The sequence below is a fragment of the Clostridium sp. UBA871 genome, assembly GCF_002295255.1.
In the GTDB taxonomy this organism is placed as follows: domain Bacteria; phylum Bacillota; class Clostridia; order Clostridiales; family Clostridiaceae; genus Clostridium_J; species Clostridium_J sulfidigenes.
The window spans coordinates 1-57101 of record NZ_DBFV01000003.1 but is presented as its reverse complement, the minus strand read 5'-3'; the positions used below and the strand labels follow the sequence as shown (position 1 = coordinate 57101).

At 32.2% G+C, this 57101-nt stretch carries 72 protein-coding genes (1 of these 72 running past the window's edge); 2 read left to right on the top strand and 70 right to left on the bottom strand.

Translation table 11 applies throughout. The features are described from left to right. Nucleotides 1-140, top strand: partial view of a hypothetical protein gene (locus B3086_RS01990; protein ID WP_346880384.1) — the 3' end only. The gene continues 340 nt to the left of window position 1, outside the view; only the last 140 of its 480 coding nucleotides appear in the window; its start codon lies beyond the left edge, outside the window; the stop codon is at nt 138-140. 309 nt (nt 141-449) lie between these two features. On the opposite strand, the gene glmM is transcribed toward B3086_RS01990, so the two are convergent. The 16 genes from glmM to cdaA form a co-directional block, all read right to left on the bottom strand. After that, entirely contained in the window at nt 450-1799 is a 1350-nt protein-coding gene (gene glmM, locus B3086_RS01985) for a phosphoglucosamine mutase (RefSeq protein WP_346892705.1), read from the bottom strand. Nucleotides 1800-2016: 217 nt separating this feature from the next. Then, nucleotides 2017-3312 carry an MFS transporter gene (locus B3086_RS01980; protein ID WP_346876692.1) on the bottom strand — a complete coding sequence of 432 codons (1296 nt, stop codon included), beginning with the start codon at nt 3310-3312 and terminating at the stop codon, nt 2017-2019. Between the two features lie 40 nt (nt 3313-3352). Beyond that, nucleotides 3353-4249: a polymer-forming cytoskeletal protein gene (locus B3086_RS01975; RefSeq protein ID WP_346876693.1), complete on the bottom strand. Its 897-nt coding sequence runs from the start codon at nt 4247-4249 to the stop codon at nt 3353-3355. 34 nt (nt 4250-4283) lie between these two features. Continuing rightward, on the bottom strand, nt 4284-4907 hold the full coding sequence (locus B3086_RS01970; RefSeq protein WP_346892703.1) for a DUF4004 family protein: 624 nt from the start codon (nt 4905-4907) through the stop codon (nt 4284-4286). Between the two features lie 79 nt (nt 4908-4986). Further along, nucleotides 4987-5781, bottom strand: a complete 795-nt coding sequence (locus B3086_RS01965; RefSeq protein WP_346876694.1) for a polymer-forming cytoskeletal protein — start codon at nt 5779-5781, stop codon at nt 4987-4989. 619 nt (nt 5782-6400) lie between these two features. After that, nucleotides 6401-6934 (bottom strand): 2-oxoacid:acceptor oxidoreductase family protein, encoded by a 534-nt coding sequence (locus tag B3086_RS01960; RefSeq protein WP_346847776.1) that lies wholly within the window; start codon nt 6932-6934, stop codon nt 6401-6403. Between the two features lies 1 nt (nt 6935). Next, nucleotides 6936-7688 (bottom strand): thiamine pyrophosphate-dependent enzyme, encoded by a 753-nt coding sequence (locus B3086_RS01955; RefSeq protein WP_035133404.1) that lies wholly within the window; start codon nt 7686-7688, stop codon nt 6936-6938. Continuing rightward, on the bottom strand, nt 7688-8758 hold the full coding sequence (locus B3086_RS01950; RefSeq protein ID WP_035133402.1) for a 3-methyl-2-oxobutanoate dehydrogenase subunit VorB: 1071 nt from the start codon (nt 8756-8758) through the stop codon (nt 7688-7690). The genes B3086_RS01955 and B3086_RS01950 overlap by 1 nt, the downstream gene beginning before the upstream one ends. A 16-nt stretch (nt 8759-8774) precedes the next feature. Next, entirely contained in the window at nt 8775-8984 is a 210-nt protein-coding gene (locus B3086_RS01945; protein ID WP_035133400.1) for a 4Fe-4S binding protein, read from the bottom strand. A gap of 193 nt (nt 8985-9177) precedes the next feature. Further along, entirely contained in the window at nt 9178-9855 is a 678-nt protein-coding gene (locus B3086_RS01940; RefSeq protein ID WP_346847777.1) for an ATP-binding protein, read from the bottom strand. 9 nt (nt 9856-9864) lie between these two features. Continuing rightward, the gene (gene buk / locus B3086_RS01935; protein WP_346867645.1) at nt 9865-10935 is read right to left on the bottom strand and encodes a butyrate kinase; all 1071 of its coding nucleotides are present in this window, start codon (nt 10933-10935) and stop codon (nt 9865-9867) included. Between the two features lie 14 nt (nt 10936-10949). After that, the gene (gene ptb, locus B3086_RS01930; RefSeq protein WP_346876696.1) at nt 10950-11852 is read right to left on the bottom strand and encodes a phosphate butyryltransferase; all 903 of its coding nucleotides are present in this window, start codon (nt 11850-11852) and stop codon (nt 10950-10952) included. A gap of 18 nt (nt 11853-11870) precedes the next feature. Beyond that, complete coding sequence (gene buk / locus B3086_RS01925; protein WP_346847780.1) at nt 11871-12962, bottom strand: butyrate kinase; 1092 nt, start codon at nt 12960-12962, stop codon at nt 11871-11873. Nucleotides 12963-13241: 279 nt separating this feature from the next. Further along, a complete protein-coding gene (locus tag B3086_RS01920) occupies nt 13242-14843 on the bottom strand; it encodes an NAD(P)/FAD-dependent oxidoreductase (RefSeq protein ID WP_346876697.1) in 1602 nt (533 codons plus the stop codon). Further along, nucleotides 14833-16071 (bottom strand): CdaR family protein, encoded by a 1239-nt coding sequence (locus B3086_RS01915; RefSeq protein ID WP_346847782.1) that lies wholly within the window; start codon nt 16069-16071, stop codon nt 14833-14835. Before B3086_RS01915 ends, B3086_RS01920 begins: the two co-directional genes overlap by 11 nt. Further along, the gene (gene cdaA, locus B3086_RS01910) at nt 16041-16889 is read right to left on the bottom strand and encodes a diadenylate cyclase CdaA (RefSeq protein WP_035133386.1); all 849 of its coding nucleotides are present in this window, start codon (nt 16887-16889) and stop codon (nt 16041-16043) included. The genes B3086_RS01915 and cdaA overlap by 31 nt, the downstream gene beginning before the upstream one ends. 188 nt (nt 16890-17077) lie before the next feature. Between cdaA and B3086_RS01905 the strand changes: the two genes are divergently transcribed. Next, on the top strand, nt 17078-18088 hold the full coding sequence (locus B3086_RS01905) for a hypothetical protein (protein ID WP_346892701.1): 1011 nt from the start codon (nt 17078-17080) through the stop codon (nt 18086-18088). A 205-nt stretch (nt 18089-18293) separates the two neighbouring features. Here the strand turns inward: B3086_RS01905 and B3086_RS01900 are convergent, their stop codons facing one another. From B3086_RS01900 to rpsJ, 54 genes are all read right to left on the bottom strand, one after another. Further along, nucleotides 18294-19610 carry a tetratricopeptide repeat protein gene (locus B3086_RS01900; protein WP_346892699.1) on the bottom strand — a complete coding sequence of 439 codons (1317 nt, stop codon included), beginning with the start codon at nt 19608-19610 and terminating at the stop codon, nt 18294-18296. A 160-nt stretch (nt 19611-19770) separates the two neighbouring features. Then, nucleotides 19771-20796 carry a DUF4652 domain-containing protein gene (locus B3086_RS01895; RefSeq protein ID WP_346847785.1) on the bottom strand — a complete coding sequence of 342 codons (1026 nt, stop codon included), beginning with the start codon at nt 20794-20796 and terminating at the stop codon, nt 19771-19773. Nucleotides 20797-20813: 17 nt separating this feature from the next. Next, nucleotides 20814-21368 (bottom strand): sigma-70 family RNA polymerase sigma factor, encoded by a 555-nt coding sequence (locus B3086_RS01890; protein WP_346892697.1) that lies wholly within the window; start codon nt 21366-21368, stop codon nt 20814-20816. Between the two features lie 389 nt (nt 21369-21757). Continuing rightward, nucleotides 21758-23545, bottom strand: a complete 1788-nt coding sequence (locus B3086_RS01885) for a methyl-accepting chemotaxis protein (protein WP_346892695.1) — start codon at nt 23543-23545, stop codon at nt 21758-21760. Between the two features lie 129 nt (nt 23546-23674). Next, nucleotides 23675-25213, bottom strand: a complete 1539-nt coding sequence (citF, locus tag B3086_RS01880; protein WP_346847788.1) for a citrate lyase subunit alpha — start codon at nt 25211-25213, stop codon at nt 23675-23677. Between the two features lie 24 nt (nt 25214-25237). Beyond that, nucleotides 25238-26107 (bottom strand): HpcH/HpaI aldolase/citrate lyase family protein, encoded by an 870-nt coding sequence (locus tag B3086_RS01875; protein WP_346847789.1) that lies wholly within the window; start codon nt 26105-26107, stop codon nt 25238-25240. A gap of 11 nt (nt 26108-26118) precedes the next feature. Then, a complete protein-coding gene (gene citD / locus B3086_RS01870) occupies nt 26119-26382 on the bottom strand; it encodes a citrate lyase acyl carrier protein (RefSeq protein ID WP_150845895.1) in 264 nt (87 codons plus the stop codon). A gap of 24 nt (nt 26383-26406) precedes the next feature. Then, nucleotides 26407-26964 (bottom strand): Fe-S-containing hydro-lyase, encoded by a 558-nt coding sequence (locus B3086_RS01865; protein WP_150845894.1) that lies wholly within the window; start codon nt 26962-26964, stop codon nt 26407-26409. Nucleotides 26965-26980: 16 nt separating this feature from the next. Next, a complete protein-coding gene (locus B3086_RS01860) occupies nt 26981-27823 on the bottom strand; it encodes a fumarate hydratase (RefSeq protein WP_150845893.1) in 843 nt (280 codons plus the stop codon). A 161-nt stretch (nt 27824-27984) separates the two neighbouring features. Beyond that, nucleotides 27985-29229 carry a methylaspartate ammonia-lyase gene (locus tag B3086_RS01855; protein ID WP_035133370.1) on the bottom strand — a complete coding sequence of 415 codons (1245 nt, stop codon included), beginning with the start codon at nt 29227-29229 and terminating at the stop codon, nt 27985-27987. 71 nt (nt 29230-29300) lie between these two features. Next, the gene (locus B3086_RS01850; protein WP_035133368.1) at nt 29301-30755 is read right to left on the bottom strand and encodes a methylaspartate mutase subunit E; all 1455 of its coding nucleotides are present in this window, start codon (nt 30753-30755) and stop codon (nt 29301-29303) included. Nucleotides 30756-30776: 21 nt separating this feature from the next. Then, complete coding sequence (gene glmL, locus B3086_RS01845) at nt 30777-32171, bottom strand: methylaspartate mutase accessory protein GlmL (RefSeq protein ID WP_346847792.1); 1395 nt, start codon at nt 32169-32171, stop codon at nt 30777-30779. Between the two features lie 72 nt (nt 32172-32243). Beyond that, a complete protein-coding gene (gene glmS, locus B3086_RS01840) occupies nt 32244-32657 on the bottom strand; it encodes a methylaspartate mutase subunit S (protein WP_150845891.1) in 414 nt (137 codons plus the stop codon). Nucleotides 32658-32674: 17 nt separating this feature from the next. Further along, on the bottom strand, nt 32675-33646 hold the full coding sequence (locus B3086_RS01835) for a winged helix-turn-helix domain-containing protein (protein WP_346847793.1): 972 nt from the start codon (nt 33644-33646) through the stop codon (nt 32675-32677). Nucleotides 33647-33787: 141 nt separating this feature from the next. Next, entirely contained in the window at nt 33788-34447 is a 660-nt protein-coding gene (cwlD, locus tag B3086_RS01830) for an N-acetylmuramoyl-L-alanine amidase CwlD (RefSeq protein ID WP_346892692.1), read from the bottom strand. Between the two features lie 202 nt (nt 34448-34649). Beyond that, a complete protein-coding gene (locus B3086_RS01825; RefSeq protein WP_346847795.1) occupies nt 34650-36275 on the bottom strand; it encodes a Na/Pi cotransporter family protein in 1626 nt (541 codons plus the stop codon). A gap of 294 nt (nt 36276-36569) precedes the next feature. Next, the gene (rpsI, locus tag B3086_RS01820) at nt 36570-36962 is read right to left on the bottom strand and encodes a 30S ribosomal protein S9 (protein ID WP_035133359.1); all 393 of its coding nucleotides are present in this window, start codon (nt 36960-36962) and stop codon (nt 36570-36572) included. 26 nt (nt 36963-36988) lie between these two features. Then, a complete protein-coding gene (rplM, locus tag B3086_RS01815; protein WP_035133357.1) occupies nt 36989-37423 on the bottom strand; it encodes a 50S ribosomal protein L13 in 435 nt (144 codons plus the stop codon). Nucleotides 37424-37562: 139 nt separating this feature from the next. Then, nucleotides 37563-38300, bottom strand: coding sequence for a tRNA pseudouridine(38-40) synthase TruA (gene truA, locus B3086_RS01810; RefSeq protein WP_346892690.1), 738 nt, complete (start codon nt 38298-38300; stop codon nt 37563-37565). 26 nt (nt 38301-38326) lie between these two features. Continuing rightward, entirely contained in the window at nt 38327-39124 is a 798-nt protein-coding gene (locus tag B3086_RS01805) for an energy-coupling factor transporter transmembrane component T (RefSeq protein WP_346847796.1), read from the bottom strand. Nucleotides 39125-39154: 30 nt separating this feature from the next. Next, nucleotides 39155-40009: an energy-coupling factor transporter ATPase gene (locus B3086_RS01800; protein WP_346880371.1), complete on the bottom strand. Its 855-nt coding sequence runs from the start codon at nt 40007-40009 to the stop codon at nt 39155-39157. Further along, nucleotides 39994-40923: an energy-coupling factor transporter ATPase gene (locus tag B3086_RS01795; protein ID WP_084178155.1), complete on the bottom strand. Its 930-nt coding sequence runs from the start codon at nt 40921-40923 to the stop codon at nt 39994-39996. The genes B3086_RS01800 and B3086_RS01795 overlap by 16 nt, the downstream gene beginning before the upstream one ends. Before the next feature lie 91 nt (nt 40924-41014). Further along, complete coding sequence (gene rplQ, locus B3086_RS01790) at nt 41015-41356, bottom strand: 50S ribosomal protein L17 (protein WP_035133348.1); 342 nt, start codon at nt 41354-41356, stop codon at nt 41015-41017. Nucleotides 41357-41368: 12 nt separating this feature from the next. Continuing rightward, entirely contained in the window at nt 41369-42316 is a 948-nt protein-coding gene (locus B3086_RS01785; RefSeq protein WP_035133346.1) for a DNA-directed RNA polymerase subunit alpha, read from the bottom strand. A gap of 63 nt (nt 42317-42379) precedes the next feature. Next, a complete protein-coding gene (rpsD, locus tag B3086_RS01780; protein ID WP_150845882.1) occupies nt 42380-43000 on the bottom strand; it encodes a 30S ribosomal protein S4 in 621 nt (206 codons plus the stop codon). A 19-nt stretch (nt 43001-43019) separates the two neighbouring features. After that, entirely contained in the window at nt 43020-43412 is a 393-nt protein-coding gene (gene rpsK, locus B3086_RS01775; RefSeq protein ID WP_035133342.1) for a 30S ribosomal protein S11, read from the bottom strand. 15 nt (nt 43413-43427) lie between these two features. Continuing rightward, complete coding sequence (gene rpsM / locus B3086_RS01770; protein ID WP_150845881.1) at nt 43428-43796, bottom strand: 30S ribosomal protein S13; 369 nt, start codon at nt 43794-43796, stop codon at nt 43428-43430. Between the two features lie 43 nt (nt 43797-43839). After that, complete coding sequence (rpmJ, locus tag B3086_RS01765) at nt 43840-43953, bottom strand: 50S ribosomal protein L36 (RefSeq protein WP_003373491.1); 114 nt, start codon at nt 43951-43953, stop codon at nt 43840-43842. A 15-nt stretch (nt 43954-43968) separates the two neighbouring features. After that, a complete protein-coding gene (infA, locus tag B3086_RS01760; RefSeq protein ID WP_035133338.1) occupies nt 43969-44187 on the bottom strand; it encodes a translation initiation factor IF-1 in 219 nt (72 codons plus the stop codon). An 8-nt stretch (nt 44188-44195) separates the two neighbouring features. Then, on the bottom strand, nt 44196-44477 hold the full coding sequence (locus tag B3086_RS01755; RefSeq protein WP_346847798.1) for a KOW domain-containing RNA-binding protein: 282 nt from the start codon (nt 44475-44477) through the stop codon (nt 44196-44198). 13 nt (nt 44478-44490) lie between these two features. Continuing rightward, the gene (gene map / locus B3086_RS01750; RefSeq protein ID WP_346892688.1) at nt 44491-45237 is read right to left on the bottom strand and encodes a type I methionyl aminopeptidase; all 747 of its coding nucleotides are present in this window, start codon (nt 45235-45237) and stop codon (nt 44491-44493) included. Then, nucleotides 45224-45886: an adenylate kinase gene (locus B3086_RS01745; protein ID WP_035133451.1), complete on the bottom strand. Its 663-nt coding sequence runs from the start codon at nt 45884-45886 to the stop codon at nt 45224-45226. Before B3086_RS01745 ends, map begins: the two co-directional genes overlap by 14 nt. Before the next feature lie 25 nt (nt 45887-45911). Continuing rightward, nucleotides 45912-47195 carry a preprotein translocase subunit SecY gene (secY, locus tag B3086_RS01740; protein ID WP_346847801.1) on the bottom strand — a complete coding sequence of 428 codons (1284 nt, stop codon included), beginning with the start codon at nt 47193-47195 and terminating at the stop codon, nt 45912-45914. Next, a complete protein-coding gene (rplO, locus tag B3086_RS01735) occupies nt 47196-47636 on the bottom strand; it encodes a 50S ribosomal protein L15 (RefSeq protein WP_035133331.1) in 441 nt (146 codons plus the stop codon). A gap of 17 nt (nt 47637-47653) precedes the next feature. Next, on the bottom strand, nt 47654-47833 hold the full coding sequence (rpmD, locus tag B3086_RS01730; protein WP_035133328.1) for a 50S ribosomal protein L30: 180 nt from the start codon (nt 47831-47833) through the stop codon (nt 47654-47656). A gap of 12 nt (nt 47834-47845) precedes the next feature. Next, nucleotides 47846-48343 (bottom strand): 30S ribosomal protein S5, encoded by a 498-nt coding sequence (gene rpsE / locus B3086_RS01725; protein ID WP_035133326.1) that lies wholly within the window; start codon nt 48341-48343, stop codon nt 47846-47848. A gap of 17 nt (nt 48344-48360) precedes the next feature. Further along, nucleotides 48361-48723 (bottom strand): 50S ribosomal protein L18, encoded by a 363-nt coding sequence (gene rplR / locus B3086_RS01720; protein ID WP_150845878.1) that lies wholly within the window; start codon nt 48721-48723, stop codon nt 48361-48363. Between the two features lie 25 nt (nt 48724-48748). After that, nucleotides 48749-49288 carry a 50S ribosomal protein L6 gene (rplF, locus tag B3086_RS01715; protein ID WP_035133322.1) on the bottom strand — a complete coding sequence of 180 codons (540 nt, stop codon included), beginning with the start codon at nt 49286-49288 and terminating at the stop codon, nt 48749-48751. Between the two features lie 23 nt (nt 49289-49311). Continuing rightward, nucleotides 49312-49710: a 30S ribosomal protein S8 gene (gene rpsH, locus B3086_RS01710; RefSeq protein ID WP_035133320.1), complete on the bottom strand. Its 399-nt coding sequence runs from the start codon at nt 49708-49710 to the stop codon at nt 49312-49314. A 32-nt stretch (nt 49711-49742) separates the two neighbouring features. Further along, nucleotides 49743-49928 (bottom strand): type Z 30S ribosomal protein S14, encoded by a 186-nt coding sequence (locus B3086_RS01705; protein WP_035133318.1) that lies wholly within the window; start codon nt 49926-49928, stop codon nt 49743-49745. Between the two features lie 14 nt (nt 49929-49942). After that, the gene (gene rplE, locus B3086_RS01700) at nt 49943-50485 is read right to left on the bottom strand and encodes a 50S ribosomal protein L5 (protein WP_035133316.1); all 543 of its coding nucleotides are present in this window, start codon (nt 50483-50485) and stop codon (nt 49943-49945) included. Between the two features lie 22 nt (nt 50486-50507). Then, entirely contained in the window at nt 50508-50822 is a 315-nt protein-coding gene (gene rplX, locus B3086_RS01695) for a 50S ribosomal protein L24 (protein WP_035133314.1), read from the bottom strand. A gap of 17 nt (nt 50823-50839) precedes the next feature. After that, on the bottom strand, nt 50840-51208 hold the full coding sequence (gene rplN, locus B3086_RS01690) for a 50S ribosomal protein L14 (protein WP_035133311.1): 369 nt from the start codon (nt 51206-51208) through the stop codon (nt 50840-50842). A 23-nt stretch (nt 51209-51231) separates the two neighbouring features. Then, on the bottom strand, nt 51232-51486 hold the full coding sequence (rpsQ, locus tag B3086_RS01685) for a 30S ribosomal protein S17 (protein WP_035133308.1): 255 nt from the start codon (nt 51484-51486) through the stop codon (nt 51232-51234). Nucleotides 51487-51507: 21 nt separating this feature from the next. Next, a complete protein-coding gene (gene rpmC / locus B3086_RS01680) occupies nt 51508-51720 on the bottom strand; it encodes a 50S ribosomal protein L29 (protein ID WP_035133305.1) in 213 nt (70 codons plus the stop codon). Next, on the bottom strand, nt 51710-52153 hold the full coding sequence (gene rplP, locus B3086_RS01675; protein WP_035133300.1) for a 50S ribosomal protein L16: 444 nt from the start codon (nt 52151-52153) through the stop codon (nt 51710-51712). The genes rpmC and rplP overlap by 11 nt, the downstream gene beginning before the upstream one ends. Before the next feature lie 27 nt (nt 52154-52180). Continuing rightward, nucleotides 52181-52846 (bottom strand): 30S ribosomal protein S3, encoded by a 666-nt coding sequence (rpsC, locus tag B3086_RS01670; RefSeq protein WP_150845876.1) that lies wholly within the window; start codon nt 52844-52846, stop codon nt 52181-52183. A 16-nt stretch (nt 52847-52862) separates the two neighbouring features. After that, nucleotides 52863-53198 (bottom strand): 50S ribosomal protein L22, encoded by a 336-nt coding sequence (gene rplV, locus B3086_RS01665; protein ID WP_035133296.1) that lies wholly within the window; start codon nt 53196-53198, stop codon nt 52863-52865. 22 nt (nt 53199-53220) lie between these two features. Then, a complete protein-coding gene (gene rpsS, locus B3086_RS01660) occupies nt 53221-53502 on the bottom strand; it encodes a 30S ribosomal protein S19 (protein WP_035133294.1) in 282 nt (93 codons plus the stop codon). A gap of 62 nt (nt 53503-53564) precedes the next feature. Then, complete coding sequence (rplB, locus tag B3086_RS01655) at nt 53565-54398, bottom strand: 50S ribosomal protein L2 (RefSeq protein WP_035133291.1); 834 nt, start codon at nt 54396-54398, stop codon at nt 53565-53567. A 52-nt stretch (nt 54399-54450) separates the two neighbouring features. Continuing rightward, nucleotides 54451-54747, bottom strand: a complete 297-nt coding sequence (gene rplW / locus B3086_RS01650) for a 50S ribosomal protein L23 (protein ID WP_150845873.1) — start codon at nt 54745-54747, stop codon at nt 54451-54453. After that, nucleotides 54747-55367 carry a 50S ribosomal protein L4 gene (rplD, locus tag B3086_RS01645; protein WP_035133287.1) on the bottom strand — a complete coding sequence of 207 codons (621 nt, stop codon included), beginning with the start codon at nt 55365-55367 and terminating at the stop codon, nt 54747-54749. The genes rplW and rplD overlap by 1 nt, the downstream gene beginning before the upstream one ends. A gap of 17 nt (nt 55368-55384) precedes the next feature. Beyond that, entirely contained in the window at nt 55385-56014 is a 630-nt protein-coding gene (gene rplC / locus B3086_RS01640; protein ID WP_346876707.1) for a 50S ribosomal protein L3, read from the bottom strand. A gap of 107 nt (nt 56015-56121) precedes the next feature. Continuing rightward, nucleotides 56122-56430: a 30S ribosomal protein S10 gene (gene rpsJ, locus B3086_RS01635; RefSeq protein ID WP_035133283.1), complete on the bottom strand. Its 309-nt coding sequence runs from the start codon at nt 56428-56430 to the stop codon at nt 56122-56124. Nucleotides 56431-57101 lie beyond the last annotated feature (671 nt).

The following is a 57101-nucleotide window of genomic DNA, read 5'->3' as shown; positions in this document are numbered from 1 at the left end:
TATTAAATATTCTTGCATATATCGGTTTGATGATATCTGGAATCTTTAACCTTGCTGTATTCTGGACTCTATGGACTGTCCTTATTATATTTATGGTTATATTTGTTATCCTACAAGTATACTATAGTAAAAAACTTTAGTTTGATCTTACAATAAGGGGCTTTCACAAAATATATTGCTAATCTTATATAAAATATTGAAGATGCACTTTAATATTATTGTTAGCGAATGCCATTTGTAGGGATATTAGATTTACTTAGTATTTATGAATGGTAAAATCGTTAAGCAACACAACTTGTTTGAGTGTATACGAGTTGTTGTGTTGTAAATTTTACCTTGAATAAATGCTTTAGTAAATCAATATTCCGAAACGGCTGAGCGTTAATAATATAAGTGCTTATTCAATATTTATTTAGATTAGCTTATTTTGTGAAAGCCCCTTTTATCATTTATCTATTTGCTTTTTCTTCTATTTTTTTAGCTAGGTCATGAGCCATTTTGTCTATCTCTTCTTGATTTTCACCTTCTAGCATTACTCTTACTAGTGGTTCTGTACCTGAAGGTCTTATTAACACTCTACCGCAACCTGCCATTTTATCTTCCATTGCTTTTATATCTGCCATGATTTCTTCATCTTTTTCATGGATGTCCTTCATGTTGTTTGGCACCTTAGCATTTACTAATACTTGTGGTAATTCCTTCATTGTTGCTGCAAGTTCACTTAAAGGCTTTCCAGTACTTTTTACTGTCTCTGCAAGTTGAAGACCTGAAACTAAACCATCTCCTGTGGTATTGAAATCTAAGAATATAACATGACCTGATTGCTCTCCTCCAATAGAATAGCCCTCTTTAGCCATCTCTTCTAATACATATCTATCCCCAACTTTAGTACTAACAGTTTTAATTCCAGCTTCTTTTAAAGCTATGTGAAGTCCAAGGTTACTCATAACAGTTACAACAACTGTATCATGATTTAATTTACCTATAGACTTAAGGTGTTTAGCTGCTATTACCATCATGAAATCTCCATTTACAAGATTTCCTTTTTCATCTACTGCCAGGCATCTATCTGCATCTCCATCAAAAGCTAATCCTAAGTTACATCTATTTTCAACAACAAATTTCATTAGATCCTCAGGATGAGTTGATCCACAATCCTTATTTATATTGATTCCATCTGGATCACTATTAATGATAAAAACTTCTGCTCCTAGTTCTTTTAATGCTTTTACTGATGTTTTATAAGCTGCACCATTGGCACAGTCAACGGCAATTTTCATACCACTTAGATCACCATCAATAGTAGATTTAGCAAATTCTACATAGTCATTTATAGCATCTTCTCCTATGTATTTTCTACCTAACATTCCTCCTGTAGGAATATTGATTCCTTCAAAATCACTTTCTATTAACTTCTGAATTTTATCTTCTAATTCATCGCTTAATTTAAATCCATCTTTATTAAAAAACTTAATACCATTATATTCAACAGGATTATGTGATGCAGATATTACAACCCCAGCTTCTGCCTTATACTTCTTTGTTAAATATGCAACGGCTGGAGTTGGAACTACTCCTAAACAAAGAGCTTCTGCTCCTACTGATAATATCCCTGCAACTAAAGCTGATTCAAGCATATCTCCAGATATTCTTGTATCCATTCCTACGATTATTCTAGGTTTGCTAGTGCACTGAGTTAAAACTAATGCTCCCGCTTTTCCAAGTTTATATGCAAGGTCTACAGTTAATTCCTTATTAGCAATTCCTCTTACTCCATCAGTTCCAAACATTCTACTCATATATAAATCTTCTCCTCTTAGTATGATTTTTTATCTTCAATAATCTTATTTTTCTATTAAGTTTACATCACTATGTGAAATTCTCATTACAACATACAGGTTAATTATAATATAAATTATGTATCATAACAATAACAGTTTACCATTATACATTCTATACGAATAAAAGCAACACAAAAACTGTGTTGCTTTTATTATATATTATTCCTATCTCATATTAACTTTCTAACACAATACTATTTGTTTTCTCTATAAGCTCTTCTACAGTACCATCACTGCTTTCATACTCCATTAATTCTTTACTTCCTTTAACAAAAACCAAGGCTATAGTGAATATAAATGATATTCCTAGAAGGGATAATACAGCTACTCTTATAGGTAAAATTTCACCTAAGACTCCACCAACTAAAGCTCCTATTGGCTGTAGCCCTCCACTTATGGTATTCATTAATGCTCCAATCTTTCCTCTCTTATCTGATGGTACTACAAGCATTATTGCAGAATTAAATATAGTATTAAAGACTACATTACATAAAAAGGATATAAATGCTATAGGTATCATTACATAAAAATTTTCCACTATAAATACAAAAGGTAATGTTCCAAGACATATCAATGCACCAAATTTATAAATTTTAAATTTCTGATTCTTTTTTATATTAATTATAGATAAAAATCCACTACCTATTAACATTCCCATAGGAATCACTGCCATAAAAAATCCGTACCTTTCTTCACCTAGAAAGGGCATAGTTTTAAAATATGGGAGTATTAATATAAATGCAGCATTAGCAAACAGATTTAGTAATGATGCAAGTAAGAATAAGTTTCTTAATGTCTTAAAGTTCCAAAGGAATTTAAATCCTTCTTTAAAGTCATCTACAAAAGTAATTTTATCATCTTTTTTCTCTCTTTTAGGCTCAGTTATAAACATTTCTGTAAAAGCTGAAATTAAATAAGATACACCATTAGCTAAAAACATGTATGGAGCACCTATTGTAATATATATAATTCCACCAACAGCACTCCCTATCATATCCATACCAGATGTTGCAAGACTTGTAACTGAATTAGCCTTCACAAACTTAGACTCATGAACTAATTCTGGTTTTATAGAACTTACTGCTGGACCAAAGAAAGCAGAACATAATCCACTAATTATCCCTACTACAAATACCATCCATACCTGTATAAATCCAAATATACCTGCAATACCTACAAAAGTAACAGCTACACCTCTTATAAAATCTGTTATAACTATGATATTCCTTCTATTCCACTTATCTACAAAGACTCCTGCAAAAGGTCCTAAAACTATCCTTGGTAGCATTGTAAGAGCACTTAAAAGTCCCATAAGTCCAGTAGATCCAGTAATATCTAGTATCCAAAAGTTTAATGCCATCATATATAATATGTCCCCAAGCATAGATACTAGCTGTCCTTGCCAAAGCAAGAAAAAATTCTTATTCCATAACCTTATATTTTCTCCATGATTTTTTAATTTATCCTCCATGATTTCCCCCTCATTGTAAAGTACATTTACTGTTAATTGCTTATATCCTTACAGATTCTTTAACTATCCCATTATCTTCTATAATAAGTTCCCCTGAGTATTCAACTTTGTTAATTATTGAACCTTTTCCTATAGTAACATTTTTGCCTCTTACTATATCTACCTTAGAATTTTTAAGTAGTATGTCATCTCCTTCTATACATTCACATTGAAGGCTTCCTTTATTTTTAAATGAACTTGAAAATAGTGAACCTATTATTCCATTCCTTGATATATTTTCTGTTACTGCTACAAATCTTCCACCTATTTCTTTAATATGATGGTTTCCTGACATGGTAATGTATATCTCATCACCATTTATTAGTCCATTACTGTTTATATCCCCACTTATAATTATCTTTTCTCCTTCTATGCCATCCTTTATAGTTATATCTCCAGATATGACTATATCTCCCCCAGTAACTTTACCTCCACATTCTATATCTCCTGAAGCTTCTATTTTATCTGCTTTCAAGTTTCCTCCCATATCCGCATCTCCGCTTAAATGAAATAGACCACTGCAATATAGATTACTTTTTACCTCTATATCCCCACTTATTTTAAGAGTTCCACACTCCACTCTTCCATCAATATTTACATCTCCACTTACCTTTAATTCGTCTTTTACATATAAGTTTTCATGGATATCTACATCTCCACTAACCCTTAAAGTTCCACATTGCAGGTTATTTTTTATGTCCACATCTCCACTTACCTTAAACAAGTCTTCACAGTATACATTTCCTTTTAATTCTGCATCTCCACTAACATTGATAGTTCTACAATTAACATCCCCTTTTATAGTTCCATCTCCGCTTATCTTTATATCTCTATAATTTCCACCTTCTGATATCCAGTCATCATTTATTTTTAAATCATTACAATTGTCGTAATTCATTTTTACACCCCATTTTTATACTATTAATTATTAACTATAGCGTTAATCTCATTTTAAGATTTTCTATAATATTTTTAATGTTTATTTCTCCTATGATTTTACTACCATCATCCACAATTATTTTTTCTCTGTATGCTACTACACAAATTCCAATTCCTAATCTTCTTATGATATATATTGTTCCATCCTTTTCTTCTATATTTTTATATTCCTTATTAATAAGCTTTAGTATAATTTCTATTTCACTAATGGTTAATTTTCCTAAGTCAAATTCCCTTTGAAGAATATCCATGAGTAACACATCTTTAAAATTATATTCTTCCTTTTCTCCAAATATATCCTTATATATAGGAAGGGTTTCTTCTCTTATAATTTCCTTTTCTATAAGATACTCTTCACTTACATCATCTACCTTAGGTTTGTTAGTAAACATAACTGCTAAATCATCTAAAGGCATATCATCCTTAAGATCTATAATTTTATTTATTCTATTTATTATCTTTTCTCTAGGGAAAAATGTTTCTTGACCTGTATAACTTGATTTTTTTATAAACCACTCCTCTGGAATAAGTTCTTTTCTCTTCCATCTATACAGTTGTCCGTAAGATATTCCCGTCATATCTAATATTTCTTTTTTAGAAATTAACTCTTCTTCCACTTTATTTCCTCCTCTTTTTTAGTTTAGTTTTTAGCTTTAATTTAACTTTTTATCTTTAGTAATTAAAATATTATAAAATCTATAGTTTCATTTCCTCTTCAATAACAGATTCTGAATTTAGTTTTTCAAGACTCTCACTATATTCTATTCTTTTAATCTTACACCCTTCTCCTATGGTAATTTTTCCTCCACGAACCACATCTGCTATGGTGTTTTCCAAATAAATTTCATCAGCTTCAATAGTTCTAGTAGTTAAATATCCAAAGTTCTTACTAAATAATTTACAAATAAATCTTCCTATAGCATTCATAGTAGAGTATTCCTTTAAAACTCTTACCTTAGTTGCTCCAATTTCTTCAACCTCACAACCACCATTTAACTCTATATTTACTTCATCCCCATTTACCATTCCTAGGGTTTTTAGTACACCTTTAATATTTATAATCTCTCCCTCAATACCATGACCTACTCTAATTGCACCTAAAAGCTTAACATTTGTTGCATTTATTCTTCCTTCAATTCTTCCTGATCCTGCCACAGTGAGCTCTTCACCTTTAAAGTTACCTCCTATTTTACCACTTCCACTGATGTTAAATTTCTTTGCATGAATAGAACCAAGAACAGAACCACTTCCGCTGATACTACCAGTAACGCAGTTTAAGTCTCCACTTACCTTTCCGCATCCACTAATACTAAAACCATTGCTTATAACAGCACCTTCAACTTTTCCACTACCACTAATACTAAATTTTTCACAGTTTACATCTCCAACAATTTTTCCACTTCCACTGATAGATGCAATCCTATATCTTCCTCCTGCCGCACTCCCTGAACCTGATATTTTTAAATCTCCAAACTGTTCATTACTCACCATAATTTATACCTCCATTTTATTTTCACGTAATAATGTTACATCAAATAATTACACACAGCTCCTTAATATAGTAAATAGCCATATATTCAACTATCTTTTATCATAATATTATAGTAACATAACATTGTTACGCTTGTAAATAGTTTTTTTCAATTTTTATACAATTGTTGTCATAAATAAAAAGTATAAAACTTAAACAATAAGTTTTATACTTTTTACTTTTATCCTTATTCTCTTACTTAGTTATATATAAAAAAGTGACTTTCGCAAAATATATTACTAATCTTAAAAATGTTGAGCTTGCCTTTTATATTATTGTTAGCGAATGCCATTTGCATAAGTAAGAATCTAAATCTTTGATTTAGTTATTCGAACTTAGTTCTTCTAACTTGTTAGAAGAACCTCCAAAACATTGACTACTTAGCATTTATGAATGGTAAAATCGTAAGCAATACAACCTGTTTGAGTGTATACCAGTTGTTGTATTGTAGATTTTACCTTGAATAAATGCTTTAGTAAATCAATATTCCGAAACGGCTGAGCGTTAATAATATATGGGCATGCTCAACATTTCTTTTAGATTAGCTAATTTTGCGAAAGCCACTTTTAGATAATAAGCTTATTTTACTACGTATGATGCTCCAATTTCTAAAGCTTTTCTATTGATTTCAAAGAATTTTTCTTTTCCGTGATCTCTTAGAGATTGAAGTAAAGTTTCCATAGAAACTATTTGTGTTTTTGCAACTAATGCTCCTAGAAGCACCATGTTTGCAATTTGTTTACTTCCAAGGTTATCAGCTTCTGTTTGAGCTGGTATTTTTATAACTTCAATATCTTCTCTTTCAACTGGTCTCTCAATTAAGTCACTATCTAATATTAATAGTCCACCTGGTAAAATTTCTTTTTCAAACTTATCAAGGGAAGGTCTATTCATAACAACTAGTGATGTAGGGTTAGTTACTATTGGAGAACCAACAGCTTCATCTGAAACAATAACAGAACAGTTTGCAGTACCTCCACGCATTTCTGGTCCATAAGAAGGTAACCATGAAACATTCATATTAACATCCATTCCAGCATAAGCTAAGAATTTACCCATTGATAATATTCCTTGTCCACCAAATCCAGCAAATATTATTTCTTGTGATGCCATATTATTTCCCCTCCTCAGTTGTTGTATCTTTTTTAACACCTAGAGTGTAGAATGGCATCATGTTATCTCTTAACCATCCAAGTGACTCTTGTGTTGATAATCCCCAGTTAGTTGGGCATATTGATAGAACCTCAACCATTGAGAAACCTTTTCCAGCAATGGCATTTTGGAAAGCTTTCTTAATAGCAGCTTTAGCTTTATTTACATGTGGTACATTATCTACTGATACTCTTTCTACATAGCAAGCACCATCTAATGTAGATATCATTTCAGAAACTCTTATTGGATGACCTTGAAGTTTAACATCTCTTCCATATGGAGAAGTTTCTGTAACTTGTCCTGGTAATGTTGTTGGAGCCATTTGTCCTCCTGTCATACCATAAATACAGTTATTTACGAAGATTGTAACTATGTTCTCTCCTCTTGTAGCTGCATGTACGATTTCTGCTGTTCCTATAGCTGCTAAGTCTCCATCTCCTTGATATGTGAATACAACTTTATCAGGATTAGATCTTTTTATTCCTGTAGCTACTGCTGGTGCTCTTCCGTGTGCAGCTTCAAACATATCACATGCAAAGTAGTCATATGCCAGAACTGAACATCCAACTGGAGCTACACCTATTGTTTTATCTATAACATTTAATTCTTCAAGTACTTCCCCTACTAGTCTGTGGATTATTCCATGGGTACATCCTGGGCAGTAATGGGTAGGCACGTCTAATAATGCTTTTGTTGGTTGAAATACTATTGCCATTATTTAGCACCTCCTATGAATTTTTTAACATTTTCAAGGACTTCATTAGGGCTTGGAACCATTCCACCTGATCTTCCAAAGAAGAATACTGGTTTTCTTCCTTCAACAGAAAGTCTAACATCTTCTACCATTTGACCACAGCTAAGCTCTATTGATGCATAACCATGTTTAGTTTTGTCCACAGTTTTTTCAAAAGCTTCTACTGGGAAAGGCCATAATGTTATTGGTCTTATTAAACCTAATTTTATTCCTTCTTTTTCAGCTAATTTTATAACAGTCTTGCATATTCTTGAAGTTGTTCCGTATGCAACCATTATTAAATCTACTTCATTTTCACAATTGTATAATTCATATTTAGTTTCATTTTCTTTTATAGCTTTATATTTTGCTTGTAATTTCAGGTTATGAGCTTCAAGGCCTTCAGGTTTTAAGTATAAGGAGTTTATTACATTATGGTTAGCTCTTCCGTTTAATCCATTAGCAGCCCAAGTTTTTTCTGGAAGGTTTTTTTCACTTCTTTCTTTAAACTCTACTGGCTCCATCATTTGTCCAAGCATTCCATCTCCCATAACCATAACTGGAGTTCTGTACATATCAGCTACATCGAAAGCATCTTGTACTAAATCTACCATTTCTTGAATTGAACATGGTGCATATACTGGCATATTGAAATCTCCATGAGAACCACCTTTAGTAGCTTGGAAGTAGTCTGATTGAGCTGGTTGAATTCCACCAAGGCCTGGACCACCTCTAACTATATTAATGATAACACAAGGAAGTTCTGCACCTGCTATATAAGATATTCCTTCTGCTTTTAAGCTTATTCCAGGTGAACTTGAAGATGTCATACATCTTACTCCAGTTCCTGCTGCTCCATATACCATATTTATTGCAGCTATTTCACTTTCAGCTTGTAGAAAAACTCTACCTATTTTAGGCATTTTTCTTGAAAGATATGCTGATATTTCTGTTTGTGGTGTTATAGGGTATCCGAAGAAACATTGACAACCAGCTTGGATAGCTGCTTCACCTATGGCTTCATTACCCTTCATTAAAACTTTTTCTGACATGAATCTTTCCCCCCTATTATTTCTCCACTGTAATTACAAGATCTGGACACATTTTTCCACATGATGCACAACCAATGCACTTAGGCATATTTTCTTCTGTAACTGTAGCTGGATGATATCCTTTTACATTTAGTTCCTCAGAATAAGTTATGATTTGTTTTGGACATGCAATTATACATTGTCCACATCCCTTACATCTTTCTTCCCTAAAAGTTACCTTTGCCATAATACTTACCTCCTTATATAGAAAGTTTAGAATGTTTTATTTACTATATATTGTTTAAGACCTACATTTAAGCTGTAATACGTTTACATTTTATTGTCCCATATACCTAAGGATAATAGAATAAATACGTTTACATATATATAATTTATCACTTTTTAGTACAAGATGTCAACTTAGCACTTGATAATTAGTGCTAAATTGAATCTTTTCTCCATGGTGGCAACATATATATGTGAATTGGAAATATCTTTCCTGAAACTTTACCTTCCACTTCATCTACAAGTTCTTCAGAACACACAGTATATGCATGAGGAATATCTAATTCTTTAGAAATCTCTGCTATTTCCATATCCCCTTTAATTATATGTTCCTTTGTAGTTTCATATGATAAGTTTGTATTAGATACTAGATGAGTTACTTTTAATCTTGAAGCTCTTTCTATATCTCTAAGAAACTCTATAGTATCTTTGTCATTAGATGTAAATGGTCTATTACCATTTATCACAAAGTACATATCATAAGGTTCTTCTTTAAAATGTTTGTTATATTGACCAAGAGCTATTGCTCCTGAATCATCTCCTCCAATATCAAAGATTACCTCATAACTTTTATCGTTAAATACACTTCTAACTTCTGCTGGTACCACCATAAGTTCAGCATTAACATACTCAGGATTTGAAGAAATAACCTTTATATTATATTTTTCCTTAAGTTCCTGTGTAAGATCTCTAATACAAAAATATGGATTTACTATATCTAAATCTACAAGGGCTACTTTTTTCCCTTCTTTAGCTAACTTAATTGCATAATTTATTGCTATTTCTGTCTTTCCACTTCCAAAGTGACCTGTAAAAACCCTTATTCTACTCATATCTTCACCCTATTTATATTCCTTAGCAGCTTCTTGACCTGTTAATACTCTTAGTCCACCTTCTGCTAAGGCAAGTAATTCATCTTCACCTGGATAAACAACTACTTGTGATATAAATTCTACTCTTTCTTTAATGTATTCTACTATATATTTTCCGTATGCAATTCCACCAGTTAGTAATATTGCATCAACTTTTCCTTGTAATACTGTAGCACATCTTCCTATCTCTTTAGCTACTTGATATGCCATAGCATCAAATATTAATTTAGCTTCCTTATCTCCTTCTGCTACTCTGTCTCCCACAAGTTTAGCATCATTAGTTTGTAGATAACCTACTATTCCACCTTTACCATTTATCTTTTTCTTTATTTCATCCATGGTGTATTTTCCACTAAAGCAAAGTTTAACTAAATCTCCTACTGGAAGTCCTCCACTTCTTTCAGGTGAGAATGGTCCTTCTCCATCTAGTGCATTGTTTACATCTACAACTCTTCCTTGTTTATGAGCTCCTACTGATATTCCTCCACCCATATGAGCTACTATAAGGTTTAGCTCCTCGTAAGAAGTATTTGTTTCTTTAGCATATCTCTTTGCTACAGCCTTTTGATTTAAGGCATGGAATATACTCTTTCTATCAATTTCTGGCATACCAGATATTCTAGCCACATCTTCTAACTCATCAACCACAACTGGATCTACTATAAAAGATGGTACATTTATTTCTGTTGCTATTTCATGGGCTATTATTCCACCTAGGTTAGAGGCATGTTGTCCTAAAACTCCTTGTTTTAAATCCTTAATCATAGCATCATTTACACTATAAGTTCCACCTTCGATAGGTTTTAAGAGTCCACCTCTACCTACTACTCCTGATAATTCTTTTATATCGAAGCCTTTTTCTTTTAGTACTTGTAATATTACTTCTTTTCTAAATTCTAATTGGTCATATATTTCTTTGTATTTACCTATTTCTTCTGCTGAATGTCTTAAAGTTTCAACTAATATAGGATTTTCATCATCATATACACCTATCTTTGTTGATGTTGAACCTGGATTTATTATCAATTGTTTATGTCCCATTTTCTTCCTCCTTATTATCTTCCTGCTACTAATGATGCAAGGGCAATAGAATTCATTTTTGTCTCTGGTGAATCTGCCCTTGATGTTACTATAACTGGTGCTGCTGCTCCCATTAATAATCCACCATTCTTAGATTCTGTAGTATATGTTAAGCATTTATAAACAGCATTTCCTGCTTCTATATTGGCCATTAATAATATATCAGCTTCTCCCGCTACTGGACCTGATATTTTTTTATGTGCTGCAGCTTCTTTTGAAAGTGCATTGTCAAGAGCCAATGGTCCATCAATTATACAACCCTTAATTTGACCTCTCTCATTCATTTTGGAAAGGTTTGCAGCATCAAGTGTAGCTGGCATACTAGGGTTTACAACCTCAACTGCACAAATTGGCGCTACCTTTGGCATGTTATTTTCAAGAGCATGAGCTACTTGAACTGCATTTTTTATAATATCTATCTTTTCTTTAAGTTCTGGATACATATTAAAAGCTGCATCTGTTACGAATAATAATCTATCATAGCCAGGAACTTCGAATATTGCAATGTGTGACATCTGTTTTCCTGTTCTAAGTCCTACTTCTTTATTAAGTACTGCTCTTAAGAAAGTAGCTGTATCAACTAAGCCCTTCATCATCATATCTGCTCTACCTGATGATACAAGTTTAACAGTTTCTATAGATGCCTTGTTTACATCTTTCTCATCTATAATTTCATACTCATCTATGTTCATTCCTATTGTTTCTGCAATTTTTACTATTTCTTCCTTATCTCCAACTAAGATAGCATCTGCAATGCCATTTTTTTTAGCATCTCTTATAGCTTCAAGCACTGGTTCATCTTGCGCTACTGCTACTGCTACTTTCTTCATTGATTGAGATTTAACCTTAGAAATTACCTCATCAAATGTTTTAATCATTATGATTCCCCCCAAATGTTAATCAAATTTAACTTCATCGTCATATATCTTTGGTGTTTCTTCACCATTTAATACCCTTAATGCTCCTTCTGCAAGGGCTAACATTTCATTTTCACCTGGTACAATTTCTACAGGTGCAATAAATTTTACATCTTCAGTAATCCAGTTAGTAACTCTTTTATTATAAGCTATTCCACCAGTTAAAATTATAGCATCAATGTTACCACATAGTGCAGTAGCCATTCCACCTATTTCTTTACTAAGTTGATATGCCATAGCTCTTAATATTAATTCTGCCTTTTTATCGCCTTCATCGATACGTCTATCAACTTCTCTTCCGTCATTAGTTCCAAGATAAGCTACTAATCCACCTTCTCTTGTAATTTTGTTTTTTAATTCTTGCATTGTATACTTATTGCTAAAGGCAAGCTTCACTAAATCTCCTACTGGAAGACCTCCTGTTCTTTCTGGTGAGAAAGGTCCATCTTCATTTGCATTGTTGCAATCAATTATTCTGCCACCTCTTACTGGTGATACAGTTATTCCTCCACCTATATGTGCTACTACGAAATTACTTTTCTCAAAATCTAAGTTTTTATCAGCACATACTTTTCTTACTACAGCTTTAATGTTTAAAGCATGCACAAGAGAACGCCTAGATATATCTTCCATGCCTGATATTCTTGTTACTTCGTCAACTTCATCAACAGCAACAGGATCTACTATATAAGATGGTATTCCTGCCTTCTCTGCAATTTCAAAGGCAATAACTCCACCTAAATTTGAAGCATGCTGTCCTTGAAACCCAACAATAAGGTCGTCTAACATCTTGTAAGTTATCTTATAAGTTCCTCCTGGCATAGGTCTTAAAAGTCCACCTCTACCTACTACAGCATGAAACTTTTCAAGTGAATAATCGTTTTCATTAAGCCAATTATATATGACTTCCGTTCTCATGTCCTTTTGTTGACATATATGAGAATACTTTTTCACTTCCTCTGCACTGTGAGATAAACTAGCTGAGGCTATACATTCCTCCCCCAAAAATACAGCTATTTTCGTAGATGTCGATCCTGGATTAATCACTAATACTTGCTTATCTTCCCTCATCACTATACCTCCACATAAATATTTATATTAGCTTTAATTTTTTTGCATTAGATTTAGAAGTATATAAAATTTATATATTTCTAAATCTTAGCAAAATTTATCCTAAAGGATAACAATCTCTAATGAGCAAAAGCTCTAAGAAATCTGTTTATCCTAATTCCTATCTTCACTTCTTGCTGCAAACTCATATCCCCGTAAAAGAAAAGAAGAATGGATAAAATAATCTTCTTAAATATTATATTATCAATGGATAATATAAATATCAAGTTTCTCTTTGTTTTATTTTGGTGAATATTCTGTGATAATCTGTTCTGCCACTCTAAGTCCATCTACTGCTGCTGATACAATTCCTCCTGCATATCCAGCACCTTCACCCGTTGGATACAATCCTCTAACATTAACACTTTCATAATTTTCATTTCTATTTATTTTTACAGGGGCAGAAGTCCTTGTTTCCATACCTGTTAATATTGCATCTTCTCCTGCATATCCTGGTATTTTCCTATCAAATACAGGTAATGCTTCTTTTATAGCATCTACAACAAAATTTGGTGCACAGCTTTTTAAATCTACAAATTCAGTTCCTGGAGTATATGTTGGTTTCACCCTTCCAAAATTCTTTGATACTTTGTCATTTAAAAAATCTTTTACAAGCTGAACAGGGGCGTTATAATTTCTTCCTCCAACTTCATAAGCTAAAGCTTCATAACGTCTTTGAAAAGCAATTCCCCCTAATGGGGTATTTCCTTCAAAATCACTAGGGTCTACTGATACTACTAAAGCAGAATTAGCATTTATCCCATCTCGCTTATAATTGCTCATACCATTTACTACTACAGTATTTTCTTCTGATGCTGAAGCCACTACCTGACCACCTGGACACATACAAAAACTGTATACAGATCTAGATAGTTTATTACTAGTATAGGTTAGTTTATAATCCGCAGCCCTTAGTTTTGGATGAGTTGCATATTTACCATATTGATTTTCATCTATCATATGCTGTAAATGTTCAACTCTAAAACCAACGGCAAAGGGTTTGGGTGATATAGAAACACCTTTTGAAAATAGTATTTCATAAGTATCTCTAGCACTATGACCTGTAGCAAGTATAAGATTATCACAAGGTATATGTTCACCTTCTACTACTATCTCAGAAATTTTACCATTTCTTATTGATATATCTTCAAGTTTAGATGAAAATCTTACTTCTCCACCATATTCCTTAATTTTTTCTCTTATATTTTTCACTACATTTTTTAATATATCCGTTCCGATATGAGGCTTCCCCATATATGTAATTTCTTCTGGTGCACCTGCTAAAACAAGTTTTTCTAGAACATATCCACATCTATGATCTTTAATTCTAGTTGTTAGCTTTCCATCTGAAAAAGTACCGGCTCCACCTTCTCCAAATTGAACATTACTTTCTGTATTAAGTATCCTATTATTCCAAAAGCCATCTATAGTTCTAGTTCTACTGTCTACATCTTCACCTCTCTCAATTATAAGAGGGTGATATCCCTTTTCAGCTAAAAGAAGTCCAGCAAATAGCCCTGCTGGTCCCATTCCTACTACTATAGGTCTACTCTCTAGCTTCTTTGTTCCAATTTCAAAATCAGCTTTATAATTATCTCCACCTAATTTAACATCATTACTATTTACTCTAGCTATTACTTTAGCTTCATTATCACATTCAATTTCTACAGCATAATTTATTTTTATTTCTGATTTTTTTCTAGCATCTATAGATTCCTTAGTAATTTTAAAGGATTTAAAATCACTTTCTTTTATTCTAAGTTTATTAGCCACCTTTGATTTTAAGGTGGCTAAACTATCTTCATTTATTCCTAAAACTAAATTATTTATCTTAACCGTCATTATTACCTGTCTCCTCTGTTTTGGCTTTTATGGTTATAGTTATATTTTCAGGTGTTTGGCTCTTAACTTGTACTGTATTTGGTACTCCTGCTAATTGTATCTTAACTTCATGGGAGCCTTCTGTTAAACTTTTCAAATCTACTGTAGCCTTAAGTTTATCTTCACTGATTTTACTTAGTTCACTCTCTTCTCCTGTAATAACTAACTTTAATGTTGGAGTTGAGTTTTCTAGTGTAAGTTTTTCTCCCAAATTAGTATAGTTTATTGGTATACTTAAAGTCTTTTCACTAATTTTCTTAACTGTAATTTTAACTTTTACAGTTTTCTCATTATTTACACTGTGTACACCTTCCGGCATTATTAGATTTGCATCTACCGTAGTGCTTTCAGTTATATTACTAATATTTATAGGTTCTGTATTAATGCTTTTTATGTTATCTATTATTTCACTTACACCAGCTACCTCTATACTCTTTGGTGCTGCTTCCGTACTTACTATAGTTACTCCTGGTACTGCCGTTCCAGCAGTCTGTATATTTATCCCCAAATATTTTCCTTTTTTCACCTGGATTTTCACCTGCACATATTCTGGATATATAGATAGTCCAGTAACTTCTCTTTCGTCTGAATCTACTAAAGTAACCTTACAGTTTTTATCTATATCAGTGCTTGCATTAGTTATATCTACTTGAGCTACTGCTCCTACCACTTGATCTAAATATCTTTGTGGCCCTGAAATTTTTACAGAATTAGGTGATATTACAGAATCATCATTATAATATCCTTTCGCTACTTCACCTACAATTCCAGATGTTACATTTACATATTTATCTGCTAAAGTATCCACATCTACTTTCATTAGAAGACCATCAGAGTTTACAACAGAAACTCCAGGAATTGCTTCTTTTACTTTAACTTGAACTTTATTTTCTCCCGGGGTTAGTGCATACCCTTGAAGGTCTGCTACTAGAGTGAACTCTTTTTTATCTAAATCTTTAATTGTAGATGCCGGAGCCTTTACTGTTAAATTTATATAAAAATCTTGATTTGGTATTAGTACTAAATCTCTATCTGCAAGAGTATCTTCATTTAGTATCTTTACCGGTACATATTTTATTACACTAGTAGTGACAGGGTCTTCGCTACTACGAATATACATCCACAATACTAGTGCTGCTATTACACAACAAATTCTTATTATGATGTCTTGTCTTTTTTGCTTATCCATAGCTTTACCCTCTCTTTAAATGATTCTTTTCTATTTTGTCTACTCTTCATTATTTTAAGTAGTACATTTCTCAGCTTATCTTTATCGTAATTTCTAAGTAATCTTCCATTTATAGCTAAAGAAATTACCCCTGTTTCTTCTGAAACTATAATAGTTATACAGTCTGCTACCTCTGTAACTCCTATTCCAGCCCTGTGCCTTGTGCCTAACTGTTTATTTAACTTATCATCATTTGTAAGGGGTAAAAAGCAACCTGATGCTACAACCTTATCATTCCTTATGATAGTGGCACCATCGTGAAGTGGAGTATTTACAACAAAAATATTTTGAAGAAGTGCTGAAGATACATCACCGTTTATTTTAGTTCCCGTGTTTATAATATCTCCAAGACCAGTCTTTTGTTCTATTATTATAAGTGCTCCAACTCTATCCTCAGCCAATACTTCCACAGCATCTACTATTTCATTAACCACACTCTTCATAACTTCTTCATCTTCATAAATTATTTTATCTACAAAAGAAGTTCTTCCAATATGTTCTAAAGCCTTTCTAATTTCAGGCTGAAATATAATTATAATAGAAATAACACTAATTGTTAAAGTATTCTCTAATATCCAATTTAGGGTTGTTAAGTTTAAAACATCACTTACTGGTATTAATAAAAATATAAGTACAATTCCTTTTAATAATTGTTCTGCTCTTGTCTCTTTTATTAATGTATAACCTTTATAAAATATAAAAGAAACTACAATAATGTCAATTAGAGAAAATATAGTCATTCCCTTAAAAATATTTATGAGTGCATTAAAGCTTTCCATATAGTCACCACCTAACGATAATACTATTTTAATTATACACCAATACTTCTATTTGTAATATAAATTTTAATTTTTAGACCAAAAATATTTTAATTAAATAAATGTTAATAACTACGAATATTTTAGTTTTAACTTTAATATAAAGAATTATAATATATTTTTTACAAATACAAAGGGGGATGCTGTAAGTGAGTGGAAAAAAAATTAAAATAGACAACATAGTAATGAAATATTTATGCTTTTTTATTATAGGTATAATTTTGTTTTTTATGAGTTATGGTTTTTTTAGTAAGTTTTCTTTTAACAAAGAAGAAAGATATATTTCTAACACTATGAAATCTATATGGAAGGTTAATAATAGCTGTAAAATCCTAATAGATAATAATATAGATGTTGAAAAAGCTCTTAGTGTTTTAACCAAAATGAAAGCTGACTTGATAGATATATCTATAGATTTAAATTCAAACCCTTCTGCTAAAGAAGTAATCTCACCAGAAAATTATGAAAATTTATCTAAGGGCCTAAATGAAAATATTCTCATTATAGAGCAACTTGAAGCAATGCTGAAAAATCCTAATGGAAGTGATATTCAGCTAGCAGTTAATAATTTAAAAGCCTTCAGAGATGCTACAGAAAACTATTATGACTTAATCAAGCTAAAAAAAAATTATAATTATGATTTAGGTGTTCCTATGTATTCAGTAATTGATTCAACTATAGACTATTGTATATCTTCTAATAATTTAAAGAAAATATCTGATTTAAAATCATCAGATATTACTAAATTTATTCATACTTTAAGAGAGCTAGTTATATCACTAGATAGCTTAAAATATAACTTCTATGAAGATGTCTTAAAATGTCGTAGTGGCAATATGACCTATGAACTTTTAATTTCTAATATAGATGATACTTCTAAAAAATTAGCTTCAGTACAAAACATTTTATCTCAAATGTCTATACCTGATGATTTTTCATCACTATATAAAGATTTTACGGAAGTTGTATCTTCATATAATGACTACTTATATGAAATTAAGTATGCTATTTTAACTGAAAAAGTTCGTAGAGATAGTAAGGATGTAAGAGAAGATTTTATGGACTCACTTTATGCTTCAAGTAATGAAGCCTATGATAAAATAGAAAAAATGTATAAAAATTTTACTAAGGAGTATAATAACCTAAATAGCAATTACTGAAAAAGGAGATGAATTATATGAAAAAATTCATTTTGATTCTTTTACTTTTCTGTAACATCATTATCGTATCTCCATATCACATAGATACCCTTAATAGAGTTAATCCTACTAGAATAGAAGTCTAATAACTTTAAAATAAAAATAGAGAGAATGGAGCTATAAAGTAGCCCATTCTCTCTATTTATGGTAGAACTATAAATAGGTTCTATTTTAATATAGCCTTTATCCTACTATTGTTATATTCTGATTTGCTAAATCTATTAGTAAGAATTTTAGCATATTTTTTTGACTTTTCTTTATCTATTCCCTCATTATTTATTGCTAGAGAGTAAAGACATTGTTCTATATATGAACCATTTTTTTCATACTTGTCTACATATATCTCATAATACTTATTTGCATTTTCTATATCTTCTAAACCTTCATAGGAACTGGCCATCATAAATAGTATATGTTCATTTAGATACATACCCTCACTATATTTATAAACTAAGGTGAAGTTCTTTATCGCATTATCATATCTCTTATCTGCAATATAACTAACTCCGTTTTCATATAAGGACAATACTCCTTTTTCCTTTATTAAAGTTACTGCATTTTGAGCTATGTTCCTATCATTTATACTTAAACTTTCTATATCATATTTTTCTATGTATTTAATAATGTTTTCATAGTCTTTCGCTTTTACGTAGGATTTTAATGTACTTACATTAAAACTTTCATTTTCAATATTAGAACTCTCATTTTTTTGTATTTCTTTTTTAATTTCATCACTTTCTGATTCTTTATGAGAATTCCCCTCTATTTTTTCACTATTTCCTTGGAAATTGTCTAAATTTGTTTTATCCTTATTAATTGCTTCATTCTTTTTTTCTTGTTTGATTTGTAACCATTGATGAGTTTTGTTGTATCCTTTAAATATTCCAATGCCTATTAATAATACAATACACACTGCAACTATACTTGTTCCTAATACCACCATAAACTTCTTAAATTTTACCCTAGTCTCTTTGGGTATAAAATTTAATTCTATTAACTGCTTTTTTAAGCTTAAAGCTTCTGGATTATGTTTATCAATAGTTAAAATATCCTCTATATATTTAACAGCTTTATTATGCTGCCCTAATTGCATATGGCACTTAGCTATGTATTTCCAAAGATTTATACTGTTAAAATGGGAACTTTCACACTTTAGAAAACACCTTAAAGCATCTTTTACCTTAAATTCATTAAATAGATGTACACCTTGACTAAATATATATATATCCCCTTCATCATGTCTAGAATCATCTAAATACTTTTTAGATACCATATCTCCATTTAATTTATAGCTTAACTTCCAAAGAGTCTTTGCTTCTTCTAATTGTCCACGAATATAATATATTAGTCCCTTTAAATTCAATGTAGGAGAATGACTTCTATCTTTGTTTAATACCCTATCACAATAATTTAATGCTTTATCTAATCTTCCATCACAATAAAAATCCATTGCCTTTTTATAAGTCTTATTTATATTAACCATCACTTCACCACTTATATTTTATTTTATAACTTATTATATATTTTATAGTATCTATTCCTATATATCTTTTTACAACTAATTTTATCATGTTACTAGTTTTATTATCAATAACTATGAATAAGAAAAAAGGTATTGCAACCTTTAGTTGCAATACACTATCTTATTCTATTTCTATTACATCTCCAAGAATATAATTGTCAAAAGTTTTAGATTTGTCTTCTTTATCATTCATCATGTCATCTAAATAAAGAACATATTTTAATATTAAGCTATCATCTTTTCTTGTTATAGATACAAACCGCTCTTTATCCTTAGCCGTAGCTATAAGCATTTGTTCACCTGTTGTTACATCTACGATTATAATACGTTCACCATTAACTAATGTTCCATATCCTAAACCATGAACTATCATAAGATGAGTGTCATCATACCAACTTATTGATAGTGGTGATTGCTGACTTTTTTTCTCTATTGCAGTATACTCATACATCTTATTTGTAGACGTATCTTTTACATAAAGTATACCTATTCCCTCTTCTATAGCCTTTTCTCCTTTACCTTCTATACTAGCTTCATATTTACCATCTTCTGTAGCTATAAATGGTGTATTAAAAGTTAACTCCTTAGACATAGTCACTTCCGCTTTACTATATAAGTCAACAATATTCACATTTACTGATTTCTTTATATCATCACTAGTCTTTTCTTCATTTGATGATGTCTCTGGAACGCTTTCTATAGGTTCGTTACTGTTGTTTTCTTCTGCAATTTCAGATTTAACTATATTTTCTTGCTTAGTAGAATTCTCTTCCTTTCCTGATGAGGCTGCTGAAAATATTTCTTTACCATCCATTAATTTCATAGCTACAGGAGTAACTATAACCCCTAATAAAAATGCAGCTGCAATAGCTAATGCTCCTTTGTATTTTCTTTTCATTCCTCTTCTCCCCCTTGTATATTTATTTTTATCTATACTCTCCATTATTTTTTCTGTAGAGTTTTTAAAGTTAATGTTTTCATAAGAAAAGGCCTCTTTAAAAGTTTTATATTCTAAAACTTCTTTGTCATAATCATCTTTACAACTTTGGCAGGTTAAAAGGTGACTCCTCATTTCTTCATCTGCTTCGGCTGACAAATTTTCTTCAATATATTCTGTTAACTTATCTTTGAACTGACTACATTTCATTGTGACTCCTCCTAACCTTACTTGCAAAAGACTTTGAATCCATCTCTTACTTTATAGTATCTCCTTTTCACAGTAGTTTCTGTAATATCTAGAGTTTCACCTATATCTCTAAAAGTTAAATTCTGAGAATACCTTAAATTTAATATTTGCTTATCAACTTGATCTAGAGTTTTTATATATTTATTTACATTTTCTTTTACTTCTAAATATTCTAAAGATTCTTCCGGTCCCATCTCAGAAGATGATATATTATATGCTTCATCAATATCACTTTCATAAACCTTTCTATATTTCCTCATATAATCTACGGTTTTATTTTTTGCAATCTGCAAAACCCAATTTATAAAACTATATTTATTATTATACATATCTAATTTATTATATACAGTTATAAATACCTCTTGAGTAATATCCTCACTTGCTTCCTTCTGTTTTATCATTCCATAAATAAATCTAAGTATATTAAGCTGATATTTCTCGACTATAACTTGAAAACTATCTACGTCTCCCTTTAATACATTGCTTACAAGAATGGCATCTTCTACAGGAGCTCTTCCTTGCGATTCTTTCATCTTCTTCCCTCTCTTTATATAAATAATACGATATTAATTTAATAAAGTTTACTTTATTAATAAGTTGACTAAAAATTTTATTATAATATTAGGACAGACAAATTAATATAATAAATAACATACTTATTATTATAATTCCTGCTATTAATGTGGTATTATAGGCATACTTGCCTCCATTATATTCTCTTTTTCATACATTCTTAAAAGGATCTTTTAACTTAGACATTGAAAAACCTCCTAAGTAAATAATTTACTTTCTCCTTATATGTTATCATAGTAGCACTGTAAATAAAATCTTTATTCCCCATTTTGTATTGTAATATAAATTCTAATTGCAATATAAAAAAAGTCTTCATTAATAATTTATAATGAAAACTTTATTATATAACTTATATTGTAAATTTAGATATAATCACTTTTAATCCCCTAGCACTTTCTTCATTTCGCAACATCTGATTTTCTATCTCTCCAATATTGATGTATAAACAACTGGTCTTTTCTACAACTTCAACTATACCTGTTGATCCTTTATTTACTGTTTCACTTATATTTACCATGGAACTTGTTATAGTAGATACAACAGCCTTTAATTCTTTTGCCATGTGACTAAATCTTTCTGTTAACTCATTTATAATTATAGAATCTCTATTATATTGTTCCCCTATGATGTACATTTTTTTATAGTCTTTAATTATTATATCATCTATAAATTTTAAAATCTTATTGGAGCTTATAGATAGAGTATCTACAGATTCCTTAACATTTTTAATTACCTGTTGCATATTTTCTACGGTAACTCTTGAATGTTCCGCTAAATTTCTAACTTCATTTGCAACCACAGTAAAGCCTTTACCGTACTCACCCGCTCTAGCTGCTTCTATAGATGCATTTAAAGCTAGTAAATTTGTTTGATTTGCAATATCTAATATTGATCCTGATAAATTTTCTATCTCACTGACGGATTTAGATTTTTCCAAAGCTTCTATGAGATTTTTCTTTGTTTCTTCTAATATTTGAAGTGCCTTCTTGTTAGATACCTCCACATTGTCTTTTAATTCATTAGCCCTCCCTCTAATATCTATTGCAGTTTTCTCTCCTTCTTTAGCCTTATGGGTTATATCATTTATAAAACTCTCTACTCCTAAAGATAAACCACTAACCTCATTAGAGTTTACTGCCGCTTCCTCAATGGCCATGGAAATTTCATCTACAGTATTCGTTGTTCTTTCTGCATTCATATGAAGCTCTTTTATATACCTAGCTGTATCCCTAGAAGAGCTTAAAACATTATCTGAGGAATTATTAACTTCCACTATTATCTTTCTTATATTATTCATAAACACATTGATAGCTTGTGATAATTCTCCTATTTCATCTCCTGACTCAACAATTATATCTTGAGTTAAATCACCACCTTTATTTACTAATTCATTTATCTTCCCCTTTAATCTATTTAATGGATATACAATTGAAATTGTTAAATATATACACACTACAATAGTAAATAAAATTATTCCAAAAGTTACGCCTATAAATGTAATTAATACTATTTTATAACGTTCATTAGCTTCTTTATTTATACTGTCTAAATAAATTAAATTCTTTTGTTTAAGTTCATCAATAGAGCTTATCAATTCATCAAATTGATTTTTAGATTTTCCCTTAATTAAAGTTAAAACATTTCTCATTTCTTTATTTTTTTTATTTATTTCTATAACTTCATTGTTAACCTCTAAGTAAACTTTAAGTTTTTCTTGTATATTTTCAATATCCTTTTTTTCACTATTGCTATCACAATAATTAAAATAATCCTCTAAAATTAATTGTATATTTCCTTTTGATTCTTTCATTTCTTGTTCTATTCTATTTTTTTCTTCTGAAAATGTCTCCATTATATATCCATATTCTTTAGTTCTAAAATTTAAAACATGATAACTAAGTTCATCTGACTTTTGAATTTTACCACCATATATACTTGATATACCTTCTATACTATTATGTAATTTCATCATTTGAAATATAGAATATACTCCAAATATTATTGTACTAATGCTTAATACTGATAAAGCTAAAATTAATCTGGTCTTGATGTTAAACTTTTTCTTAAATATTCTATTGAATTTTAATTTTTCTTTAGGCCACATTATTTCATCACTCTTTCCTATTTTATTTAACAATATAAATTTAACTTATTGCCAAATAATTTTGTACATATATTAAGAAAATTTAAACTTCCTAACCAAGATTTAACACAAAAAAATAACGCCTATCTAAGAATAAAATATCTTAGACAGGTGTTATTTTATTTATAATGTTTTTCTAACTACATCTATAACAGTTCCATCCCTATATTCTACAACTGCAACTATATCCTTAGATAATTCTATTGCTTTAGGAGTACCTGTTATTTTTTCAGCTATTTCCTTTAATTCCTCTATAGTTACCACATTAAGGTTTGCTTCTTTTAATTTTTCAATTAAATCAACCCTCTTAGGGTTAACAGCTATTCCTCTTTCAGTTACTATTACATCAATAGTTTCGCCTGGAGTAGTTATAGTAGTTAACTTATCCTTTATTATTGGTAACCTTGCCTTAGTTAGTTTTGTTACTATTATAGTAAGTTTAGAGCCTGCTGCGGTGTCTGCATGACCACCAGACCCCCCCATTATAGTTCCATCTGAAGCAGTAGTAACATTTACATTAAAGTTTGTATCTATTTCTGTTGCTCCAAGTATTACTATATCTAAGTTATTTACTACAGCTCCCTTGTTATGAGCATTTCCATACATAGAAGCTGACATATTTATATGTTTTTCATTTTTAGCACAAGACTCTACTGCCTTTAAATCAAAACATTGTACATCTAGTAAACTTTGGAATAATCCTTCTTCAAACATATCTACAATATAACCAGTTATTCCACCAGATGCAAAGCTACCTTTGATTTCATTCTTCTTCATATATTCTCTAAGCTCTGCAGCTACAGCTAGAGATATTCCTCCAGCTCCTGTTTGAAATGACATACCTTCTTTAACTAGTCCTGACGCTATCATAGTATCTAAAGCATTCTTTGCAATTTTAAGGCCTATAGGATCCTTGGTAATTTGTGTAGTTCCTGATACTATTCCTGCTGGATTTCCTATAGAATCTACCTTAACTACATAATCTACATAAACTTGGTTTATTTCCATTGGGAAGTTTGGATATGGCACTAAGTTGTCTGTAATAGCTATTACAGTGTCTGCATATTCTGCATCAGAAACTGCATATCCTAAAGCGCCACAAGCAGATTTACCAGTAAGTCCATTTATATTACCATACATATCACTAGAAGGTGCTGCTAAAAAGGCTATATCGATATGTAAATCTCCACTTTCAATAGCTCTTGATCTTCCACCATGGGTATGCATTATAGCTGGATATTTTAATTTTCCCTGTGATATAGCATCTGCTACAGGTCCTGATATATAATTTGCATATATTTTAGATACAGTACCATCTTCAATATAAGCAACTAGCGGCTTATGAGTTGGAAATATAGAACTTGCTGCCACAGTTAAATTCTTTATTCCTCTTTTAGCCATGGATTCTACAACCATGTTAAGAATATAATCCCCATTTCTTAAGTGATGGTGAAAAGATATACACATTCCATCCCTAATTTCCACTTTATCTAAAACTTCTTCTAAAGAATTTACTAACTTTGCATCTCCAGGAACTACAGGTTTAATCTTTGCTGACACCTTTTTTAAAGGATTCATATTTTTAAAAGCACCTTCAAAAATCTTTACATTTCCGTATCCATCTATATACTCCGGAATTTCTCTTCCTAATACATTCTTCATATTATTATCACCTCAATCCCCTCATTAAATAAGGCCTAGTTTTTTACTTAATTCCACAGTGGTTTTTGCTCTATTTATAACTGGTGCATCTACCATTTTACCATCTAGAGAAAATACTCCCTTACCTTCTCTTTCAGCTTCTTCCATAGCATCTAATACCCTTTGAGCATGGATTATCTCCGCTTTAGTTGGAGCATATACTTGGTGTATTGTATCAATTTGTCTTGGATTAATTGATGCTTTGCCAGTCATTCCAAGGGATTTTGCAAGTAGAGTATCCTTTTCTAATCCTTCAAAGTCATTAGTATCTGTAAATGGAGTATCAATAGCCCCTACTCTCATAGCCTTACAAGCCACAGCTACCCTGTTTCTAGCATAAAATATCTCACTACCTTCTTTAGTTCTCTTAATTCCCATATCAGAAGTTAAATCTTCTCCACCTAAAAGAACTGCTACTATTCTGTTTGATGATTTTATAATGCTATATACATTTTCAACACCATAAGCACTTTCAACTATTGGTATTAACTTTATAGATTTGTCTCCAAAGCCTTCTTCTTTTTCTATTTTTTCAAGTCTACTGCTAATCTCTATAAGTTCATCTTCCGTTGCCTTTGGAACCATTAGTGCATCTGGCTTAACTCTTCCAATAACTTCTATATCCTCACTTGAAAATTCTGTAGTAAGTGGATTTATTCTAACTACCACCTCTACTCCACTATAATCAACATTTTTAATTGCTTCTCTAACAAGAATTCTAGCACTATCTTTTTCTGTAAGACTTACTGCATCCTCTAAATCAAGAATTATAGAATCTGAACCTAAGATTGCAGCATCTTGTAACATTCCTGGATTATTTCCAGGCATAAAAAGCATAGTTCTTCTTAATTTCATATTTATACCCCCTACTGCGCTCTTTTTACTGCAGTTTCAATTCTAGCTCTTATTGTATAATCAAGAGCCCCTTTATCTTGAGCTTTGACAATGGCATTTTTTACTTGTAAAGTATCTAAAGTTTCTCTAATAGCTCTTTCTATTTCTGCTCCAAATTGTTTCATAACCATACTCTCAAGTTCTATAGCTATTCCGCCCTCTTCGTTAGGCATGATTATAACGTATATATCATTGGATTCTAGGGTTCCAGCCTTTGAAATTTTATTAATTTCCATCTAAATCACCTCTACCTATAAAACTTATTTTTTACTACTTAAGTAAGCTTCTCTACCTACTTCATATAAATTATTTCCTTCTGAATCTATTACTACAACTATAGGTAAATCCTCTACTTCAAGTCTTCTTATAGCTTCAGCTCCTAAATCTTCATAAGTCACTATTTCTGCTTTCTTTACGCATTTACCAATAAGGGCTGCAGCTCCACCTATAGCTCCAAAGTATACAGCTTTATTCTTTTTCATAGATTCTATTACTTCAGCATTTCTTAATCCTTTACCAATCATTCCTCTTAAACCATGGTCTAAAAGTGCTGGTGTATATGCATCCATTCTATAACTAGTAGTTGGTCCTGCTGAACCTATGGCCATTCCTTCTTTTGCTGGAGTTGGCCCTACATAATATATAACAGCATCCTTTACATCTATAGGAAGTTCTTCTCCTTTTTCTAAAAGTTCTGCAAGCCTCTTATGAGCAGCATCCCTACCTGTGTATATAACTCCACTTAATAAAACACTGTCTCCAGCTTTTAAATCTTTTACCTTTTCTTCTGTTAGTGGTGTAGTTATTCTCTTTTCCATAAACCTTACCCCCTAATTATAGCTCTATTTCTGCATGTCTTGTAGCATGACAATTAATATTTACAGCTACTGGAAGGCCTGCAATATGAGTTGGATATGTTTCTATATTTACAGCTAATGCTGTTGTTTTCCCACCAAATCCTTGAGGCCCTATACCTAGTTCATTTATCATAGTTACTAGTTCCTCTTCTAACTCTGCGTAGAATGGATTTTCATTTCTTACATCTATGGATCTAATAAGTGCTTTTTTAGCAATTGTTGCTGCCTTATCAAAGGTTCCTCCAATTCCTACTCCAACAATTATTGGTGGACATGGATTTGGACCTGCTTCCTTAACTACTTTTATTATAAAATCTTTAACACCTTGAAGTCCATCAGAAGGTTTTAACATTTTTATTTGACTCATATTTTCAGAACCAAATCCTTTAGGTGCTACAGTGATTTTTAGCTTATCTCCTGGAACTATATTATAGTAGATCATAGCTGGAGTATTATCCTTTGTATTTACTCTATCTAAAGGATCCTTAACTACAGATTTCCTTAGGTAGCCATCCTTATATCCTTGTCTAACACCTTCATTTATTGCATCTTCTAGTGCTCCTCCAACTACCTGAACCTCTTGACCTATTTCTATAAATACACATGCCACACCAGTATCTTGACACATAGGCATATCTTCATTTTTAGCTATATCAGCATTGATTAATATTTTGTTTAATATTCCCTTTGCAATATCCCAATCTTCTTCCTCATGAGATTTTATAAGTCTGTTTTTAATATCACTACCTAGATAGTAATTTGCATCTATACATAATTTTCTTATAGCTTCTGTTATCTGTGAAACTTTAATTTCTCTCATATATAATCCTCCTAAACTCATTGATTAAATATATTATTTCAATATTAATTCACTAATACAGTTTAATTTAAATCCCATGAATAATATATCTCATTTTTATAATTATTATAAGTAAAAAGGCAGTTTTAATTAAACCGCCTTTTTACTATATACCTAATGTATTATTTATTTCTTCTATTTACTAAGGCAACAACCCTATTCATTTCATTGTTCACTATCATGTAACCTTCATCAACACCCATACCTGGCTTAGCTAAGCATTGGTCTGCTCCACAAGCCATAGCAATGTTAGTGCAAACTTCTGCTGATCTATTTGTTTCGTTACATGTTCCTCCACAGTAAGCTCCAACCTTTTTCTTCTTACAATACAATATAGCTTCTATTGTATTATTTACTCCTCCAAGATCTGGAGTTTTTATTTGGAGCATATGTCCTGAGTTGTTATCTGCAAAGAATGCTACGTCTTCATAAGTATTACACCATTCATCTGCAACTAATTCTACATTGATATTTCTATTATCAAGTTCATCTGTTAACTCTTTTAATGCTTCCATTTGTCTTTCTCTATGCTCTACATCCATTGGTCCTTCTATTCTTAATTTAAATGGTTTAGCAGCCTCTTCCAATGTTGCTATGTAGTCTGCCATTGCTTTTGTATCACAATCAAATGCAACTCCTATAGTTCCATAAACATCTATATGGAATATTGGGTTATAGTCTTCACTAGTTCTTAATTTTAAAACTCTATCACTTAACCACTTAACATATTCAAGAAGCTTTTCGCCCTTTAAGCCTAATTTCTCTTCTACATTGTTTATTAAAGCATGAGGTAAAACATCTGCTCCCTTGATAATCATCTTATCAGCGTTGTTGTATCTGTCATCTCCTGATTGAGTAAATATAGGAATTCTATTAATTTCTACTCCAGTATTATATTCATCTCTTACAACTTCAGCCATAGTAACTTTTTTAGCTTTTGCTACACCATCAAGGATAGCTTGAGTTACTCCATATCTTATAGCTGTATGAAGTCTTTTTCCATTTACCAACATTTTATCAAATTCTTCAGCTAAACATTTAAAGTTAGTTAATTCTCTACCTATAAGTTTTGGTGCTATTTCCTTTTCTATAACTGGTATGAAATCTTTAGCTAAGAATAATGGATCACGTCCACCTGCTCCTGAATATTGAACAGCTGCACAATCACCGTGTGCTACTTGACCATCTTCAAGTATTAACATTACAGATATAGATTCTCCTGCTTGTCTTATAGATGTAAATCCTTCAGTTACTGGCTCTCCAATATAAGTAAATCCATCATGACCAGCTCCAGCTTTTATTGCTCTTTGGTCATCAAAATAAAATCCAGTTCTTCCTGCAGAACATACTACATCAACAATTTTCATTTAAATACACCTTGCTTTCTATAATTTAAGAATTTTATATTAGTTTATTGTTAGCTTATAAATTATAAATGTTATTTTTCTGGTCTTCCAACAAGCTTTCCTTTTCCTACAGCAAATATATCATCTATTGTCATTTGGAATCCAACTGGACGATTTTCGTATTTTCCTCTTTCGTCTAGCTTCTTCATATTGAAAGCTTTAAGCTCTGCTGTAAATGGAACATTTCCAAATTTAAGATATCTTACTGCTCCATTATTATCTCTTGCAGGCATCATTTTACCAGCGTTATATTTACTTGGTGCAAATGGAATATCTATAACTCCCATATCAAAGCCTTTAACAGCACCTTTCGCTAAGTCACCATTTCCTACTTCGTATAACTTATCTACCATGCATCTTGTTTCAGCTTTAATTATAGCAATTTCAGTTCTAAGTTCATCAGATAAGTGCATTTGTTGACCTTTTAATAAGTTTAAAGTCATTTTAGTTGCTCTTATACCTTGAGCATTTGCTTCTTTAGTTGGTATGCCTATAGCTTCATGTGGAGTTTTAACTATAACTTTTGTAGCTCCTGCTAATGCTGCAGCTGCTGCTCCAGTAGATATAACACCAAAAGCCTTAGCTTCATCAGCTGGGAAGCCTCCCATCCATTGATGGAATACTGTTGTTAGGTAAACATCACCATAACCATAAGCTCTTAAGTAATCGCTACATTGCTCTTCAAGTGCTCTAATTGCTGCTACGTCTTGTATTAAGTTACCACACTGACCATATCCAACTGTAATATTCTTAACACCTTGTTCTGCTGCAAGTAGTGCTTCTACTATTGCAACTGCATTAGATGTACTTGGTGGTACTAAAGTTCCTGTTAATGGACCAAATGGCTCTCTATTAATAGATATACCTTGCTCTTCATAGAAACCTACTAATCTATCACAATATTGCCAATCAAGAATAGTTTTTTCTAGAGTAACACTTTTAGCATATGGTATATTATATGATATACCGCCACCTTCATTTGATGTCCAACCTGATGCATGAGTAATTTCTGCAAGTAATCTACCATCTGGAGTACCGTGTCTTGATTCTAATGGTAAGTTAACAGATTCAAATACTTGTCTACATCCTTTAACCCCGTGGTTAACCCCTGGAAATCCATTTAAAAGTGATCTTCTAGCTTTTATACTTTCTTGTATCCCAACTTCACATTCTTCATATCTATTTTGTCTTGTGTAACTATCTATTGTTGATGGTAGAAGATCCGCTCCACCTTCTTTGTCTAAGTAGTTTAGTAATTCTATGTGGCTATCTAATAAAGCTACACCGGCCCTAGGTTGAGCTAATGTTATGCCCGCTTCCTTTGCTTCCATTAATTTTTTAGCAAAGTTCTTGTGTGCTGGAATTTTTTTGTTGTAGTCTATAGCCTCCTGTAAATCTACTTCTTTACCTGTTGGCCATTGTGCTAAAACCTCTTCTCTTGTCTTAAAAAACTCTTCCTCGGTCCACTTTTTGTTTTTTAGTTCCACTTTAATTTACCTCCTAGTAATTTACACTTCCACTAAATATTTTTTCATTATTCTTATTGCTTTGTCAGGATAATCCTGAGCTAACAAACCCATTGATGATAATATATAAGTTTTATCTACTAAAGTTTTTGGATTTCTAGGTCTTAAAGAAGTAGCATTTTCTTTATTAAAGGTTCCTGCTTTCAATATTTCACCTGGATGTTTACTATGAACTAAAACGCCACCTGTACCAATCATATATTTTACATCCATAAGATCTTTTCCTAATTGATTATATACAGCTCCCATTGGAGTATATATGCATTCAACAGTGCCGCAGTGTCTTTCCATAGAAAGTTCTGTAGCTGCCTTTGCCATAGCTTCATCAAATTTTATATCTTCATCTGTTTCAGGTACCATTTTAATATTGCTATTCCTATATTTACATCTTTCTTCAATTTGTACTTTTCTATCTTTATCATTTAAATATGATCTAAGCTTTCTACTACCTGCAGCTTCCCAAAGAGACACAGCTGAATATCTCATACCTAAGTCACCTTCTACAGTTCTTTTTGCAAAAGGTTCCTCTAACCCCTTCATATTTACTCCACCCTTTGTTGGCTCTCCATATCCTATAGAGTGTACATCAGTAGTAGCTCCTCCTATATCAACAATGATTAAGTCTCCAATACCTTCTTCTTCATCAGTACCTTCTCCTAACACTCTAGCTGCTTTAAGTACAGCTGCTGGTGTAGGCATTAGTATACCATTTATATAATTTTCTGCGTTGGATAGTCCTTTTGCATCAGTTATCCTATCCATAAATACTTTTCTTATTTCTTCTCTTGCTGGTTCCACATTTAAAGCATTTAATTGAGGCATAACATTTTCTGTTATGCTGAAATAGAACCCAGCCTTTTGAAATATTTCTTTTATCTCATCATTAGCACTTTTATTTCCAGCAACAACTATAGGAAGATTGACATCTAAATCTACTAGCATCTTTGCGTTATGTAGAATACATTGTTTATTTCCTCCATTAGTACCACCGGCTAAAAGAATTATATCTACATCAGAATTTTTTATCTCTAATACTTCGTCCTTAGTTAATTCATAACTATATACTTTTATAACTCGAGCTCCTGCTCCTAAAGCAGCTCTCTTAGCAGCTTCTGCTGTAAGATCTGGCACAAGCCCAATTGCAACCATCTTTAAGCCTCCAGCTGCAGATGAACAAGCAAGTTTTTCAACAAAATTTACTTCTTTACCTTCTAGCTTATTCATTAGCTTATCATAAGCTTTATTAAATCCTATCATTATATCATCTTCGATAGTTGTTATGTCCTTTGCTGTAGCTAATATTTCTTCATTATCTATATCTACTGCAGTCAATTTGGTATAAGTACTACCAAAGTCTAAAAGTAAATATGCATTCATTTAAATCACTCCAGCTCTCTATTAAAACTCCAAGTAAAATCTACTTTAGTTAGTTAGTTTATGTGCTTCTGTCTATTCTATTCCTAAATCTTCTTTTAAGTCATGTATAGTAGTGTCTATACTTGTTCCTGGTGGATAAACTCTATTAAAGCCCATTGCTTTAAATCTTGAATAAACATCATCCCAATCTTGTTTACCTACAACTATGTTACCACCAACATAGATAAGGATATCTTTTAATCCTGATTCATCACACTTTTCTCTTAAGCCTCTACAGTCAATCTCTCCATGTCCATAAAGAGAAGAAACAATTATTGCATCAGCATTTGTTTCCACTGCAGCATTTATAAAGTCTTCTTGTGGTGATAGCACCCCAATATTGATGACTTCAAACCCTGCTTCTGTTAATGCATAATCCATGATTTTGTTACCTACAGCATGACAATCTGCTCCAATAACACCAAGAACTAATGTCTTCTTTTCCATTTTTAATTCCTCCTGAATTAATTTTTTTGATACTTTAATTCTACAATTTTTGACTTAAGTGCCTTCACTGATGTAGAGTCTAAGTTATAAGAAAACTCTATAAGCTCTTTATTTTCATGATTGAGCTTACAAACATCCTTATATCTACCTGGAGTTACTATTAGTACCTCCGATTTATCAATTATGTGTTTTAATTTAGCTTCTTCAGTTATACTAAAATACTCAACTGATAAATCTGAAAGACCTGCATTATCAAGTGCCGACTTAATTTTAAATATAAACTCTTCAGATAAACAAATAAAAGTAAACTTTGTTTCTGAAGGATGTCTAGCGATTCTTACAATGGATTCTAGATTAGGGTTTACTGCTACTCCCAGTATTTCCTTGTTCATGCCTTTTAAAAATCCATCTACATCATTTACATGGTTAAATGGTGATATAATTACTTCACAAGTCGAAAGCTTGTCCTTTGTGTCGTCACTCATTTTTTCTAAGTCTGTTAAAGTAAATGGTATCGTATTCATACTTGTTATTGATGTTATTTCTTTACTAAACATTCTCGCTTGCTCAATATTACATTCTACAAATGCTGAAGTAACTTTATTCATAACATCCTTTTTCTCACTAACCCTATTTGTTACTATGTCCAAAAAATCATCTGGATCTATACCGCATTCTAAAGCTTCTTCTAGAGCTAAATCCACAAATTTATTAATTTTCCTTCTACTATCATAACTTTGCCATGATACTACTTCTTCTGCTACGAAAGTCCCTTTTCCTCGAATAGATTTTAATACGCCCTTAGCTTCTAGTTCATTATAGGCAGCGCTAATGGTATTTCTACTAACAACTAACTCTTGAGACAATTCTCTTTCTGTCGGCATTTTACTTCCAACTCTCAAAGTTCCATCTTTTATAAGATGCATTATTTGTTTTTTTACTTGGATATAGAGAGGTATCCCATTTTTTTTATCAATTGTAATGTTCAAAATCTCATCTCCTGACCCTTTGGACCAATGGCTTAATCCAATCCTTAATCATAATATCATATGGACTAATCATTTGCAATTTCACATTTTTGTATATTCTATAAAGAGCCCACCTTTTATAGAAAAAGTAGGCTCTTATCTTTAATTTGCTCCTTCTTTCAAGTAAATGCTTATAGATTCAGCTAACGCATCTGCAATTTTCTTTTGATATTCTTCATCCTTTAACTTTTGATATTCTTCAGGATTACTTAGGAATCCGCACTCTACAATAACTCCTGCCATAGTATCATTTCCTCTCAATACTTTATATTGAGTGCCTGCAGCCTTTGCTTTTCTCTTATTGGACTGGTCCAATTTATCCTTTAATGTACCTTGCATGATATTTGCTAACCTTTCGCTTCCTTCATAATTTGAGTACCATACTTGAGCACCCTTACAATATGATTCTGGAAATGTATTTAGATGTATACTAACAAATATGTCACACTTTGTTTCTTCCTTCAAACTTACTCTTTTATTTAAGTCCTCATATTTTTTCTCTTTTACTGATTTTCCTTCAGTATAAAGTCCTATATCCTCTGTTCTTGTAAATTCAACCTTATATCCTTGACTTTTTAAATTTGCCCCTAATAGAAGTCCAATGTTTAGGTTTATATCCTTTTCTGTAGTTCCATCTTTAGATGAAGCACCTCCATCTATTCCTCCGTGTCCTGGATCAATTAGTATTGTTTTATTTTTTTCTTGTTCTGATTCAGCATTTTTATAAGTTGTAACCACATTGTTTACATTAATTACAGACATGCATATGAATCCTAAAATAATTACTGTAAGTATTGATATTAATTTAGTATTCTTAATGGTTCCTCCCACCTTTTTTTTATTACTCTGTAATTATACTTATTCATAAATTCATACTATTATTCTTTTACCTATATAATAAAAACCTTTTGGATTCACATTATCCAAAAGGTTTTTAACATAAAAGCTATAAAAAACTATTAATTTAATTTTCATATATTATTTCAGCTATATTTATTGAGTGATCACCTATTCTCTCTAGATTGCTTATCAAATCCAAGAAAATTGTTCCCACTACAGCATTACATACCCCATTGTTTAATCTCTTTATGTGTGATGCTCTTAATTCTTTTTCTAGCGAGTCTATTCTTTCTTCTATTCCCCTTATACCTGCTGCTTTTTCTCTATTATAACTTTTAAAACAATCTATACTCATTTCTACTGCACTTATAGTATAGTCAAACATACCTTTTATTTCATTCATAGCATCTGGAGAAAAAGTCAACCTTTTAGTGATTCTTTCACTAGCAAGGTCTGCGATATTCTCTGCATGATCTCCTATACGCTCAATATCATTTACCACATGGAAATATGCAGCTAGTTCTGCTCTCTGTTCATCACCTAAATCTGAGTTAGATAACTTAACTAGATATCTTGTTATATCATGTTCTAATAGATTAATTATCTTTTCATTATTGTATGCTACCTTTATTAGCTCTTCATCTCCCTGTAAAAAAGAATTCATAGCTACTTTTAAATTTTCCTTTGCCTTCTCACCCATTCTTACTATTTCATTAGTTGTTTGACCAAAAGCTATTGCTGGAGTCTCTAGCAATCTTTCGTCTATATATTTAACACCCGGTACATCTTTTTCATCTTCACCAGGAATTATCTTATTAACAAAGGAAACAAGATATTTAATTAAAGGAAGTAATAGTAAGGTATTTACCACATTAAATAAGGTATGTGCATTTGCTATCTGTCTTGGTATAGCTTCAGCACCTACATCTGGACTTATTGATAAAACTATATTAGCTAAGAATGTAACTGGGATAATTAAGAATATAACAGCTCCTATAAGGTTAAATAACAAGTGAATAACTGCTGCTTTTTTTGCTGTTATTGAAGTTCCTATGCTAGATATTAATGCTGTTACACATGTACCAATGTTATTACCTAATAATATTGGTATTGCTACTGTTAATGGTAAACTTCCTGTAGATGCTAATGCTACTAGTATACCAGTAGAAGCTGATGAACTTTGAAGGACAGCTGTCATCATCATTCCTATTAAAAGACCTAATATAGTATGTCCTTCTAATTTTAGTATTAAATTTGTAAAGAATACTGAGTCCTTAAGCGGTGACATTGCACTTGACATAAGTTTTAATCCTAAAAATAATATACCAAATCCAAGGATAATTTGACCCAATTCTTTTACTTTTCTTTTGTTGCAAAAAAGTATCATAACTGCACCAATAGCTAAAAATACAGGTGCAAAAGCATCAAATTTAAATGTTATTAATTGGGCTGTTATTGTAGTACCAATATTAGCTCCCATTATAACAGATGTTGCTTGAAATAAATTCATAAGTCCTGCATTAACAAATCCAACAACCATTACTGTAGTAGCACTACTACTTTGAATAATAGCAGTGACAATGGTACCTGTTAGCACACCTTTCACTGGATTAGATGTTATTCTGTCAAAAATACCCTTCAGTTTATCTCCTGCTGCATTTTCAAGACCATCCCCCATAAGCTTCATCCCATATAGAAAAAGTCCTAATCCTCCTAAAAGGTTAATAATCAAAAATATGATATTATACATCAATTTACCTCCTACAATAAATCTCATTCCACAATATGTACTTTTTCTTTGTCCATTAAAATTCCATATTAATAATACACTATAATCAAAAACATGTTAATACTTATTTACATATTTAACACGAATTTAACATAACTTTTTATAAATATATTAAGTAATGTTATAATTTAAACTTCACTAATGATTATATATAAAATGAGTTTACCTAAAAATTTACACAAAATAAAAATAAGGAGTATATATTTACATATATACTCCTTATTTTTATATAACATACAGTTGTATGTACAAATATTATCTTTTTGAGAATTGAGAAGCTCTTCTTGCTTTTTTAAGACCGTATTTCTTTCTTTCTTTCATTCTTGGGTCTCTTGTTAAGAATCCAGCTTTCTTAAGTTCTGGTCTTAAGCTCTCATCAGCTTTTAATAAAGCTCTTGATATTCCGTGTCTGATAGCTCCAGCTTGACCTGTGTATCCACCACCGTGTACATTAACTAAAACGTCAAATTTGTCTTTAGTTCCTGTTAATACTAATGGTTGGTTAACTATGAATTTTAATGTATCTAATCCAAAGTAGTTATCCATATCTCTTTTATTTATTACAACTTTACCTTCACCAGGTACAAGTCTTACTCTAGCAACTGATTTCTTTCTTCTACCTGTTCCAAAATGTTGAACTTTTGCCATTATTTATTCCTCCTTACAATACTATATTAGTATTTTAATTCTAATACTTCTGGTTTTTGAGCATGATTTTTGTGCTCTGGTCCTCTGTAAACTGTTAGCTTCTTAGCCATTTGTCTTCCAAGAACTCCTTTTGGAAGCATTCTTCTTACAGCTTCTTCAAATACAAATTCTGGTTTCTTAGCTAATGCTTCTCTGTAAGGGATCTCTTTTAATCCGCCTGGGTATAATGAGTGATGTCTTAACATTTTTTGATCTAATTTCTTTCCTGTTAAAACAATTTTCTCTGCATTTACAACTATTACGTGATCTCCAGTATCTACATTTGGAGTAAATTCTGGTTTATTTTTACCTCTTAATATAGAAGCTATTTGACTTGCAGCTCTACCTAAAGTCATTCCTTCAACGTCTACTACATACCATTTTCTTTGTATTTCACTTGGTTTAGCTAAGTATGATTTCATCTTACTACCTCCCTGATTTTTAACAATTATAATTCTATGGATAAAGATCCGGGGCTAATGGATCTTACACACAAATATTTATTATACGAACAAAATTCATTATAATACAATTTCCCGGGTGTGTCAATGATTTTTACTATTAATAATAATAAACTTCAATTAAACATAAACCTTGGGGTGAACATGTTTTGCCTGCTTTTTTTCGATCTCTACTTAATATTATTTTAGGTATATCTTCTGCTTTTATTTTTCCATTTCCTGCATCTATAAGCGTTCCTATCATAATTCTTGCCATATTATATAAAAATCCATCAGCAGCTATATATACTTTGATATAGTGTTCGTTCTTAACTATATCAACTTTACTAATAGTTCTTGTAGTCGTTTTAACTGAACTTCCAATATTCCTAAAAGCTTCAAAATCATGAGTTCCTATAAAAAATTTTGCAGCATCCTTCATTTTCTCTATATCTAAACTCTTTTTATAGTGATATGAAAAATTTCTACATATGGGCATTCTTACTTCTGTATTTAGTATTGTATAGCAATACATCTTCCCTTTTGAATCATATCTAGCATGAAAATCATCATGAACTTGTGAGGACTTAATTACAGATATATCTTCTGGTAATACATGATTTAATGCTTCTCTAAACTTTTCTACAGGAATATTACTACTAGTCTTAAAATTACACACATATCCTTTAGCATGTACTTTACTATCGGTTCTGCTACAACCAATCACTTCAACTTTTTCCCCAGTGATCTTAGAGATTGCATTTTCAACTGTTCCTTGAATGGTTTCTCCCTTAGGCTGTTTTTGCCACCCCATATAATTAGTTCCATCATATTCTAGTATTAACTTAATGTTTTTCATATATATATCCCTTTATTCTACTACATCTAAAATCTCATATATATAACTATTATAGTTAATGCAGACATAACAATCATTCCTACATAATCTCTCGAAGTTACTTTCAGTATCTTCATTCTAGTTCGGCCTTCTCCACCTCTATAGCATCTAGCTTCCATTGCCATTGCTAATTCATCAGCTCTTCTAAAGGAGCTAATAAATAGCGGTACAAGTAGTGGTATAAGGCTTTTAGCTCTATTAACTATACTTCCACTTTCAAAATCTGCACCTCTTGCCTTCTGAGCCTTCATTATTTTATCAGTCTCATCCATTAAAGTAGGTATAAATCGTAGTGCTATAGTCATCATCATGGCAAGTTCATGAGCTGGTACACCAATTTTCTTAAATGGTCCTAGTAATTTTTCTATTCCATCAGTAAGTTCTATTGGTGATGTAGTTAATGTTAATAGAGATGTTCCTATAATAAGAAAAGTAAGTCTTAATATCATAAATATAGCTGTTACTATACCTTCTTTATATATTTTAACAAATCCCCATTGCCATAATAATACGTTACCTCTAGTTAAAAACACATTAAATAGTGCCGTTATTATCATTAATATAAATATAGGCTTTAATCCCTTATATATATATCTAAATTGAATCTTAGATACAATTATAGCCATCATTGTAAATATAAAAATAACAATATATCCTGAGAACTCTTTTATTAAAAATAAGTCTATTATAAAGAGTAAGGAAAATAGTATTTTTACCCTAGCATCTAATTTATGGACAAATGACTCTCCAGGTATATATTGGCCTATGGTAATATCTTTAATCATATTTACTCCTCCACAACTTTATAAAAGAGCCTAGTTTTTTGCTAGTATCTTAAGTAACTCTTTTTTAGCTTGTTCTAATGTGAAAATATCATCAGGTAATTCAAATCCAACCCTTCTCAATTCTCGCATAAGATATGTTACCTGTGGAACTGCAAGACCTACATTTTCTAATGTATCTACTTCTTTGAATATTTCTTGTGGTGTACCATCTAATACACATTTTCCTTCATCCATTACCAATATACGGTCTGCAACCTTTGCCACATCCTCCATGCTATGAGATACAAGAATGATAGTCATGTTATAGGATTTATGAAGCTTATATAGCTCTCCTAGAATTTCATCTCTCCCCTTAGGATCTAATCCAGCTGTTGGTTCATCTAATATTAAAACCCTTGGTTCCATAGCTACAACTCCAGCTATTGCTACTCTTCTTTTTTGTCCTCCACTTAGGTCAAATGGAGATTTATTTCTGTAAGTTTCATAGTCTAAACCTACCATGTCCATGGCTCTTTTAGTTCTTGCTAAAGCTTCCTCATCATTAAGCCCTAAATTCTTAGGTCCAAACATTATGTCCTTTTCTATTGTTTCCTCAAAAAGTTGATACTCTGCATATTGGAATACTAATCCAACTTTTTTTCTTATGTCTGTAAGCTTAACTCCACTAGCAGTAATATCTACACCATCAACAAATATCTTTCCTTTGTTAGGTTTTAATAACCCATTCATGTGTTGTATCAAAGTAGATTTACCTGAACCTGTATGTCCAATGAGGGCTACAAATTCGCCATCATTTATATTCACATTAACATTACTAAGGGCAACCTTTTCAAAGGGAGTTTTAGCCATATATATATGAGTTAAATTTTCTATTTTAATTGACATAATTCTCTCACCATCTCATCTATAGTTAATATATCCGATTTTATATTAACACCTGATTTATTTAATTCATAAGCCAATTCTGTCATTTGTGGTACATCCAAACCTAAGTTTTTCATAATTTCTACATTTTGAAATACTTCTCTTGGCTTTCCTTCTACTATAACTTTTCCTGAATCCATAACATATATCTTATCTGCTGCAACAGCTTCTTCCATAAAGTGTGTTATGTATACTATTGTAATCCCATTGTTTTTATTTAAATCCATTATCGTATTTATAACTTCTTTTCTTCCAGATGGATCAAGCATGGCTGTTGGCTCATCTAATACTATGCATTCAGGCATCATAGCTAATATACCAGCAATAGCTACACGTTGCTTTTGACCCCCAGATAGAAGATGTGGTCCATGTTTTTTATAATCATACATGTTTACTCTCTTAAGTGACTCGTCTACTCTTCTTCTTATCTCCTTAGGCTCTACGCCTAAATTTTCTGGTCCAAAAGCTACATCCTCTTCTACTATAGTTGCAACAATTTGGTTATCAGGGTTTTGAAAAACCATCCCCGCTTTGCTTCTTACATTCCATATGTTTTCTTCTTTGCTAGTATCATATCCAGACACACTAATTTTGCCCTCTGTTGGAATTAAGAGTGCATTTATATGTTTTGCAAAAGTAGATTTTCCTGATCCATTATGACCTAATACAACTACAAACTCACCCTTATTAATGGTAATATTAACACCATCTATAGCCAATTTTATATTACCTTCACTATCCGGAGGATAAGTGTATCTCAAGTTTTCACTAATAACTTCCGGTACTTTTTCACTGGATGAATTTAAATTATCTATTTTATTAATTTCATTAAGCTTTTCAATTTGATTATCTCTAGAATTTATATTAGTTTCCATCAATTATCCCTCCATTAGAGAGTTACTATCTAATACTCAATTTTATAACAAAACGGGGACTAAGTTAGCCTTACTTAATCCCCTTGAATTATTATACTAATTCTAATACAACAACCTCTGCTCCGTCGCCTCTTCTAGGTCCCATTTTCATTATTCTAGTGTATCCACCATTTCTCTCAGCGTACTTTGGAGCTACGTTATCAAATAAATTCTTAACAACATCCTCTTCTGTAACAAATGCAAGCACTTGTCTTCTAGCATGAAGATCTCCTCTTTTAGCTAAAGTTATCATTTTCTCAGCTAATCTTTTAGTTTCTTTTGCTCTAGCTTCAGTTGTTTCAATTCTACCGTGCTTTAAGAAACTAGTCGTAAGATTTCTAAGCATTGCCATTCTTTGATCAGTTGGACGTCCTAACTTACGTTGCTGTGCCATCTCTATACCTCCTTACTCCTCGCTAGGTTTGAATCCCAATCCTAAGCCTTCAAGTTTTTGCTCAACCTCTTCAAGAGATTTCTTTCCTAGGTTTCTTACCTTCATCATATCATCCATTGATTTTTCTGTTAACTCTTGAACAGTATTAATACCAGCTCTCTTTAAGCAGTTAAAGCTTCTAACAGATAAATCTAGTTCTTCTATAGTCATTTCTAGAACTTTTTCTTTCTTGTCTTCTTCTTTTTCTATCATTATTTCAACATTATCTGCATGATCAGTTAATGTCATAAATAGTTTAAAGTGTTCAATAAGAATTTTAGCTGATAAACCAATAGCTTCATCAGGTCTAATAGTTCCATTTGTCCAAATTTCTATAGTTAATTTATCATAATCTGTGATCTGTCCTACTCTTGTATTCTCAACTGTAAAGTTAACTCTTTTAACTGGAGTATATATTGAATCAACAGGTATAGTTGATATTGGCTTATCATCAGTTTTGTTCTTATTTTGAGAAACATAACCTCTACCACTATTAATATTTATCTCCATAAATAACTTTCCACCATCATCTAGGGTAGCAATATGAAGATCCTTATTAACTACTTCAACATCTCCGTCCACTTTAATATCTGCTCCTGTAACTTCACCAGGACCTTCAGCATCAATATATATTGTTCTTGGGCCCTCACCAGACATCTTAAGTGCTAATTCCTTTATATTTAGAATTAACTCAGAAACATCTTCTTTAACTCCATGTATAGTTGAGAATTCGTGTAAAACACCATCAATTTTAATCGAATTAGCAGCAACTCCAGGTAGTGAAGAAAGAAGAATTCTTCTTAATGCATTACCTAAAGTTATTCCATAACCTCTTTCTAATGGTTCAACAACAAATTTGCCATATGTACCATTTTCAGCGGTTTCAACACATTCTATTTTTGGCTTTTCAATTTCTAACATTTATAACCCTCCTTTTAAATTTAGTGGTTTTTTTATATCGAGGGCAACTGATTACATTATTGACTATTTACTGTATAACTCAACGATTAATGTTTCATTAACAGGAACGTCTATGTCTTCTCTTGCTGGTATTGAAGCAACCTTACCTTCAAATGATTCAATATTTCCTTCTAACCAAGTTGGTAGAGTTTTTGGATTTTCAGCAAAAACTTTGAATTTTTCAGAAGATCTGCTTTTTTCTCTAACTGATATAACATCTCCAGCTTTAACAGAGTAAGATGCAATATCTACTTTTTTACCATTTACTAAGAAATGTCCGTGGTTTACTAATTGTCTAGCTTCAACTCTTGAGCTTCCGTATCCTAATCTATAAACAACGTTATCTAATCTTAATTCTAGGAATTTTAATAGGTTTTCACCTGTAATTCCTCTTTGCTTTTCAGCTTTCTCATAGTACTTTCTAAATTGTCCTTCTAGAACTCCATATATTCTCTTAGCTTTTTGCTTTTCTCTTAATTGAGTTCCATAGTTTGACATTTTCTTTCTGCTTTGACCGTGTTGACCTGGTGCATAACCTCTTCTAGTAAAAGCGCACTTCTCAGTGAAGCATCTGTCACCTTTAAGGTTAAGCTTAAGGCCCTCTCTTCTACAAAGTCTGCATGTAGCGCCTGTGTATCTTGCCATTCATTACACCTCCTGTTAATTAAACTCTTCTTCTTTTTGGTGGTCTACATCCATTGTGTGGAATTGGAGTTACATCTTTGATTAAAGTAACTTCTAATCCTGCAGCTTGAAGTGATCTTATAGCCGCTTCTCTACCTGCTCCTGGACCTTTAACATAAACTTCTATGCTTTTTAAACCATGTTCCATCGCTGCTTTAGCTGCTGTTTCAGCTGCCATTTGAGCTGCAAATGGAGTACTTTTTCTTGAACCTCTAAATCCTAATCCACCAGCACTTGCCCATGACAATGCGTTTCCAGCTGCATCAGTAAGTGTAACGATGGAATTATTGAAAGTAGATTTTATGTGTGCAGCACCGTGCTCAACATTTTTTCTTTCTTTTTTTCTTCTACTTCTAACTTTCTTTTGAGCCATTATATTCCCTCCTTACTATTTCTTCTTGCCTGCTATAGTCTTCTTAGGACCTTTTCTTGTTCTTGCATTAGTCTTAGTCTTTTGACCTCTAACTGTAAGACCTTTTCTATGTCTTATTCCTCTATAACATCCGATTTCTTTAAGTCTCTTTATATCTAAGGCAACTTTTCTTCTAAGATCACCTTCAACCATTAAGCTCTTATTTACATAATCTCTTAATGTATTTACTTCATCTTCAGTTAAATCCTTGATTCTAGTATCAGGATTCACTCCTGTAGCTTCAAGTATTTCATGAGATTTTGGTAGTCCTATACCAAATATATAAGTTAGACCTATCTCAACTCTTTTTTCTTTTGGTAGGTCAATACCTGCAATTCTTGCCATCTACAATCTACACCTCCTAAGTATCACTACTTATTTATTTTTATTAACCTTGTTTTTGTTTATGTTTAGGATTTTCACAGATAACCATTACTCTTCCTTTTCTTTTTATAACTTTACATTTTTCACATATAGGTTTAACTGATGGTCTTACCTTCATAGCTAACCCTCCTTATTACTTATCTCTCCAAGTTATTCTCCCACGAGTCAAATCATATGGAGAAAGTTCTACTGTAACCTTATCGCCTGGTAAAATTCTTATAAAGTTCATTCTTAACTTTCCAGAAATATGAGCAAGTATCTTGTGCCCACTCTCTAATTCAACTTGGAAAGTTGCATTAGGTAGAGTTTCTAAAACGACACCTTGCATTTCAATTATATCATCTTTTGACATAAGGGTAATCAAACCTCCTCTATTATATCCTCAACCTGCAAAAATTTTCTTATTTTAGAATTACTGATCTTTCCATCAGATAAGATAGCACTTCTAATATCTTCAGCCAAAACATTTGTAAAAGATAAATGTTTAATTTTCTTTTTCTTTGGCCTATCAATTTTTCTAAGGTCTCCATCTGAAATATAGACATACTCATCGTCTATTATACCAATAATGATAAAGTATTTTCCTTTATCTCTTCCTGATTTTGAATGTACTACCTTACCTAAAAGGCTGTCATCATCCACATTAGTCACCTCATTAGCTCAAAGTTAGTATTTCTACACCTTCATTAGTTATTGCTATAGTATTTTCATAATGGGCAGATAACTTTCCATCACTAGTCACTACAGTCCAACCATCTGGCTTAATTTTAACTTTGTAATTTCCCATGTTTATCATAGGTTCAATTGCAAGCACTACACCGTGTACTAACTTAGGACCTTTACCAGCAGTGCCGTAATTAGGAACTTGTGGGTCTTCATGCATAGAAGTTCCTATGCCGTGTCCAACAAAATCCCTAACCACAGAATATCCAAAACTCTCAGCATGCTTTTGAATAGCTGCTGAAATATCGGTAAGTCTGTTCCCCACTACTGCTTTTTCAATGCCCTTAAAGAAAGATTCTTTAGTGACATCTATTAGATGTTGTGCTTCCTTAGAAATATTTCCTACTGGAAAAGTTCGTGCAGCATCACCATGATAGCCATTAAGTATTGCTCCACAATCAACACTGATTATATCTCCTTCAACTAATACGGTGTTATTCGGGATACCATGTATTACTACATCATTTACTGATGCACATATTGATCCTGGGAATCCTCCATATCCTTTAAAAGAAGGTATAGCTCCTTGTGCTAATATAAACTCTTCAGCAAGTTTATCAATTTCTGCAGTGGTTATTCCTGGTTTTATTACCTTTTGAATCATTGCTAGGGTATCGGCAACAACCTTACCAGCACTCCTCATATATTCTAGTTCTGTATCACTCTTAATATTCATCACTATTTATCGCTCCTAAGATACCACAGATATTCTTAAAAACATCATTAATAGCTTGCGTTCCATCAACCTCTGCTAATAGATTTTTCTCTCTATAGTATTCTATTAACGGTTGTGTTTGTGCATCATATATTTCAAGTCTTTCACTTACTGTCGCTTCATTATCATCTGCTCTTTGTATTACAACGCTACCGCAAACGTCGCATTTTCCATCGTTTTTAGTAGGATTATATTTTACGTGATAACTAGCTCCACAAGTAGTACATACACGTCTTCCTGTCATTCTATCTATAATAAAACCCTTAGGAACTTCAATCAATAAGGCAGTGTCTAGTTTTAAACTCATTTCTTTAAGTAAAACTTCTAAAGCCTCTGCTTGATTTACAGTCCTTGGATAACCATCTAGTAAAAATCCATTTTTGCAGTCATCCTGCTTTAATCTATCTTTAATTAAATCGATAGTTAATTCATCTGGTACTAGATGACCTTTATCTATATATTTTTTAGCTTCAATCCCTAAAGGCGTTGCTTGAGAGATATTATATCTAAAAATATCTCCAGTAGATATGTGTGGTATAGAGTATTTATTACAGATTGACTTTGCCTGAGTTCCTTTTCCGGCTCCAGGAGGACCTAATAAAATAACTCTCACTAGTATCAACTCCAAATTAAAATTTTTATTTAAGGAACCCTTCATAATGTCTCATTACTAGCTGAGATTCTAATTGTTTCATAGTATCTAGAGATACACCAACTAAAATTAGTAAACTAGTTCCACCAAATGAAACTCCCTTAAAATTACTGAATATAGCTGCTAATATAGGCACTATAGCTATAATTCCAGCAAATGTTCCACCTAAAAGGGATATTCTTGTCAAAATCTTCTCTAAGTAAATTTCAGTTTTTTCACCTGGTCTTATACCTGGAATAAATCCTGATGATTTATTCATATTCTCTGCCATCTCATCTGGTTTGAAAGTAATTATAGTATAGAACCAAGCAAAGAATAGTACTAATAAAAAGTATGCTACTACATATTTCATAGTATCTTGCTGAAATATACTCCAAGAACTCTTATTAACAAATACCGCAAAGGAAGATTCAGGCCATATTTGTGCTATAACCGCTGGAAATTGCATTACTGACATACCAAAGATTATCGCCATAACTCCAGAAGAATTTAATCCTATTGGAATATGTGATGATTGACCTTTTATAACTTTTCTTCCTATTGCTTTACCGGCATATTGCACTGGAATTCTTCGTTCTGCTAAATTTATAACAATTACTGTAATTAATAAAGCTAAAGCTACTGCTACGAATATTACAACCTCTACCGGACTAACTTCTCCTGTTTTAAGAAGCCCTGCTATTTGATAAGCTGTTTGTGGTAGTGAAGATATTATATTTACAAATATAATAACAGAAACACCACTTCCAATTCCATATACTGAAATTTGTTCACCTATCCATACTAACAAGGCTGTACCTGTTGTCATTGTTAGTATTATTAGTAAAAGGCCCATTGAACCTTCTATCAATATAGCTCCTGAGCTTTTAATTAAGGCATATGCTGCATATGCTTGAATAACAGCAAATACTAGAGCTGCATATTTAGTATAGTTCTGTATTTTTTTTCTTCCTTCTTGACCTTCTTTAGAAAGTTGTTCTAAATAAGGAATTGCAATTGTAAGTAATTGAATTATAATCGATGCATTGATATACGGAGTAACACCTAAAGCAAATATACTAAACTTACTAAAAGCCCCTCCTGCAATCATGTCATAGAAACTTAGAAGGGAACCAGAATTACTACTAACTAAAGTTGCAATCTTACTAGCATCCACTCCTGGTACTGGGATAAACACACCCATTCTAAAAATTACTACTATCATTAATGTAAATAGTATTCTTCTTCTTAGCTCAGGAACTCTCCAAGCGTTTCGTAGGGTTGATAACATCTATATCACCTCAACTTTTCCTCCTGCCGCTTCAATCTTCTCTGCTGCAGCTTTGGAAATCTTATTAGCTTTAACAGTTAATTTCTTTTCAATGTTACCATTTCCAAGAATCTTTATCCCATCGTTTACTCTCTTAGCCATTCCAGATTCACGAAGTAACTCTGGAGTAACTACAGTTCCATCCTCAAATATGTTTAGTCTATCTACGTTTATACAAGTATATTCTTTAGCAAATATATTTGTAAATCCTCTCTTAGGTAGTCTTCTATATAAAGGCATTTGACCTCCCTCAAATCCTGGTCTTACACCGCCACCAGATCTTGAGTTTTGTCCTTTTTGACCTTTTCCAGCAGTTTTACCCCAACCTGAACCAGTACCTCTACCGATTCTCTTAGGAGATTTTTTTGCACCTTCTGCAGGTCTTAACTCATGAAGTCTCATATTTACACCTCCTTAGTTTAAGCTTCTTCTACTTTTAGTAGGTAACTTACTTTATTAATCATACCTCTGATCTGAGGAGTCTCCTCGTGCTCAACAGTTTTACCTATTTTTCTTAATCCAAGAGCCTCTACAGTAGCAATATGATCTTTCTTTCTACCAATTAAACTCTTTACTAATGTTAATTTAACTTTAGCCAAGGTTTTCCCCTCCTATCCTAGAATTTCTTCAACAGTTTTGCCTCTAAGTTTTGCAACTTGCTCTGCTGTTCTTAATTTTGATAATCCATCTATAGTTGCGCTAACCATATTTCTTGGGTTATTTGAACCTAATGATTTAGCTCTAACGTCTTTTAATCCTGCAAGCTCAAGTACTGCTCTTGCTGGACCTCCAGCGATAACACCTGTTCCTTCTGAAGCTGGCATTATGTGAACTGTACCAGTTCCAAATTTACCATCTATAGTATGAGGAACTGTAGTTCCATCTAATTCAACTTTAACGATGTTCTTTTTAGCATCTTCGATACCTTTTCTAATTGCTTCTGGTATTTCGATAGATTTTCCCATTCCAACACCAACGTGTCCGTTCTCATCACCAACAACTACTAGTGCGCTGAATCTGAAGTTTCTACCACCTTTAACAACCTTAGCAACTCTGTTTATGTGTACAACTTTCTCTTTAAGATCAAGTGTGCTAGGATCTATTTTCATGTGTGTACCTCCTTTTTTTAGAATTTAAGTCCTGCTTCTCTTGCACCTTCTGCAAGCATTTGTACTCTTCCGTGGTATACATATCCACCTCTATCGAATACAACTTCAGTAATTCCTGCTTCTATTGCTTTTTTAGCTACTACTTCACCAACTAGTTTAGCAGCTTCCTTATTGCTACCAACTTTTAGAGAAAAGTCTTTATCTAAACTAGATGCAGCAACTAATGTTCTTCCAGCAACATCATCTATAATTTGAGCGTATATGTTCTTTTCACTTCTGAACACTGCAAGTCTTGGTCTTTCAGCTGTTCCATGAATTTTCTTACGTACTCTTAAATGACGTCTTTCTCTTGATAGCTTTCTATCAGCTTTATTGAACATGAAATTCTCTCCTTTCTAATAGCTATTATTTACCAGTCTTACCTTCCTTACGTCTGATAACTTCATCAGAGTACTTAATACCCTTTCCTTTGTAAGGCTCAGGTTTTCTCCAAGTTCTTATATCAGCTGCAACTTTACCAACTAATTCCTTGTCGATTCCTTTTACTACTATAGTATTAGCATCTGTTAATTCAAATGTAATTCCATCTACAGCAGCTATTTCAACTGGGTGTGAGAATCCTAGGTTTAAAGTTAATCCCTTACCTTTTGCTGTTGCTCTATATCCAACACCAACTAATTGTAATGTCTTAGCGAAACCATTAGTTACTCCAATTACCATATTATTTAATAATGCTCTAGTTAATCCGTGTAGAGCTCTATGTTCTTTTATATCGCTTGGTCTTGTAACGACCACTTGATTATCCTCTATAGCTATGTTTATATTCTTCACCATTGTTCTAGTTAATTCCCCTTTAGGTCCTTTAACTGTAACAACGTTGTCTGGCGTTACTGTAACAGATACACCAGCTGGTATAGCTATTGGAAGTCTTCCTACTCTTGACATAATCGCACCTCCTTGTTCATAAACTACCAGATGTAGCAGATAACTTCTCCGCCTAATCCTAATTTTCTAGCTTCTCTATCAGAAACTAATCCTTTAGAAGTTGATATTATTGCAACTCCTAATCCATTTAAAACTTTAGGGATATCATCCTTACCACTATAAACTCTTAGTCCTGGTTTAGATATTCTCTTAAGTCCTGTTATAACTCTCTCTTTATTTTGGCCATATTTCATGCTAAGTCTTAACATTGAAACAGTTCCATCTTGATATTCTTCTATATTTTTAATATATCCTTCTTGAAGCATAATATTTGCTATGCCTTTCTTTATTGTTGAAGAAGGAACTTCTACTATTTCATGTCTAACAATATTTGCATTTCTTACACGTGTTAGCAAATCTGCTATCGGATCAGTCATATTCATTAATTGTGCCTCCTTTCGCTATGATCTGTATATTACCAGCTTGCCTTTTTGCATCCAGGAATTTGTCCTTTATAAGCAAGTTCTCTGAAACATATACGGCAAATACCAAATTTTTTTAAGACAGAATGTGGTCTTCCACATAATCTGCATCTAGAGTATTCTCTAGTTGAATATTTTGGTTCTTTTTTCCACTTTTCTATTAAAGCTTTACGTGCCAAGTCATTCCCTCCTTTTATTGAGCAAATGGCATTCCAAGGAATCTTAATAATTCTCTTGCTTCCTCGTCTGTCTTTGCAGTAGTTACAAATATTATATCCATTCCTCTTACTTTATCAATTTTATCATATTCTATTTCAGGGAATATTAATTGTTCTTTTATTCCTAAAGCATAATTTCCTCTTCCATCAAATGACTTAGTAGGAACGCCTCTGAAGTCTCTAACTCTTGGTAATGCTATATTCATTAATTTGTCCGCAAATTGGAACATCTTATCTTTTCTTAATGTAACTTTACATCCAATTGCCATGTTATCTCTTATTTTAAAGTTGGCAACTGATTTCTTTGCTCTAGTTAATACAGCTTTTTGTCCAGTGATTAATTGCATATCACTTACAGCAGCATCTAAAACTTTAGAGTTATCTTTAGCTTCGCCAACTCCCATATTTATAACTATTTTTTCAAGTCTAGGTACTTGCATTATATTTTTGTATCCGAACTTATCCATCATAGCTGGTATTACTTCACTATTGTATTTCTCTTGTAGTCTTGTAACCATTTGTTAAACCTCCTTTCGCGAATTAAAATGTTTCTCCGCACTTTTTGCAAACTCTAACTTTTGTACCATCATCAAGTACTTTATTGCTTATTCTAGTTACGCTCTTACATTTATCGCAATATAGCATAACCTTTGAGCTGTTAATAGCTGCTTCAAAGTTAACTATTCCACCTTGCATATTTTGTCTGTTTGGTTTTTGATGTTTAGTTACTACGTTAACGCCAGCAACTACAACTTTTCCAGTCTTAGGATAAACAGCTAAAACTTCTCCAGTTTTACCTTTATCTTTTCCAGAGATAACCATAACAGTGTCTTTCTTTCTAACATGAACTTTCATCTTTGCTACCCCCTATCCTATAGTACTTCAGGTGCTAGTGACAATATTTTATTATATTCTTTATCTCTTAGCTCCCTAGCAACAGGTCCGAAGATACGAGTTCCTTTTGGATTCTTATCGTCTTTTATAATAACAGCTGCGTTCTCATCAAATCTGATATAAGTCCCGTCTGCTCTTCTCAAACCTTTAACTGATCTAACAATAACTGCTTTTACTACGTCACCTTTTTTAACAACTCCACCTGGTGTTGCACTTTTAACGCTAGCAACAATTACGTCTCCGATGTTTCCCCATTTTCTTTTGGAACCACCGAGTACTCTAATACACATTATTTCTTTAGCACCAGAGTTATCCGCTACTTTTAATAATGTTTGTTGTTGTATCATGTAAATACCCTCCCTTCAGTTAACTATTTAGCTCTTTCCATGATTTCAACAAGTCTCCATCTCTTATCCTTAGATAATGGTCTTGTTTCCATTATTAATACTCTATCGTTAACTTTTGCTTCATTATTTTCATCATGAGCCTTAAATTTAGTTGTTCTATTAACTGTTTTTCCATATAATGGATGTCTAACTTTAGTTTCAACAGCAACAACAATTGTCTTATCCATTTTGTCAGAAACTACTCTTCCGATTCTACTTTTTCTATTTCCTCTTTCCACAAGATGAACCTCCTTTCAGTATTACTGCTCACAAGCCCTTAATTCTTCTTCTCTAAGGATGGTTTTAATTTGGGCTATAGACTTCTTAACCTGTTTAATTCTCATTGGGTTTTCTAACTGTCCTGTAGCTAACTGAAATCTAAGGTTAAATAATTCTGATTTAAGATCAGATAGTTTTACATTTAAATCTTGAGGAGTACTTTGTCTCAACTCTTTCAATTCATTAGCCTTCATTGATTTCACCACCCATTTCCTCAAAATCTCTTCTAGTAACAAATTTGGTTGTTACTGGTAATTTGTGAGACGCAAGTCTCATAGCTTCTCTAGCAGCTTCTTCAGATACTCCAGATATTTCAAATAATACTCTACCTGGTTTAATTACTGCTACCCAGTACTCTGGTGAACCTTTACCAGATCCCATACGTGTTTCAGCTGGTTTTTCAGTTACTGGCTTATCAGGGAAGATTTTTATCCAAACCTTTCCTCCTCTTTTAACGTATCTATTTATAGCTATTCTGGCAGATTCGATTTGGTTGCTTGTAATCCAACCGCACTCTGTTGCTTGTAAAGCATAATCTCCATAAGCAATGAAGTTACCTCTTGTAGCTTTACCTCTCATTCTACCACGTTGTACCTTACGATGTTTAACTCTTTTAGGCATTAACATGTCAAATTCCTCCTTCCTTACACGTTATTATGAGTTACTTTCTTCCTTCTGAACTTTCTTAGTTGGAAGAACCTCACCTTTATACACCCAAACTTTTACACCAATTTTACCATAGATTGTATTAGCTTCTGTAAATCCATAGTCGATATCAGCTCTTAAAGTTTGTAGTGGGATTGTTCCCTCATGATACTGCTCTGTTCTTGCGATTTCAGCTCCGCCTAATCTTCCTGAACATGCAGTCTTAACTCCTTTAACACCTGTTCTCATAGCTCTTTGAATCGTTTGTTTCATAGCTCTTCTGAAAGATATTCTCTTTTCTAATTGAGCTGCTATGTTTTCAGCCATTAATTGTGCATTGTTTTCTGGTGTTTTAACTTCTACTATGTTAATTAAAACAAATTTATCTTTAACAACTTCTTTTAATGCAACTTTAAGCTCTTCTATACTTTGACCGCCTTTTCCTATAACCATTCCAGGTTTTGCGGTATGTATATTTATTTTAACTCTTTTAGCTGCTCTTTCTATCTCAATTTTAGATATTCCAGCAGTGAATAATCTTTTCTTTATATATTCTCTGATAGCATTATCTTCAACTAAGTTATCTGCAAAATTTTTCTTGTCTGCATACCATTTAGCGTCCCAATCCTTGATAACACCAACTCTTAGGCCGTGTGGATGTACTTTTTGACCCACTCTATATCCCTCCTTCTTATGCTCTTTCTTTAACTACTATAGTTATATGGCTAGTTCTTTTTAAAATTCTGAATGCTCTACCTTGAGCGTGTGGTCTAAATCTCTTTAATGTTGGACCTGCACCTGTATGAGCCTCTGCAACATATAATCTATTTCTGTCTAAATTAAAATTGTTTTCTGCATTCGCAACAGCTGATTTTAATAATTTATTAACAACAACAGCTGCATCTTTTGGAGTATATTGTAATATAGCGAAAGCTTCATTTACATTCTTATCTCTTATAAGGTCAAGAACAATCCCAACTTTCATAGGAGACATTCTTACATATTTAGCTATAGCTTTAGCTTCCATTGGTAATTTCCTCCTTCCCGTACTATCTCATTCTACTTGATTTTTCCTTCGCGATATGACCTTTAAAAGTTCTAGTCAAAGCGAACTCTCCAAGTTTATGTCCTACCATGTCTTCTTGGACATATACTGGAACATGCTTTCTTCCATCATGTACAGCAATTGTGTGTCCTATCATTTGAGGAAAAATTGTAGAGCTTCTTGACCAAGTCTTTATAACTTTCTTCTCGCCAGCTTTGTTCATTTCTTCTATTTTATTTAGAAGAGACTCTTTTACAAAAGGTCCTTTTTTAATTGATCTACTCACTATTAGTGGCCTCCCTTCATGTAAAGTAGTTATAATCAGAAGAGAATTTATTTCTCTTCTAACTATTTACTATTTCTTTTCTTAACAATAAATTTGTCAGAGTATTTCTTAGTTTTTCTAGTTTTGTATCCAAGAGCTGGTTTACCCCATGGAGTACGTGGACTAGCATGACCTACTGGAGATTTACCTTCTCCACCTCCGTGTGGGTGGTCATTAGGGTTCATTACAGATCCTCTTACTGTTGGTCTGATACCCATATGTCTCTTTCTTCCTGCTTTACCTATATTAACAATTTCGTGAGTTAAGTTTGAAACTGTTCCTATTGTAGCTCTACAGTTTACTCTTACATATCTAACTTCTCCGCTTGGTAGTCTTACTTGAGCGTAAGCTCCTTCTTTAGCCATTAATTGAGCTGAAGAACCTGCTGATCTAACAAGTTGAGCACCTTTTCCTACTTGTAATTCAATGTTATGAATTATTGTACCTACTGGTATGTTAGTTATTGGAAGTGTATTTCCAACTTTAATGTCTGCATCTGATCCAGATACTACAACATCTCCAACCTTTAATCCAACTGGAGCTATTATGTATCTCTTTTCACCATCTGCATATACAACTAATGCGATGTAAGCTGATCTATTAGGATCGTACTCGATAGTTGCAACTTTAGCTGGTATACCATCTTTAGTTCTTTTAAAATCTATTAATCTATATTTTTGTTTCGCTCCACCACCGTGGTGACGAACAGTAATTTTACCTTGAGCATTTCTACCACCAGTTTTTTTCTTACTTACAAGAAGTGACTTTTCAGGTACATCTGTTGTTATTTCCTCAAATGAAGCCATAGTCATATTTCTTCTTGAAGGAGTGGTAGGGTTAAATTTTTTAACTGCCATTAGGTTTCCCTCCCTTTTCGCTTATCTGGCTCTAGCCAATAAATGCGTTATATTATTGCATTCCTTCAAAGAATTCAATTGTTTTGCTGTCAGCTGCTAATTTAATAACTGCTTTTTTGAAGTCAGCTCTTTTTCCAATGTGAACTCCAACTCTTTTAGTTTTACCTAAATTTCTTAGAGTTTTAACATCTTCAACTTTTACTCCGAAAACTTCTTCAACAGCTTTTTTTATTTGAACTTTGTTTGCGTGTATGTCAACGATGAAAGTGTATTTTCTTTCTGCCATAGCAGCCATACTTTTTTCAGTTATAACAGGTTTTCTTATTATATCATAACTAGTCATTTTCATTATGCATACACCTCCTCAATTTTTGATACAGCGTCTCTAGTAATCATTAAGTTTTCATACTTTAATATGTCGTAAACATTTATGTTGTTTACAGGCACTACAGCTACTCCAGGAATGTTTCTTGCTGATTTATAAACATTCTCATTAGACTCAGCTACAACTATTAATGTTTTTTTAGTTTCAAAAGCATTAAGAACTTTTACCATATCTTTAGTTTTTGGTGCATCGAAAGCCAAGCTTTCTAATACTATCATTTCATTATCTTGTACTTTTGAAGTTAAAGCTGATTTCATAGCTACTCTTCTCATACTCTTTGGAACGGAAACTCTGTAATCACGTGGTTTTGGTGCAAATACGATACCCCCGTGAATCCATTGTGGAGCTCTTATAGAACCTTGTCTTGCTCTTCCTGTTCCTTTTTGTCTCCAAGGCTTAATTCCTCCGCCTCTTACTTCAGCTCTTGTCTTAGCACTTTGAGTTCCTTGTCTTTTATTAGCTAATTGAGCTAATACAACTTGGTGCATTGCTTCAACACTAACTTCTACTCCGAAAATGCTATCATTTAATTGAATTTCTCCAACTTCTTTTTTCTCAGTGTTATACACTTTTACTGTAGGCATTCTGCATCCTCCTTTCCTTATGCTTTAACAGCGTTTCTTATTACTACTAAACCTTTGTTTGGTCCTGGTATTCCGCCTTTAATAAGAATAATATTCTTTTCAGGTATTACTCTTACTACTTCTAGATTTAACACTGTAGTATTAACATTTCCCATATGACCAGGCATTTTTTTATTCTTAAATGTTCTTGATGGGTCTGATGATGCTCCCATTGAACCTACTGCTCTATGGAATTTAGAACCGTGGCTCATTGGTCCTCTGTGGAAGTTCCATCTTTTTATAACGCCAGCGAATCCTTTTCCTTTAGATATTCCAGATACGTCAATTTTATCTCCGGCTGCGAAGATTTCTGCTTTTATTTCAGAACCTACTTCGTAAGCACTTGTATCCTCTAATCTAAATTCTTTTATGTGTCTTCTTACAACAACACCAGCTTTTGCGAATTCACCTTTCTTAGGTTTATTCACTAACTTTTCTCTTATATCTCCAAATCCAACTTTTATGGCTTCATATCCATCATTTTCTACTGTTTTCTTTTGGATTACTACACATGGACCAGCTTCTACAACTGTTACAGGTACTACTCTTCTATTTTCATCAAATATTTGAGTCATTCCTAATTTTTTACCCATTATAGCTTTTTTCATTTAAATACACCTCCTACTTATTAGCGGACCACATTGTGATCATAATAGTTAGTAATAGTTTTTCTATTACCCGTACATCATAGTTCAATTTCATGTACTATGTACGATTATAATTTTATTTCGATATCTACACCTGCTGGTAAGTCTAATCTCATTAATGCATCAACAGTTTTTGGTGATGGACTTAATATATCGATTAGTCTTTTATGAGTTCTGATTTCGAACTGCTCTCTTGAATCTTTGTATTTGTGTGGAGCTCTTAGAACAGTTATTACATCTTTCTCAGTTGGTAGTGGTACTGGACCGGCTACTTTAGCTCCTGTGTTTTTAGCAGTCTCAACAATCTTCTCTGCTGATTGATCTAGTATTGTGTGATCAAACGCTTTTAATCTGATTCTGATTTTTTGTTTTGACATTTCATTCCCTCCTTTTCATCGCACGCTATTACTTCTTACGCGCAACAGCGGAAGTTCTGTAAACTGCTCCTGGCGTTTCTTATTTTAAGAAACACAACAGCACTACAGACCCCGTCGCCCAATTCGTGATTGAGCATGCTCGGTTAAGAATTCCCCCGGAAGCCCGGCAACCTCTTACCTCATCGCTGTTACCATATTGCAACTTCTATAGTATACATTATTTTGTTAGCTTTGACAAGAGTTTTTATTCATTTTTTACTCCTGTAAATTTTTAATATCTTTAATTTTCTTTAATAAAAATATTATATATTTAATATGTAACTTTACTAACTATTTGTTTATATAATTGCCTAAAATTCAGAATATATAAAGTTATTAGTAATCTTTTTTTATATTTAATTAAATATACTATATAAGTTATATTTATGTATAGTACATCATATAGCATATAAATTCAATAGGTAAAATTATGCTGAATCTATAAAAATAGATTTTTCTCCATATTTATATATGCAATCTATATTTTATTGTTGTATATATTGTAGGAGAAGTTATTTAGATATAAAAAAAAGAGAGATAGGCGTCCCCATCTCTCTTTTTACCTAGGTTTTATTGTGCACATTTCCTTTTCAGGATAATAAATAATTTATTATTTTAAATCTTAATTATTC

What these genes read in the sequence shown, in the direction of transcription:
- glmM (WP_346892705.1), bottom strand. Translation starts at nt 1,799, where the DNA reads ATGAGTAGAATGTTTGGAACTGATGGAGTAAGAGGAATTGCTAATAAG.
- B3086_RS01980 (WP_346876692.1), bottom strand. Translation starts at nt 3,312, where the DNA reads ATGGAGGATAAATTAAAAAATCATGGAGAAAATATAAGGTTATGGAAT.
- B3086_RS01975 (WP_346876693.1), bottom strand. Translation starts at nt 4,249, where the DNA reads ATGAATTACGACAATTGTAATGATTTAAAAATAAATGATGACTGGATA.
- B3086_RS01965 (WP_346876694.1), bottom strand. Translation starts at nt 5,781, where the DNA reads ATGGTGAGTAATGAACAGTTTGGAGATTTAAAAATATCAGGTTCAGGG.
- B3086_RS01960 (WP_346847776.1), bottom strand. Translation starts at nt 6,934, where the DNA reads ATGGCATCACAAGAAATAATATTTGCTGGATTTGGTGGACAAGGAATA.
- B3086_RS01955 (WP_035133404.1), bottom strand. Translation starts at nt 7,688, where the DNA reads ATGGCAATAGTATTTCAACCAACAAAAGCATTATTAGACGTGCCTACC.
- B3086_RS01950 (WP_035133402.1), bottom strand. Translation starts at nt 8,758, where the DNA reads ATGTCAGAAAAAGTTTTAATGAAGGGTAATGAAGCCATAGGTGAAGCA.
- B3086_RS01945 (WP_035133400.1), bottom strand. Translation starts at nt 8,984, where the DNA reads ATGGCAAAGGTAACTTTTAGGGAAGAAAGATGTAAGGGATGTGGACAA.
- B3086_RS01940 (WP_346847777.1), bottom strand. Translation starts at nt 9,855, where the DNA reads ATGAGTAGAATAAGGGTTTTTACAGGTCACTTTGGAAGTGGAAAGACA.
- buk (WP_346867645.1), bottom strand. Translation starts at nt 10,935, where the DNA reads ATGGGACATAAACAATTGATAATAAATCCAGGTTCAACATCAACAAAG.
- ptb (WP_346876696.1), bottom strand. Translation starts at nt 11,852, where the DNA reads ATGATTAAAACATTTGATGAGGTAATTTCTAAGGTTAAATCTCAATCA.
- buk (WP_346847780.1), bottom strand. Translation starts at nt 12,962, where the DNA reads ATGAGGGAAGATAAGCAAGTATTAGTGATTAATCCAGGATCGACATCT.
- B3086_RS01920 (WP_346876697.1), bottom strand. Translation starts at nt 14,843, where the DNA reads ATGACGGTTAAGATAAATAATTTAGTTTTAGGAATAAATGAAGATAGT.
- B3086_RS01915 (WP_346847782.1), bottom strand. Translation starts at nt 16,071, where the DNA reads ATGGATAAGCAAAAAAGACAAGACATCATAATAAGAATTTGTTGTGTA.
- cdaA (WP_035133386.1), bottom strand. Translation starts at nt 16,889, where the DNA reads ATGGAAAGCTTTAATGCACTCATAAATATTTTTAAGGGAATGACTATA.
- B3086_RS01900 (WP_346892699.1), bottom strand. Translation starts at nt 19,610, where the DNA reads ATGGTTAATATAAATAAGACTTATAAAAAGGCAATGGATTTTTATTGT.
- B3086_RS01895 (WP_346847785.1), bottom strand. Translation starts at nt 20,796, where the DNA reads ATGAAATGTAGTCAGTTCAAAGATAAGTTAACAGAATATATTGAAGAA.
- B3086_RS01890 (WP_346892697.1), bottom strand. Translation starts at nt 21,368, where the DNA reads ATGAAAGAATCGCAAGGAAGAGCTCCTGTAGAAGATGCCATTCTTGTA.
- citF (WP_346847788.1), bottom strand. Translation starts at nt 25,213, where the DNA reads ATGAAGAATGTATTAGGAAGAGAAATTCCGGAGTATATAGATGGATAC.
- B3086_RS01875 (WP_346847789.1), bottom strand. Translation starts at nt 26,107, where the DNA reads ATGAAATTAAGAAGAACTATGCTTTTTATGCCTGGAAATAATCCAGGA.
- citD (WP_150845895.1), bottom strand. Translation starts at nt 26,382, where the DNA reads ATGGAAATTAATAAAATTTCAAAGGCTGGAACCCTAGAATCCAATGAT.
- B3086_RS01865 (WP_150845894.1), bottom strand. Translation starts at nt 26,964, where the DNA reads ATGGAAAAGAGAATAACTACACCACTAACAGAAGAAAAGGTAAAAGAT.
- B3086_RS01860 (WP_150845893.1), bottom strand. Translation starts at nt 27,823, where the DNA reads ATGAGAGAAATTAAAGTTTCACAGATAACAGAAGCTATAAGAAAATTA.
- B3086_RS01855 (WP_035133370.1), bottom strand. Translation starts at nt 29,229, where the DNA reads ATGAAAATTGTTGATGTAGTATGTTCTGCAGGAAGAACTGGATTTTAT.
- glmL (WP_346847792.1), bottom strand. Translation starts at nt 32,171, where the DNA reads ATGAATGCATATTTACTTTTAGACTTTGGTAGTACTTATACCAAATTG.
- glmS (WP_150845891.1), bottom strand. Translation starts at nt 32,657, where the DNA reads ATGGAAAAGAAGACATTAGTTCTTGGTGTTATTGGAGCAGATTGTCAT.
- cwlD (WP_346892692.1), bottom strand. Translation starts at nt 34,447, where the DNA reads ATGTCTGTAATTAATGTAAACAATGTGGTTACAACTTATAAAAATGCT.
- B3086_RS01825 (WP_346847795.1), bottom strand. Translation starts at nt 36,275, where the DNA reads ATGTATAATATCATATTTTTGATTATTAACCTTTTAGGAGGATTAGGA.
- rpsI (WP_035133359.1), bottom strand. Translation starts at nt 36,962, where the DNA reads ATGGCAAAAGTTCAACATTTTGGAACAGGTAGAAGAAAGAAATCAGTT.
- rplM (WP_035133357.1), bottom strand. Translation starts at nt 37,423, where the DNA reads ATGAAATCATACTTAGCTAAACCAAGTGAAATACAAAGAAAATGGTAT.
- truA (WP_346892690.1), bottom strand. Translation starts at nt 38,300, where the DNA reads ATGAAAAACATTAAGTTAATACTAGAATATGATGGAACTAATTATATG.
- B3086_RS01805 (WP_346847796.1), bottom strand. Translation starts at nt 39,124, where the DNA reads ATGATTAAAGATATTACCATAGGCCAATATATACCTGGAGAGTCATTT.
- B3086_RS01800 (WP_346880371.1), bottom strand. Translation starts at nt 40,009, where the DNA reads ATGTCAATTAAAATAGAAAATTTAACTCATATATATATGGCTAAAACT.
- B3086_RS01795 (WP_084178155.1), bottom strand. Translation starts at nt 40,923, where the DNA reads ATGGAAACTAATATAAATTCTAGAGATAATCAAATTGAAAAGCTTAAT.
- rplQ (WP_035133348.1), bottom strand. Translation starts at nt 41,356, where the DNA reads ATGGCACAGCAACGTAAGTTAGGACGTCCAACTGATCAAAGAATGGCA.
- B3086_RS01785 (WP_035133346.1), bottom strand. Translation starts at nt 42,316, where the DNA reads ATGTTAGAAATTGAAAAGCCAAAAATAGAATGTGTTGAAACCGCTGAA.
- rpsD (WP_150845882.1), bottom strand. Translation starts at nt 43,000, where the DNA reads ATGGCAAGATACACAGGCGCTACATGCAGACTTTGTAGAAGAGAGGGC.
- rpsK (WP_035133342.1), bottom strand. Translation starts at nt 43,412, where the DNA reads ATGGCTCAAAAGAAAGTTAGAAGTAGAAGAAAAAAAGAAAGAAAAAAT.
- rpsM (WP_150845881.1), bottom strand. Translation starts at nt 43,796, where the DNA reads ATGGCAAGAATTGCAGGTATTGACCTACCAAAAGAAAAAAGAGTTGAG.
- rpmJ (WP_003373491.1), bottom strand. Translation starts at nt 43,953, where the DNA reads ATGAAGGTAAGACCATCAGTTAAACCTATATGTGAAAAATGTAAAGTT.
- infA (WP_035133338.1), bottom strand. Translation starts at nt 44,187, where the DNA reads ATGTCAAAAGATGATATAATTGAAATGCAAGGTGTCGTTTTAGAAACT.
- secY (WP_346847801.1), bottom strand. Translation starts at nt 47,195, where the DNA reads ATGTTATCAACCCTACGAAACGCTTGGAGAGTTCCTGAGCTAAGAAGA.
- rplO (WP_035133331.1), bottom strand. Translation starts at nt 47,636, where the DNA reads ATGAGACTTCATGAGTTAAGACCTGCAGAAGGTGCAAAAAAATCTCCT.
- rpsE (WP_035133326.1), bottom strand. Translation starts at nt 48,343, where the DNA reads ATGAAAATAGATCCTAGCACACTTGATCTTAAAGAGAAAGTTGTACAC.
- rplR (WP_150845878.1), bottom strand. Translation starts at nt 48,723, where the DNA reads ATGTTCAATAAAGCTGATAGAAAGCTATCAAGAGAAAGACGTCATTTA.
- rplF (WP_035133322.1), bottom strand. Translation starts at nt 49,288, where the DNA reads ATGTCAAGAGTAGGAAGACTTCCAATAGCTATACCAGCTGGTGTATCT.
- rpsH (WP_035133320.1), bottom strand. Translation starts at nt 49,710, where the DNA reads ATGAATATGACTGATCCGATAGCAGATTTGCTAACACGTGTAAGAAAT.
- rplE (WP_035133316.1), bottom strand. Translation starts at nt 50,485, where the DNA reads ATGGTTACAAGACTACAAGAGAAATACAATAGTGAAGTAATACCAGCT.
- rplX (WP_035133314.1), bottom strand. Translation starts at nt 50,822, where the DNA reads ATGAAAGTTCATGTTAGAAAGAAAGACACTGTTATGGTTATCTCTGGA.
- rplN (WP_035133311.1), bottom strand. Translation starts at nt 51,208, where the DNA reads ATGATACAACAACAAACATTATTAAAAGTAGCGGATAACTCTGGTGCT.
- rpmC (WP_035133305.1), bottom strand. Translation starts at nt 51,720, where the DNA reads ATGAAGGCTAATGAATTGAAAGAGTTGAGACAAAGTACTCCTCAAGAT.
- rplP (WP_035133300.1), bottom strand. Translation starts at nt 52,153, where the DNA reads ATGTTAATGCCTAAAAGAGTTAAACATCGTAAGGTACAACGTGGTAGA.
- rplV (WP_035133296.1), bottom strand. Translation starts at nt 53,198, where the DNA reads ATGGAAGCTAAAGCTATAGCTAAATATGTAAGAATGTCTCCTATGAAA.
- rplB (WP_035133291.1), bottom strand. Translation starts at nt 54,398, where the DNA reads ATGGCAGTTAAAAAATTTAACCCTACCACTCCTTCAAGAAGAAATATG.
- rplW (WP_150845873.1), bottom strand. Translation starts at nt 54,747, where the DNA reads ATGAAAATGACTAGTTATGATATAATAAGAAAACCTGTTATAACTGAA.
- rplD (WP_035133287.1), bottom strand. Translation starts at nt 55,367, where the DNA reads ATGCCTACAGTAAAAGTGTATAACACTGAGAAAAAAGAAGTTGGAGAA.
- rplC (WP_346876707.1), bottom strand. Translation starts at nt 56,014, where the DNA reads ATGAAAAAAGCTATAATGGGTAAAAAATTAGGAATGACTCAAATATTT.
- rpsJ (WP_035133283.1), bottom strand. Translation starts at nt 56,430, where the DNA reads ATGTCAAAACAAAAAATCAGAATCAGATTAAAAGCGTTTGATCACACA.